43 protein-coding genes, 1 tRNA gene and 1 pseudogene (2 of these 45 only partly in view) are annotated in these 57,671 nt (G+C 70.4%); 13 read left to right on the plus strand and 32 right to left on the minus strand.

The window, feature by feature from the left end; genetic code table 11:
- The 3 genes from ACFVX4_RS15620 to ACFVX4_RS15630 all read right to left on the minus strand — a co-directional run.
- Positions 1 to 1,516, minus strand: the 5' portion of a protein-coding gene (locus tag ACFVX4_RS15620) for an HSP90 family protein (RefSeq protein ID WP_389976715.1). The gene continues 332 nt to the left of window position 1, outside the view; 1,516 of the gene's 1,848 nt are visible here — the first part of the coding sequence; it begins with the start codon at positions 1,514 to 1,516; its stop codon lies off the left edge, out of view.
- A gap of 57 nt (positions 1,517 to 1,573) precedes the next feature.
- Positions 1,574 to 2,560 (minus strand): hypothetical protein, encoded by a 987-nt coding sequence (locus tag ACFVX4_RS15625; RefSeq protein WP_389976718.1) that lies wholly within the window; start codon positions 2,558 to 2,560, stop codon positions 1,574 to 1,576.
- A gap of 829 nt (positions 2,561 to 3,389) precedes the next feature.
- Entirely contained in the window at positions 3,390 to 4,535 is a 1,146-nt protein-coding gene (locus tag ACFVX4_RS15630; RefSeq protein ID WP_389976721.1) for a Fic family protein, read from the minus strand.
- Positions 4,536 to 4,746: 211 nt separating this feature from the next.
- Here ACFVX4_RS15630 and ACFVX4_RS15635 point away from each other — a divergent pair, with 211 nt between their 5' ends.
- Entirely contained in the window at positions 4,747 to 5,052 is a 306-nt protein-coding gene (locus tag ACFVX4_RS15635) for a histidine kinase dimerization/phosphoacceptor domain-containing protein (protein WP_389976724.1), read from the plus strand.
- A gap of 196 nt (positions 5,053 to 5,248) precedes the next feature.
- On the opposite strand, the gene ACFVX4_RS15640 is transcribed toward ACFVX4_RS15635, so the two are convergent.
- Positions 5,249 to 7,549, minus strand: coding sequence for a 2OG-Fe(II) oxygenase (locus ACFVX4_RS15640; protein ID WP_389976727.1), 2,301 nt, complete (start codon positions 7,547 to 7,549; stop codon positions 5,249 to 5,251).
- 161 nt (positions 7,550 to 7,710) lie between these two features.
- Between ACFVX4_RS15640 and ACFVX4_RS15645 the strand changes: the two genes are divergently transcribed.
- Complete coding sequence (locus ACFVX4_RS15645; protein ID WP_389976731.1) at positions 7,711 to 8,880, plus strand: hypothetical protein; 1,170 nt, start codon at positions 7,711 to 7,713, stop codon at positions 8,878 to 8,880.
- A 7-nt stretch (positions 8,881 to 8,887) separates the two neighbouring features.
- Here ACFVX4_RS15645 and ACFVX4_RS15650 read toward each other — a convergent pair whose 3' ends face one another.
- From ACFVX4_RS15650 to ACFVX4_RS15705, 12 genes are all read right to left on the minus strand, one after another.
- Complete coding sequence (locus tag ACFVX4_RS15650) at positions 8,888 to 9,466, minus strand: hypothetical protein (RefSeq protein ID WP_389976733.1); 579 nt, start codon at positions 9,464 to 9,466, stop codon at positions 8,888 to 8,890.
- Between the two features lie 358 nt (positions 9,467 to 9,824).
- A tRNA-Thr gene (locus ACFVX4_RS15655) sits at positions 9,825 to 9,898 on the minus strand.
- A gap of 118 nt (positions 9,899 to 10,016) precedes the next feature.
- Positions 10,017 to 11,552 (minus strand): alpha/beta hydrolase, encoded by a 1,536-nt coding sequence (locus tag ACFVX4_RS15660; protein WP_389976736.1) that lies wholly within the window; start codon positions 11,550 to 11,552, stop codon positions 10,017 to 10,019.
- A 137-nt stretch (positions 11,553 to 11,689) separates the two neighbouring features.
- The gene (locus ACFVX4_RS15665; protein WP_389976739.1) at positions 11,690 to 12,895 is read right to left on the minus strand and encodes a DNA polymerase III subunit delta'; all 1,206 of its coding nucleotides are present in this window, start codon (positions 12,893 to 12,895) and stop codon (positions 11,690 to 11,692) included.
- A 194-nt stretch (positions 12,896 to 13,089) separates the two neighbouring features.
- Positions 13,090 to 16,245: a dTMP kinase gene (tmk, locus tag ACFVX4_RS15670; protein ID WP_389976742.1), complete on the minus strand. Its 3,156-nt coding sequence runs from the start codon at positions 16,243 to 16,245 to the stop codon at positions 13,090 to 13,092.
- Between the two features lie 349 nt (positions 16,246 to 16,594).
- Positions 16,595 to 19,459 (minus strand): type I DNA topoisomerase, encoded by a 2,865-nt coding sequence (gene topA, locus ACFVX4_RS15675; RefSeq protein ID WP_389976745.1) that lies wholly within the window; start codon positions 19,457 to 19,459, stop codon positions 16,595 to 16,597.
- Positions 19,460 to 19,810: 351 nt separating this feature from the next.
- The gene (locus ACFVX4_RS15680) at positions 19,811 to 20,008 is read right to left on the minus strand and encodes a hypothetical protein (RefSeq protein WP_385326062.1); all 198 of its coding nucleotides are present in this window, start codon (positions 20,006 to 20,008) and stop codon (positions 19,811 to 19,813) included.
- Positions 20,009 to 20,407: 399 nt separating this feature from the next.
- Positions 20,408 to 21,922, minus strand: a complete 1,515-nt coding sequence (locus tag ACFVX4_RS15685) for a methyltransferase (RefSeq protein WP_389976748.1) — start codon at positions 21,920 to 21,922, stop codon at positions 20,408 to 20,410.
- A 208-nt stretch (positions 21,923 to 22,130) separates the two neighbouring features.
- Complete coding sequence (locus tag ACFVX4_RS15690; protein ID WP_389976751.1) at positions 22,131 to 22,754, minus strand: small secreted protein; 624 nt, start codon at positions 22,752 to 22,754, stop codon at positions 22,131 to 22,133.
- Positions 22,755 to 23,105: 351 nt separating this feature from the next.
- On the minus strand, positions 23,106 to 25,562 hold the full coding sequence (locus ACFVX4_RS15695) for a sodium-translocating pyrophosphatase (protein WP_389976754.1): 2,457 nt from the start codon (positions 25,560 to 25,562) through the stop codon (positions 23,106 to 23,108).
- A gap of 332 nt (positions 25,563 to 25,894) precedes the next feature.
- Complete coding sequence (locus tag ACFVX4_RS15700; protein WP_389976757.1) at positions 25,895 to 26,377, minus strand: ATP-binding protein; 483 nt, start codon at positions 26,375 to 26,377, stop codon at positions 25,895 to 25,897.
- Between the two features lie 613 nt (positions 26,378 to 26,990).
- On the minus strand, positions 26,991 to 27,344 hold the full coding sequence (locus tag ACFVX4_RS15705) for an STAS domain-containing protein (RefSeq protein ID WP_003967428.1): 354 nt from the start codon (positions 27,342 to 27,344) through the stop codon (positions 26,991 to 26,993).
- A gap of 78 nt (positions 27,345 to 27,422) precedes the next feature.
- Here ACFVX4_RS15705 and ACFVX4_RS15710 point away from each other — a divergent pair, with 78 nt between their 5' ends.
- On the plus strand, positions 27,423 to 30,074 hold the full coding sequence (locus ACFVX4_RS15710; protein WP_389976760.1) for a DEAD/DEAH box helicase: 2,652 nt from the start codon (positions 27,423 to 27,425) through the stop codon (positions 30,072 to 30,074).
- A 43-nt stretch (positions 30,075 to 30,117) separates the two neighbouring features.
- Here the strand turns inward: ACFVX4_RS15710 and ACFVX4_RS15715 are convergent.
- The 7 genes and pseudogenes from ACFVX4_RS15715 to ssd all read right to left on the minus strand — a co-directional run.
- Positions 30,118 to 30,498, minus strand: a pseudogene (locus ACFVX4_RS15715) (Rv3654c family TadE-like protein); the annotation flags it as partial.
- Positions 30,495 to 30,917, minus strand: coding sequence for a TadE family type IV pilus minor pilin (locus tag ACFVX4_RS15720; protein ID WP_389976764.1), 423 nt, complete (start codon positions 30,915 to 30,917; stop codon positions 30,495 to 30,497). The pseudogene ACFVX4_RS15715 and the gene ACFVX4_RS15720, both read right to left, overlap by 4 nt.
- On the minus strand, positions 30,904 to 31,104 hold the full coding sequence (locus tag ACFVX4_RS15725) for a DUF4244 domain-containing protein (protein ID WP_389976766.1): 201 nt from the start codon (positions 31,102 to 31,104) through the stop codon (positions 30,904 to 30,906). Before ACFVX4_RS15725 ends, ACFVX4_RS15720 begins: the two co-directional genes overlap by 14 nt.
- Before the next feature lie 58 nt (positions 31,105 to 31,162).
- Positions 31,163 to 31,963, minus strand: coding sequence for a type II secretion system F family protein (locus tag ACFVX4_RS15730; protein ID WP_389976769.1), 801 nt, complete (start codon positions 31,961 to 31,963; stop codon positions 31,163 to 31,165).
- Complete coding sequence (locus ACFVX4_RS15735) at positions 31,960 to 32,841, minus strand: type II secretion system F family protein (protein WP_389976772.1); 882 nt, start codon at positions 32,839 to 32,841, stop codon at positions 31,960 to 31,962. The genes ACFVX4_RS15730 and ACFVX4_RS15735 overlap by 4 nt, the downstream gene beginning before the upstream one ends.
- A complete protein-coding gene (locus ACFVX4_RS15740) occupies positions 32,838 to 33,986 on the minus strand; it encodes a TadA family conjugal transfer-associated ATPase (RefSeq protein WP_389976774.1) in 1,149 nt (382 codons plus the stop codon). Before ACFVX4_RS15740 ends, ACFVX4_RS15735 begins: the two co-directional genes overlap by 4 nt.
- Entirely contained in the window at positions 33,983 to 35,044 is a 1,062-nt protein-coding gene (gene ssd / locus ACFVX4_RS15745) for a septum site-determining protein Ssd (protein WP_389977039.1), read from the minus strand. Before ssd ends, ACFVX4_RS15740 begins: the two co-directional genes overlap by 4 nt.
- Positions 35,045 to 35,612: 568 nt before the next feature.
- Here ssd and ACFVX4_RS15750 point away from each other — a divergent pair.
- Positions 35,613 to 36,452, plus strand: coding sequence for an HAD family hydrolase (locus tag ACFVX4_RS15750; RefSeq protein WP_389976777.1), 840 nt, complete (start codon positions 35,613 to 35,615; stop codon positions 36,450 to 36,452).
- Positions 36,453 to 36,982: 530 nt separating this feature from the next.
- On the opposite strand, the gene ACFVX4_RS15755 is transcribed toward ACFVX4_RS15750, so the two are convergent.
- Positions 36,983 to 37,807 (minus strand): oxidoreductase, encoded by an 825-nt coding sequence (locus ACFVX4_RS15755; protein WP_389976779.1) that lies wholly within the window; start codon positions 37,805 to 37,807, stop codon positions 36,983 to 36,985.
- Positions 37,808 to 37,909: 102 nt separating this feature from the next.
- Here ACFVX4_RS15755 and ACFVX4_RS15760 point away from each other — a divergent pair, with 102 nt between their 5' ends.
- Positions 37,910 to 38,905: an ATP-binding protein gene (locus ACFVX4_RS15760; protein WP_389976782.1), complete on the plus strand. Its 996-nt coding sequence runs from the start codon at positions 37,910 to 37,912 to the stop codon at positions 38,903 to 38,905.
- 168 nt (positions 38,906 to 39,073) lie between these two features.
- Here ACFVX4_RS15760 and ACFVX4_RS15765 read toward each other — a convergent pair whose 3' ends face one another.
- Positions 39,074 to 40,483: a hypothetical protein gene (locus ACFVX4_RS15765; protein ID WP_389977042.1), complete on the minus strand. Its 1,410-nt coding sequence runs from the start codon at positions 40,481 to 40,483 to the stop codon at positions 39,074 to 39,076.
- 283 nt (positions 40,484 to 40,766) lie between these two features.
- Here ACFVX4_RS15765 and ACFVX4_RS15770 point away from each other — a divergent pair, with 283 nt between their 5' ends.
- The 6 genes from ACFVX4_RS15770 to ACFVX4_RS15795 all read left to right on the plus strand — a co-directional run bounded on the left by ACFVX4_RS15770 (position 40,767) and on the right by ACFVX4_RS15795 (position 49,299).
- Positions 40,767 to 43,463: a SulP family inorganic anion transporter gene (locus tag ACFVX4_RS15770; protein WP_389976787.1), complete on the plus strand. Its 2,697-nt coding sequence runs from the start codon at positions 40,767 to 40,769 to the stop codon at positions 43,461 to 43,463.
- Positions 43,464 to 43,627: 164 nt separating this feature from the next.
- Positions 43,628 to 45,625, plus strand: coding sequence for an acetate--CoA ligase (gene acs / locus ACFVX4_RS15775; protein ID WP_389976790.1), 1,998 nt, complete (start codon positions 43,628 to 43,630; stop codon positions 45,623 to 45,625).
- 243 nt (positions 45,626 to 45,868) lie between these two features.
- Positions 45,869 to 47,278 (plus strand): Na+/H+ antiporter NhaA, encoded by a 1,410-nt coding sequence (gene nhaA / locus ACFVX4_RS15780; RefSeq protein ID WP_389976793.1) that lies wholly within the window; start codon positions 45,869 to 45,871, stop codon positions 47,276 to 47,278.
- Positions 47,279 to 47,325: 47 nt separating this feature from the next.
- Positions 47,326 to 47,859 carry a phage holin family protein gene (locus ACFVX4_RS15785; RefSeq protein WP_389976796.1) on the plus strand — a complete coding sequence of 178 codons (534 nt, stop codon included), beginning with the start codon at positions 47,326 to 47,328 and terminating at the stop codon, positions 47,857 to 47,859.
- Positions 47,856 to 48,989 (plus strand): alpha/beta fold hydrolase, encoded by a 1,134-nt coding sequence (locus ACFVX4_RS15790; protein WP_389976799.1) that lies wholly within the window; start codon positions 47,856 to 47,858, stop codon positions 48,987 to 48,989. Before ACFVX4_RS15785 ends, ACFVX4_RS15790 begins: the two co-directional genes overlap by 4 nt.
- A 106-nt stretch (positions 48,990 to 49,095) precedes the next feature.
- Positions 49,096 to 49,299 (plus strand): hypothetical protein, encoded by a 204-nt coding sequence (locus ACFVX4_RS15795; protein ID WP_389976802.1) that lies wholly within the window; start codon positions 49,096 to 49,098, stop codon positions 49,297 to 49,299.
- 107 nt (positions 49,300 to 49,406) lie between these two features.
- Here the strand turns inward: ACFVX4_RS15795 and ACFVX4_RS15800 are convergent, their stop codons facing one another.
- The 3 genes from ACFVX4_RS15800 to nth all read right to left on the minus strand — a co-directional run bounded on the left by ACFVX4_RS15800 (position 49,407) and on the right by nth (position 52,416).
- The gene (locus ACFVX4_RS15800) at positions 49,407 to 50,612 is read right to left on the minus strand and encodes a MarP family serine protease (protein WP_389976805.1); all 1,206 of its coding nucleotides are present in this window, start codon (positions 50,610 to 50,612) and stop codon (positions 49,407 to 49,409) included.
- Between the two features lie 88 nt (positions 50,613 to 50,700).
- Positions 50,701 to 51,492 carry an NUDIX hydrolase gene (locus ACFVX4_RS15805; RefSeq protein WP_389976808.1) on the minus strand — a complete coding sequence of 264 codons (792 nt, stop codon included), beginning with the start codon at positions 51,490 to 51,492 and terminating at the stop codon, positions 50,701 to 50,703.
- Between the two features lie 96 nt (positions 51,493 to 51,588).
- Entirely contained in the window at positions 51,589 to 52,416 is an 828-nt protein-coding gene (gene nth, locus ACFVX4_RS15810; RefSeq protein ID WP_389976811.1) for an endonuclease III, read from the minus strand.
- A 313-nt stretch (positions 52,417 to 52,729) separates the two neighbouring features.
- On the opposite strand from nth, the gene ACFVX4_RS15815 reads away from it, so the two are divergent.
- Positions 52,730 to 53,404, plus strand: coding sequence for a Crp/Fnr family transcriptional regulator (locus ACFVX4_RS15815; RefSeq protein WP_014046869.1), 675 nt, complete (start codon positions 52,730 to 52,732; stop codon positions 53,402 to 53,404).
- A 155-nt stretch (positions 53,405 to 53,559) separates the two neighbouring features.
- On the opposite strand, the gene ACFVX4_RS15820 is transcribed toward ACFVX4_RS15815, so the two are convergent.
- From ACFVX4_RS15820 to ACFVX4_RS15835, 4 genes are all read right to left on the minus strand, one after another.
- Positions 53,560 to 54,390 (minus strand): MBL fold metallo-hydrolase, encoded by an 831-nt coding sequence (locus ACFVX4_RS15820; RefSeq protein ID WP_389976813.1) that lies wholly within the window; start codon positions 54,388 to 54,390, stop codon positions 53,560 to 53,562.
- Entirely contained in the window at positions 54,387 to 55,280 is an 894-nt protein-coding gene (locus tag ACFVX4_RS15825; RefSeq protein WP_389976816.1) for an NUDIX hydrolase, read from the minus strand. Before ACFVX4_RS15825 ends, ACFVX4_RS15820 begins: the two co-directional genes overlap by 4 nt.
- Before the next feature lie 124 nt (positions 55,281 to 55,404).
- On the minus strand, positions 55,405 to 55,875 hold the full coding sequence (locus tag ACFVX4_RS15830; protein WP_389976818.1) for a RidA family protein: 471 nt from the start codon (positions 55,873 to 55,875) through the stop codon (positions 55,405 to 55,407).
- On the minus strand, positions 55,875 to 56,042 hold the full coding sequence (locus ACFVX4_RS15835) for a DUF4177 domain-containing protein (RefSeq protein WP_352183978.1): 168 nt from the start codon (positions 56,040 to 56,042) through the stop codon (positions 55,875 to 55,877). The genes ACFVX4_RS15830 and ACFVX4_RS15835 overlap by 1 nt, the downstream gene beginning before the upstream one ends.
- Here ACFVX4_RS15835 and ACFVX4_RS15840 point away from each other — a divergent pair.
- A protein-coding gene (locus ACFVX4_RS15840; protein ID WP_389976821.1) for a recombinase family protein crosses the window boundary here: on the plus strand, positions 56,041 to 57,671 show its 5' portion. 127 nt of this gene lie beyond the right edge of the window; the window shows 1,631 of its 1,758 coding nt (coding positions 1–1,631); its start codon is at positions 56,041 to 56,043; its stop codon lies beyond the right edge, outside the window. The genes ACFVX4_RS15835 and ACFVX4_RS15840 overlap by 2 nt on opposite strands.

Consider the following 57,671-nt stretch of genomic DNA (forward strand, 5'->3'; position numbering starts at 1 on the left):
AGGCGGGCTGGAAGGTACGCAGCGCGACGTCGCAGTCGAAGACGGCGAGGGCGTCGCGGGCCAGGGCGAGGTAGGCCATGGCGGCCAGTTCCGTCTCCCGGTCGACGGGGTCGAGATGGGCGGTGAGGGTCGCCGGGTCGAGGTCGGCGACGCTGACCTCGGGCCTGATCTCGGGGAGCCGGTGGACCAGTTCACGGTCGTATGTGTAGCCGCCGTTGACGACGCCGAGCCCGGCGGCCGAGGCTATCGCCGCGACCTGCCGGAACTCCTCCACGCTCGACGTCACGAGCACGGTGCGGTGGGTGCGCGCGAACTCGTCGAGGGTGGCGTGCCCGTCGGTGGTCTCGAACGGCAGCCAGGGCAGCAGCATCCGCAGGATCTCGTCGTCGTGCACCGCCAGCGACTTCACGGCCAGGTGGTGGGCCTGGAGGAAGCGGGCGAGCAGGTCCGGATCGCTGGCGGCGGCTCGGGCGATCCACGCACGCAGCCGCTCGGCGAGGGCCTCGCGAACGGCGGCGAGCGTGTCGTCCTCGTACAGGGACTCGCGGGACGCCGTCGGACGCAGGCTCTCGGCGTCGACGACGCAGCGGACGAAGAACGCCCACTCGGGCAGGATCTCCTCGGCCTGCTCGGACAGCAGCATGCCCTTGACGTGCACGCGATGGCCGTGGCGGCGCCCGGTCGGCACCGCCTCGGGCAGCACGCACGCGATGCCCTTCAGGCCCACGGCCGGCAGGTCCAGCTCGATGGTGTCCAGCGGCGTGAACCCGAAGACCTCCTCGCCGTACGCGGCCAGCGCGCGGGAACGGGCTCCCGGGGTGGGGTGCGTACGTGCCCAGGGCGCGGGCTCGGGGTTGACGGATGCGCCCGGACCACCCGTGCCGTCGTCGAAGCTCACCGGGTGGCGCAGCAGGGAGCCGAAGTGCCGGGCCAGCGCGTGCACCCGCGCCGGCCGGGTCCACTCGCCCGTGTCGGCGCGCGGCGTCAGCGTGACGGTGGTACCGGGCCGGGGGCGGGCGGATGCGGGCAGGGTGCGGACGGTGTAGCTGCCGTCGCCGCGTCCCCGCCACTCCACGGCGGGTGCGTCGGGGGTGCGGGCGGAGCGGCTGAGGACCTGGATCTCGTCCGCGACCAGGAAGCAGGAGAGCAGGCCGATCCCGAACTGACCGATGAAGTCGCCACGTTGCTCGGCGATCCTTTCGGCGCGCTTGCTGCTGCGGCCGATCGTGGCGAGGAAGGTGTGCACGTCGGCCTCGGTGAGACCGACGCCGTCGTCCTCGACGCGTACCACCGCACCGTCGGCGTACAGGCGGATACCGAAGGCGTCGGCGGGGGCGTCCGGTTCGAGGCCGTGCCGGGCGGTCAGCGCGTCCACCGCGTTCTGCAGGAGTTCGCGCAGGTAGACGCGGGGGCTGGAGTAGAGGTGGTGGGAGAGGAGATCGACGAGGCCGCGCAGATCCACCTGGAAGGTGCGATCGGCGCCGGCCGGGGTCGCTGCGGTGTCGGGCAGAGTCATCGGCAGTCCGGAGTGGGAGGGGCGACGGGTGGCGGGAGGGACCGGGACCGGCGTGGCTCAGACGCGGCGGTGCCGGCGGGCGAACTGCTTCTCGGGCTCCGCGAAATAGGCCCAGGGCCAGCTGGTGTAGGCGCCGTCGAGCGCCTGGAAGACACGCCGGACCGTGTGGCGCTCATCGGCCAGCGACAGGGCCATGGCGAACATGTTGAAGTCGTGCTGCCAGCCCGGTCGCCGCTCGTAGGCGGGGTGGAGGATGCTGTGGTCGGCCGCGTTCCGCAACTCGGCCTGGATCTCGGGAGTTCTGAGGCAGTTCGCACGGTCCGACTCGACCCACTCCTCGATGTGCGCCATGGCGATCACGCAGCCGATCCGGTGCCCCTGCGGGGCGCGGACGAACGCGTCGCGGGCGAACGCCAGGGACTGCCCCGGCTCGCCGCCCCAACGGGGCTGCAACTGCGACAGCCATTCGATGTGGGTATCCAGGTCCAGCGGTTCGCGGCGCAGGGCGGCGTCGAGCCGGGTCTCGTTGACAGTGGGGCCCAGCGACATGCCACGGCCGGAGGCGAGGAGGTGGCGCCACGGCGTGACCCATTCCGGCCGCAGCTCGGCGGCCTCCAACAGCTGCTCCTCGGCGATCCGGAGCCGCTCGTGGAAGACCCGCCACTGCTCCTGCGTGACGTTCGCGGCACGCTCGGCGGTGCGCGCCTCCCAGCCCCAGCTGACGTGGCGCGTTCCGGATATCAGCAGGGCCGTCGCCCGGTGCTCCTCGTCCTCCTCGGCGGCGCGGCCGATCCAGTCCTGCACACCGTCCAAGCCGGCCAGCTCGCCGAGGACTTGGTGGTCACGACCGAGGTCGAAGGGGACCAGCGCCGCCTTGACCGCCTCCCAGTCGCCCGCGTCGGCCGCCTCCACCAGCGCGAGCACCCGCGCGTCCCCGAGCGCGCGCAGTGTGTACATCCCGTTCTTCCGCCTGCGCGGGACAGGAAGGGCGTGCGGATCCGCCGCCGGTCTCTCCTCGCCCCTGCCGAACAGCTTGCCGAACATGCCGCGCCCTCCCCTGGTCCCGGGTGATCGTCGGGTGCAGCATAAGGGGGCCCACCGACATCACTTCCACAGGGTATTCACGGGTGCTTCACGATTCCGGCCACCCGAATTCCCGCCCACGCCCGAGCTGCCGCGAGCCCCGGCGGCTCGGTCCCGTGGACGAGTGAACCGCAGACGAGCGGACCGAGGAGACGAGCGGACCGCGGACGACACCACAGCCCTGTGGATGAAAACGTCGACCGGCGATCGATTCCGGACCCGCGCATGGCGATGCACGGATCACGCGTGTCCGATTGCCCCGGAGCCCAAGGTCACCACAACAAAAAACCCCAGGTCACGGCGAGTGAGTCCTGGGGTTTCCTGGAGCCGCCTTCGGGATTCGAACCCGAGACCTACGCATTACGAGACCACGGGGGTTCGTGACGCCTGATTCCGGCTCGTGACGCCCGGTGCTGTTCTGCCTGATCAGAGCACATGCGAACAGTTCCACCGTGACACCCTGTGTTACCCCGTCCAAAGGCGTCCGGCCGCACTCTGGCCGCACATGGCCACACCTCACGACTGGCAAGCCCGCCAGAGCGACGTTGGCGCTCCCCTACAGGCGAGCCCCAACGGCACTACTCCGACACCGGAACCGTACCGGTCAGAACGACGCAGTCCTGCTTGAACCTCCACGCAGATCGGCTCCACCTGACGCGCAGCCTTGGGAGGCCACAAGAGAATCCAGACGTCCGGCCACCCCTTGGCCACGCTCGGAACCGCAACCCTGGCACTCGGCAGGCGTAGAACTCAATCTCACTGAATCCCAACCGTCGGTCGCACCGATCTCTCACGACTGACGGTACGGCTCACGATAGAGGTCGGCGTGAACCTCCGTGTGGACCTCGGTGCGGATCTTGCCGAGAGAGGGACCTCCGATGTACCGCTGAGTACGGGCGTGGCCGATGGGCTCGATGAGGTCCAACTGGCGCAGGGTGCGGAGGTCGGCGAGGGCCTGGTCGCGGGTGAGGGCTTCCTCGGCCTGGTAGGTCGTACGGCGCAGATGCCCCTGCGTGGCGGCGTACAGGGCCGAGACCGTGCGCCCGTCAAGGCGATGCTCGCCTGCGAGACGCTCCAAGCGGAACCAGAGGCGTGCCGCCGCTTCGAAGCGGCGCTGCACTTCCTGGGCCTGGAGGTGGTGGGCAGTAAGGCAGAACCTGATCCAGGAGGCGGCATCACGCTGAGGCTGCCAGGAACCGGCCTGGACGGTGCGCAGCGCGGCGTAGTACTCGCGGGTGTTGAAGTCGTCCGCGCCGAGCCACTCCTCGATGCTGGAGAACTCGGGGGCGAGGACGCCCTCGCGCGCCAGGACGAGCGTGTGGACGGCCCGGGACATCCGGCCGTTGCCGTCACGCCAGGGGTGGATGGAGACCAGGTTGAGGTGAGCCATAGAGGCGCGTACAAGAGCCGGAGCGCCGGTATCCTCCTCCGCGAGCCAGTGCAGAAGCTCATCCATCAGCGCGGGCACCTGCTCGGGGGCCGGAGCCGAGTAGACGGGCGGCCGGTTAGGACCGCCGGAGACCCAGACACCGTTGATTCGGTACTCGCCGGGGCGTACCTCTTCGTCGGCAGCCCGGGCCATCATGAAGTGCAGGGCCGAGAGCAGGGTGTGGTCCCAGGAGAAGATCCGGAAGCCCGACGCACGCTGGATATAGGTGAGGGCGTCGCGGTACCCGGTGACGGCGTTGCGGGTTACCTCGTCGGTATCGGGGGAGATGTCCCCGCCGGCCATCAGAGTCTCGGCGTCCTCGGCGCTGATCGTGTAGCCCTCGATATGGGTTGATCCCCGCACAGCAGCCGCAGTGAGCGAGCGGCGCAGCTGTCCTTCCCAACGGCGGGGCTGGGCGAGCCGGTGACGGAACTCGGTACGGAGCACCTCAATCTCGTCAATGACGCGATGATCGTCCGGGGTCAGGGAGGGCGTGGCGAACAGCATTCTTCGATACTACGACACACGTAGGGTCGGCGTATCGAGTGTTGCGGTTGCGACACACACAGGGCAACCGCGCCCGAGCCGTACACGAGCACCCAGACGAGTGCACCCCGCGCCCCAAAAGAACGTGGCCTCACTGCCGCCATCGGCCTGACGCTCCGTATCCGCCAGATGTGCCTGACTGCGCTGGAGGGACCGGGCCGCCCGCCTGGAGATGGAGCGCAATCAGCGTGTCCGGCCCACCGCGGCGGTGGAGCGCTCCCGGGTCGCGCGCGAGATGCGCGACGTCGTTGGCCTCAACCTCTCGGTCATGATCGGTCTCGCCGACGGCGCCGTGCCCCTCGCCGCCCACCGCAACGAGCGGTCCGCCGAGGCCCTGCGCATCCTGGGCGACACCAGCCGCCAGGCCATGGGCGAGCTACGCCGCGTTCTGGGCGTGCTGCGCGAGGAACAGGAGGGCGGCGGCTACTCAGCCCGCAGCCCAGGGGCCGTGACTAGGCCCCGGTGGGCGCGGGGCTGACCGTGACCTACCGGACCGTGGGCGATCTCTACGCGCCGGGCAGCGGTGTCCAGCTCGCCATCCACCGCACAGCCAAGAAGCCCGGACCAACACGCTCAAGCACGCGGGCACCGACTCCACCGCCGCAGAGACCGTGGCCGCGCACGCCGGCCGGGGCCGTACCTGCGCGACGAGGCTGCCGAGCCGGAAGCCTCAGTCATCCGTTCCGCACAGACATCAGCCATGCCAGGTCCGCCGCTGCCTGGCTGCGGACCGTCTGTTCACGGGTGAACAGCTCCTCGGTCTTCGTCAGTACCAGCGTGTACGGGCGCCCTTGCCGCCTGGTCTGGTGGTGCACCGGGAGCTCGGCCGAGTCGATCCTGGTGTGCACATGCCGCCGCCCTTCCTTCACCAGCGGCCATTCAAGGACCCGCCTCGACCGGGAGCCGAGGAACGCGCCGAGGACACCACACGGCTCGCAGCCGCACCCGGCCCAGGCCACTGACCAGTCGTCAGCAGCTCGCGGCGGCCGCTCGCACACCGCGCGGAGCCGGTCCGCGCAGTTCCGCGCGATGACGTCGAGCCCCGCCACGCCCCGCTCGGCCGACGCGCTCGCCTCCGCGGCGTGGCGCAGCAGCGGCATCAGGCACTCGAGTACCGTGTCCTCGCGTTCGCGCAGGGCTGCCAGGATCCCGTCCCGCAGCTCTTCGTCGGCCGCCGCCAGGACGTGTCGCAGCGGCAGGGCCAGCTGTTGCAGCTGCGCACGGCGGATCTCGGCCGGCCCGGTCGTGGTCCACAGCCGCAGGCCGCTGTCCACCGCAGCCCAAACCCCGGCGGACAGCCGCCGTGCCACCGCCAGCGCCCGATGGGCGCGCAGCGCCGCGCACAGTTCCGGCAACCGCTCGGTCCATTGGTCCTGCTGCGGCTGGAGGCGGTGCTCCGATGCGAACCAGGCGTCGACGACCGGGCGCATCCACCCGGTCCCGTACCGCTCGGCTGCCGCGGCCAGTCCGCCCGCGTGCTCCGGGCCGAGCGCACCCGCCCGGAACGGCTCCAGCAGCATCGCCGCGGTCTCGGCCGCACCCAGGCCCACCGCCACCTGCAGCGCGCAGTCCAGCAGCTCGGGTTGCGGACAGGTGTGCTTCCAGAACGGTGCGAGGGCCTGGGCCTGGTCGCGCGCCCGGTCCAGGTCGCCCCGCGCGATGCCGACGCGCAGTTCCTCCAGGGCCCACCGCGATCCGGCCTCGCCGCGTGCCGCGAAGGCCCGCTCACGCGGCCACACGACAACCGCGGCCCGCCGGTACCAGCGGTCCAGCGTGTTGCCGTAGTTGCCCATGTAGCCCTCGTACTGGGAGTCGTAGGGCGTCAGATCCGCGCTCGCGGTACTCGCGCACACCTCGTAGTCGTGAACCCGCAACGAGATCTCTTCGCCACCGGTGCCGTCCAGGCCGGTCCACCAGCCCAGGGTGATCTCGTCGTCGATCAGTTCCTGGAGGACGTAGTCCCCGTCCTCACCCGCATCACCGACCTCCCCGTCCTCGCCCGCATCCCCGTCCTCATCCTCGTCGTACCAGTGGTCGTCCCAGGGATCGTCCCCTTCGGGATAGGCATCCCAGGTCTCTTTCACCTCGGCCAGGGCGAGCACCGACTCACACCCGGCCTGCCCGGAGGCGGCACGCAGCAGAGCGGCACGCCCCGCGTCGGCGCCCTTGAGCCGCTCCCAGCTCAGGCCCCGCTGGGTGTACTCGTGATCGAGCAGGTACACGAGCCGGGTCGGCGGATCCAACTCGCGGGTGCCGTAGCGCGGTTTGGCGGGCGAGCCGAAGTGCCGGCCCAGACTGTGCGCAATCTCCGCCAGCGGTCCGGACGCCTCTGCCGAAGTCCCCGGCTCGGCGAGCAGGTTGAAGGTGAGCGTCACCCGGTACCCGGTTCGGACCGGAGTGACCTGGTGCCGACAGTCGGCATAGAAGGCGACGAGGCTCAGATCCGTCTTCGAGGCGCGGTAGGCGCACTGGTGCCCGGCGTGCTCGACGACCAGCTCTCCCCCCGTGTGCGCCGAAGGCAGGGAGAGCACCAGCGTGCCCACCATGGCGTCGTCCTTCTCCGAATCCTGGTGCGGAAGGAAGAACTGGCCCTTGCCGTACACCAGCATCGCGTGCGGCTCAGCCCGCAGCCGAGTCGCCGCCGGGAGCCCGAGAGCGTCCCGGAAATGCTCCAGCGCGCCACTCAGCAGCGACGGCCAGGAAGGACCAGCAAGGCTGAGCTGATCCGGCAGGATCTGCCAGGTGTCACGCACACTGGTGTCGCTCAGCGTCTGTTCGCCCCTCCCGAACAACGCCGGCCGTGCCACCGAGATCAGCCGCTTCACCTGGGGCGCCCGCAGCGGAAGGCTCACCGGCCCGACCCCGGCCACCTCAAGGCCCAGGCCGGCCACCGGCGCCTCCAGCCGGGCACTGAAAGCCCCCGCCGCCTTCGCCCCGCCGAGCAGCCCAGCCAGCAGTTCCCTCGGTTCCGCCACCACACGCCTGCCCTCCGACCCCTGCGGGCCCGTCGTTCTCGGCTCGATCCTACGAACCCCACGGCACCGCCAGGACCGTAACCGTGGATGGGCCCCGAACGAGGCATCACGTCCAAGTCCCGTGAGATGAGCCGCAGCGCCTGTCGGTAGTCTGCACGGATGTGAGCGAGTACCAGTACTACGAGTTCCAGGCCATCGACCGACCGTTGACGAAGGACGAGCTCGAAGGGGTGCGGGCGCTGTCGAGCCGGGCCCGGATCAGCGCGACGCACTTCGTCAACGAGTACCACTACGGCAACTTCCGCGGCGATGAGCGCAAACTGATGGAGCAGATGTACGACGCCCATCTGTACTTCGCCAACTGGGGCTCGCGGCGTCTGCTGCTGCGCCTGCCCACCGCACTGCTGCCCGCCCGCAGCGCCGAACCGTACTGCGCGGAAGACGCCTTGACCTGCTGGACCAGGAAAGGGCGCCTTCTGCTCGACTTCTCCTACGATGCCGAGGACGGCGGCGAGTGGGACTTCGAGACCTCCTTCACCCTCGCCTCCTTCACCACCCTGCGTACCGAACTCGCCGCAGGCGACCTGCGCCCCCTCTATCTGGCCTGGCTCTCCGCGCTCACTCGCTGGGAGCTGGAGGAGGACGTCGAAGAGGACGAGTACACCTCCACCGTCGAGCCGCCCGTACCCGTCGGCCTTGCCCGACTCACCGGCCCGCAGCAGGCCTTGGCCGACTTCCTTCACGTCGACCCTCATCTGCTCACCGCGGCTGCCCGCGCCAGCGGTGCCGCCCCTTCCCAGGCAATCGACAAGGACGCGCTCACCGCCTGGATCCGCGCCCTGCCACCACACGAGAAGGACACCCTGCTGTTGGACGCAGCCCTGGGCACCGCCCCGCAACCGGGCCCCACTCTGCTGGCCCGCCACCGCGCCGCGTCCCGTGACACGGCCGAACCGTCCACCGCTTCCCGGCGCCGCTCAGCCGCGGAGCTCCTCGACGCCGCCCACGAGGTGCGCAGCGAGCACACGCGGCAGCAAGAGCAGGCCCGCACCCAGGCCCGCCGAGCCGAACAGCGGGCTCGCGAGAGCCACCTGGACCGCCTGGCCGAGAACACGGAGCAAGCCTGGCAGGACATCGCCCACCTGATCGGACAGAAGCAGCCCGGCCCCTACGACAACGCCGTCACCCTGCTGAAGGATCTCCGCGAGCTCCACGACCGGGCGGGCACCCCCGAGGAGTTCGCCCGGCGCCTGCACGACCTGCGCGAACAGCACCGCGGCAAGTCCTCGCTGATGCGACGCTTCACCAACGCCGGCCTGACAGCCCGCTGAGGCGCGCTCAGATGCGTACTTCGACGAGTGCCTCGGCGTCGACCGTTTCAGCAAAGGCCCAGCGCAACACGGCGGGAGGCGCGTCTGCCACCAACCGCGGGTCGAGTTCCTGGAAGAAACGCATCGCATCGAAGACGGTGTCGATGACAGGGCGGTCCGCCACTTCCTTGCGATAGGCGTCCTGAGCCTCTCCGCGAGCTCGCTTCTGCGAGACCGGCGCGGAAGGTTCCAACTCCACATAGTCGGTCGGCATGTCCGCGTACCGCGCCCACCGATAGACGCTGCGCGTCCGATCACCGCGATATCGCATCGGGACACCGAACACGGTTCCCCCGACGAGGAGATCGCCGTAGAGCACAGGGGAGTGTTCCTCGCAGTTGCGGATCAGCTCCAGACCCATGACGACCTTGCCCAGCGGATCTTGAGCGCGATGCTTCTTGTAGGTGTCGCCGAAAGCGTTCTGGAAGACGGCTTCGTCGAGCACGTTGACAGCCGTCGCCACCCTGCGAATCTCCAAGGCCGCAGCCTCCGGGTCCTCCATGGTGGCGTACCAGTACGCCTCGACCGCTCTGCGGAGTTCCCGCATGTAACGGCGGCCCTGGGCCAGTAACGCTCAGGGAGGGCGAAACTAGTTGCTGCCATAGCCATGAAGCATTCCAGGTCCAAGTCCCGCGAATCCACCCAGTTTGCGCGCCCCGACATCGTCGCCGCGACGTCACCAGCCGACCTCGGTGCTTGTGGAGATCGAACAAAGCGACTGCTGTCTCGCCGGCTCCCGGCTCACACGTCCTGGCCACACCTCTGCAGCGCCGCTGCAGAAATAGCCGCACCTCGGCCTCACATCGCCGTCGGCCGGCTCGCTGAGCGCTTCAACCCCCACCGGGGAAGGTCACAGAAAAGCAAAAGCCCCAGGTCACGGCGAGTGAGTCCTGAGGCTTCCACAGAGCCGCCTTCGGGATTCGAACCCGAGACCTACGCATTACGAGTGCGTTGCTCTGGCCAACTGAGCTAAGGCGGCACACCCTGTCGCACCATGGTGCGATCAGCAGCGTCGCCAAGTCTACACAGTTTCCGGGGGTGCTCCGTACCAGCCTCATTCCGGGCCGTTTCCGCAGGTCAGCGGCGAGGCGGGGTGGTCAGGAGCACATCTTGTCCTTGGTCGGCGGGGTGCCTTCCAGGAGGTAGGTGTTGATCGCCGTGTCGATGCAGTCGCTGCCGCGGCCGTACGCCGTGTGGCCGTCGCCCCGGTAGGTGAGGAGGGTGCCGGAGGAGAGCTGGCCGGCCAGGGACCGGGCCCACTTGTACGGGGTGGCCGGGTCGCGGATCGTGCCGACCACGACGATCGGGGCCGCGCCCTTCGCCTCGATGCGGTGCGGGGTACCGGTGGCCGGGACCGGCCAGTAGGCGCAGTTCAGAGCCGTCCAGGCGAAGGCCTTGCCGAAGACCGGGGACGCCTTCTCGAAGGCGGGGACGGCCCGGGTGACGGCCTTGGTGTCGGCGAAGGCGGGCGGCTGGTCCAGGCAGTTCACAGCGGCGTTGGCGAACATGAGGTTGGCGTACGTGCCGTTCGGCCGGCGTTCGTAGTAGCTGTCCGACAGGGAGAGCAGACCGGAGCCGTCGCCCTTCTGGGCAGCGGCGAGGGCCTCGCGGAGCTGCGGCCAGGCCGACTCGTCGTACATGGCGGCGATGACCCCCGTGGTGCCCAGGGATTCGGTGAGCCTGCGGGAGTCACCGGTGGCGATCGGCCGGGCGTCGAGGTCGGTGAAGAGCCGCTTCAGTCGGGTGGCGGCATCGGCGGTCGAGGTGGTGCCGAGCGGGCAGTCCTTCTTCTTCACGCAGTCGGCGGCGAAGGCCTGGAACGCGGTCTCGAAGCCCGTGGTCTGCTCGCGGTTCAGGTCGACGGCGTCGAGCGACGGGTCCATCGCGCCGTCGAGGACCAGCCGGCCGACCCGGGCGGGGAAGAGTCCGGCGTACGTCGCACCGAGGTAGGTGCCGTACGACGCCCCGACGTAGTGCAGCTTCTCGTCGCCGAGCAGGGATCGCAGGATGTCCATGTCGCGGGCGGTCTCGACGGTGGAGACATGGGGCAGGATCTCGCCGGAGCGCTTCTCGCAGCCGCCCGCGAACTGCTTGAACGCGCCGCTCAGCTCGGTGACCTCGCCGGCGTCGTCCGGGGTCTGGTCGACCTGGGTGTAGGTGTCCATCTGCGGACCGGTGAGGCATACGACGGGCTCGCTGCGGGCCACTCCGCGCGGGTCGACGGCGACCATGTCGTAGCGGGCCCGGACCTGGGCCGGGTAGCCGAGGGCCGCGTAGCTCTGGAGGTACTCGATGGCCGAGCCGCCGGGGCCGCCCGGGTTCACCAGGAGGGAGCCGATCCGCTTGCCGGGTCCGGTCGCCTTCTTGCGGGAGACGGCCAGTTCGATATCGCCGCTGTCCGGTTTCTTGTAGTCCAGTGGTGCCTTCATCGTTGTGCACTGGAACCCCTCGACGCCGCAGTCCCGCCACCTCAGTTGCTGCGCGTAGTACGACTTGAGCTCGGCGGGGACGGACGGCGCGGGCGATGCGGACGGCGAGCTGCTCGTCGAACTGCCGCTGGTGCAGCCGGAGATGAGAAGGCCGGCCGTGCCGAGCGCGGTGGCGAGAATGCGGAGCGAGCGCCTGGTGTCCATCCCCGGAGCGTAGTGGCCGGGTGGCGATTCGCCCGATTCGCTCCTCGTACGGGTGAATGAGCGATCGTGAATGAGCGATCGTGAACGGGCCGGGTGCGGATGCGCGGGTGTGGGTGGCCGACCGGGAACGGGTGGTGTCAGCCCACTCGCAGCGCCATCGTCATCGCCTCCACCGCGAGCAGCGGCGCCACATTGCGGTCCAGCGCCCGGCGGCAGGCGGTCACCGCCTCTATCCGGCGCAGGGTGCGCTCGGGCGTGGAGGAGCGGGCGATGCGGTCGAGGGCGTCCTGGACGTCCCCATTGGCGATGGCGATCCGCGAGCCCAGCTGGATGGCCAGCACGTCACGGTAGAAGCCGGTCAGGTCGGTGAGCGCGAGATCGAGGCTGTCGCGCTGCGTGCGCGTCTTGCGGCGCTTCTGCCTGTCCTCCAGCTCCTTCATCACCCCTGCGGTGCCGCGCGGCAGCCGTCCCCCGGCGGCGGCGCCGAGTGCGGCCTTCATCTCTTCCGTCTCCTTGACGTCGACCTCCTCGGAGACCTGCTTGGCGTCATCGGTGGCGGTGTCGATCAGCTCCTGGGCGGCCTTGAGGCAGCCCCCGATGTCCTCGACCCGCAACGGGAGTTTGAGCACGGCGGCGCGGCGAGAGCGGGCCCGCTCGTCGGTCGCGAGGCGGCGGGCCCTGTCGATGTGGCCCTGAGTGGCTCGGGCGGCGGACGCGGCCCGCTCCGGATCGATGCCGTCCCGCCTGATCAGGACATCGGCGACCGCGTCGACCGGGGGCGTGCGCAGCGTGAGGTGGCGGCATCGGGAGCGGATGGTGGGCAGCACGTCTTCGAGGGAGGGCGCGCAGAGCAGCCACACCGTCCGGGGCGCGGGCTCCTCGACCGCCTTCAGCAGTACGTTCCCCGCGCCCTCGGTGAGCCGGTCGGCGTCCTCCAGGACGATGACCTGCCAGCGGCCGACGGCCGGGGAGAGCTGGGCACGGCGGACCAGCTCGCGGGTCTCCTTCACACCGATGGAGAGCAGATCGGTCCGGACCACTTCCACGTCGGCGTGTGTGCCGATGAGGCTGGTGTGGCAGCCGTCGCAGAAGCCGCAGCCTGGTGCGCCGCCCAGGGCGCGGTCGGGGCTGGTGCACTGGAGGGCGGCGGCGAAGGCACGGGCGGCGGTGGAGCGGCCGGAGCCCGGCGGTCCCGTGAACAGCCAGGCGTGGGTCATCTTCGACCCCGGCGGGACCGACTCTCCCGCGGAGTGGGCGGTGACCAGCGCATCGGCGTCCCGGGCGGCGGCGCCGAGCTGCTCCTGCACCCGGTCCTGGCCGACCAGGTCGTCCCATACGGTCATGAGTCACCGCCCTTCCGGTGGTGTGCGCGCTGCGCGGCCGTCGTGCGGTGCCGCCGCGCAGCTCTGATGTCGCTGCTTGTCGATCCGGCTTCTCCGATCCGACACCCATTGTGGGGGACGGGTCTGACAATCCCGGCAACAAGGCGGTCCGGCGGCTGCCGGGCGGGCGGTCCCGGCCCGGCAGCCGTCACGGATCAGCGACGCGGGCGACGTCCCCGGCCCGAGCGGCCCGAGTCCCCGTCGTCGTGATGGTCGCCGTGATCGCCCAGCAGCTCGTCCGCCAGCGTCGGCAGATCGTCCAGCGGGGTCTCCTCGGCCCAGTCGGGACGAGGACGGCGGGCGGGACGCTCCTGGCCTTCCCGGTGATCCTGGACCGGCCGCGAGGCACCCGCGTGCGGATCGTCGATCTGCGGAAGCTCACGGGTGCGCTCGTTCTCACTCTCCGGCACGGAGCCCGACGGGCGCTCGTCGCGGAAGATGCCCCGCGGAATCCGGTCCGCCGGATTCGTCTCACGAACGTCCCGGACACCCCGGGCGTCCCGCACCGGCGGAAGGACCGCCGTCTCGTCCGCCGCACCGGGCCGTTCCGACCGGTCCTGGATCTTGGGGATCATCGCCGTCTCGGCCTCGTCGGAGGACGTGGGCGAACTGTCCGGCGCAGGCACCTGCTGCGTCACGTCGTTCGGGTCGACGATCGGCGTCGGCACCGTGATCTCGTTCTCCGGTACGGACGCGGCGGCGGCGGCCTCCGCACGGGCCTTCTCCGCCGCGGCGGCGGCCTCGGCCTCCGCCCGCCTGCGGGCCTCCTCGGCCCGCAACAGCGCCTCTTCGGCCTTGCGCTGCTTCTCCAGCCGCAGGGCCTCGGCCTCCTTGCGCAGCCGCGCCTCCTCCTCGGCCTGCCTGCGCAGCCTGGCCTGCTCGGCCTCACGGGCCGCTTCCTCGGCCTCTCGCCGGACCCGCTCCTCCTCGGCCACCCGGCGGGCTTCCTCGGCCCGCTGGCGGGCCTCCTCCGCCTGGCGTTCGGCCTCGCGCCGGCGTGCTTCCTCCAGCTCGCGGGCCTTGCGCTCCTCCTCCTCGGCACGGAGCTTGGCGAGCTGTTCCTGCCGCTCGCGCTCCAGCCGCTCCTCCTCGGCCTTGCGGGCCGCCTCTTCCTCGGCCTTGCGCCTGGCCTCCTCCTCGGCCGCCTTGCGCGCCTCCTCCTGGGCCTTGATCTCGGCCTCGGAGAGCGGAAGGAGCTGGTCGAGCCGGTGACGTACGACCGTGGTGATCGACTCCGGGTCCTGGCCCGCGTCCACGACCAGGTAGCGGGTCGGGTCGGCCGCGGCCAGCGTCAGGAAGCCGGACCGCACCCGGGCGTGGAACTCCGGCGGCTCGGACTCCAGCCGGTCGGGAGCCTCGGTGAACCGTTCCCGCGCGGTCTCCGGATCGACGTCCAGCAGCACCGTCAGATGCGGTACGAGCCCGCTCGTCGCCCAGCGAGAGATCCGGGCGATCTCGGTCGGGGAGAGGTCGCGGCCCGCGCCCTGGTAGGCGACGGACGAGTCGATGTAACGGTCGGAGATGACGATCGCACCGCGCTCCAGCGCCGGGCGGACGACCGAGTCGACGTGCTCGGCGCGGTCGGCGGCGTACAGCAGCGCCTCGGCCCGGTTGGACAGGCCGGCCGACGAGACGTCGAGCAGGATCGAGCGCAGCCGCTTGCCGACCGGCGTCGCGCCCGGTTCGCGGGTGACGACGACCTCGTGGCCCTTGGCGCGGATCCACTCGGCGAGCGCCTCGACCTGGGTGGACTTGCCCGCGCCGTCGCCACCCTCCAGGGCGATGAAGAAGCCGGTCGCGGCGGGGGCGACGGCCGGGTCGCCGCCGCGCAGCGCCTCCCGCAGATCGCGGCGCAGCGGCACTCCGGAGCGGTCGTCCGTCTTGGCGAGGACGATCACGGCGACCGGCAGCAGCAGTGCGCCGATCAGCATCAGGGCGAAGGCCGCTCCACCGTGCTCGAACACGAAGTCGCCCGAGACCAGCCGGTGGGCGCCGATCGCGGCGGCCAGCAGCGGGCCCGCGAGCGCGCCGAGCGCGATGAGGACCCGTACGACGGCCTGGAGGTGCTCGGTGGTCCTGGCCCGGCGGAACTCCTCGGTCTCCTGGTCGACCAGGACATGACCGGTGTGGGCGGCGACGCCCGCGGCGTATCCGGCGAGCACCGCGATCATCAGCACGGTCGCCGTGTCCGGCACGAGACCCATGGCGAGCAGCGCGATGCCGGTGACGGCGGTGGCCAGGGCGAGCAGCCGGCGCCGCGACAGGGTGGGCAGCACCTTCTCCGCGGTCCGGATGCCGACGCCCGTGGCACCGGTCAGGGCGAGGATCAGCAGCGCGAAGGTGGCGGGTCCGCCGCCCAGGTCGGCGGCGTGCAGCACCGAGGCCGCGGCGGCTGCGGCGATGGCCCCGGCGACCGCGGCCGATGCGCCGACGATCAGCGGGACGGCCCCGGTGCGGCCCCGGTCGGGTCCGCTGCCGGTCGACGGCCGCCGCAGGCCCTCCAGCGGCGAGCGCGGGCGGGGGGTCTGCGTACCGGGCAGTTCCAGGAAGTACAGGGTGGAGATCGACGCCGAGAAGAGTCCGGCCGCGACGTACGAGCCGAGGGCCGCCTGGTGGATCGAGAACCACTCCAGGCCCGAGCCCAGCAGGTTGCCGACGAGGGTGGCGATCAGCAGGACGACCGCCGCGGCCGGGATCGCGGCGAAGTCGGTACGGATGGAGAGCCGGCGCAGTGCGTCGAGGTGGTCGGGCAGCGGGCGTACCGCGGCGCCCTCGGGGGGCGGGGCGGGCAGCAGCGCGGGGGCGGCGCCGTCCTTGGCGACCGTCCACAGGCGTTCGGCCGCGCCGACGACGAAGACGGTGATGAGGATCATCATGAGTGCCTTGTCGGGCATCCAGTCGATCCACAGCGGTGCGACGACCAGCAGCGCGAGCCGCAGCCCGTCCGTCCCGATCATCAGCCACCGCCGGTCCAGCGGTCCGCCGGGCGCGGTGAGCGTCGTCAGCGGCCCGAGGAGTACGGCTCCGAAGAGCAGGGTGGCAAGGATCCGGGCACCGAACACCGCGGCGACGGCAAAGGCCGCCCCTCGGTACCCGGCTCCGAATGAGCCCTCGAGGACCGCCGCTTGCAGCGACATCAGCACCAGCACGAGAAGGGCGAGTGCATCGCCGGTACTGCCGACGAGCTGCGCGCTCCACAACCGCTTCAGCGGGGGAACACGCAACAGGGCTCGTACGGCGCGCTCGCGTGAGTCTGCGGCAAGTGTGTCGGAGGTGGGGCTCACGACCGTTGGCTGCTCGGCTCGCGTCATCCGCCCAGCCTATCCGGAGCGATGGGGTCCCCGGAGGCCCCGTCCGAACATATGGGCGCCGGAGCCGTTCCAGGCCTTCCGACCCCACCCGGCGTCCCCGGCTTTTCCAGCCCCTCCGGCGGAACAGCCGGCCCCTCCGGCGCTTGAGGAGCGGGGTCCGGGGCGGAGCCCCGGTCACGGGAAGGGTCGGGTGGGGGAACAGGCCCGCCGCAGGCGCCCACCCGCCGCACCGGTCCACCTCCCCAGCACGCCCCAGCCCTCCCCCCGCACGCCCCGGCCCGCCGGGCCACGCAAACGCCGGAGGGGGCTGGAACACCCAGCCCCCTCCGGCGTGCTCGACGCGTACCGCTCAGTCCTCCACGGACGCCGCAGCCGTCTTCTTCGCCGCAGCAGTCTTCTTGGCGGTCGTCTTCTTCGCGGCCGTCGTCTTCTTCGCCGCGGTCTTCTTGGCCGTCGCCGCCGTCGTCTTCTTGGCAGCGGTCTTCTTCGTGGTCGCCGCGCTCTTCTTGGCCGGGGCCTTCTTCGCCGTCTTCTTCTTGGCGGGCCCCTTGGCGCGCTTCTCGGCGAGCAGTTCGTAGCCGCGCTCCGGCGTGATGTCCTCGACGCTGTCGCCGGTGCGCAGCGTCGCGTTGGTCTCGCCGTCGGTGACGTACGCGCCGAAGCGGCCGTCCTTGACCACGACCGGAGCCCCGCTCACCGGGTCCGTGCCCAGCTCCTTCAGTGGCGGCTTGGCGGCCGCCCGGCCGCGCTGCTTGGGCTGGGCGTAGACCGCGAGGGCCTCTTCGAGCGTGATGTCGAACAGCTGGTCCTCGGAGGTGAGCGAACGCGAGTCCGTGCCCTTCTTCAGGTACGGGCCGTAGCGGCCATTCTGCGCGGTGATCTCGACGCCCTCGGCGTCCTCACCGACGACGCGCGGCAGCGACATCAGCTTGAGCGCGTCGGCCAGCGTCACCGTGTCCAGGGCCATGGACTTGAAGAGCGAGGCGGTCCGCGGCTTCACCGCGTTCTTGCCGGTCTTCGGGGTGCCCTCGGGCAGCACCTCGGTGACGTACGGGCCGTAGCGCCCGTCCTTGGCGATGATCTGGTGGCCGGTGACCGGGTCCGCGCCGAGCTCGAAGTCGCCGCTCGGCTTGGCCAGCAGCTCCTCCGCGTACTCCACGGACAGCTCGTCGGGCGCCAGTTCCTCCGGCACGTCCGCGCGCTGGTGGCCCTCGGCGTCCTTCTCACCGCGCTCGATGTACGGGCCGTAGCGGCCGACCCGGAGCTTGATGTCGTTGCCGACGGGGAAGGAGGAGATCTCCCGCGCGTCGATCGCACCGAGGTCGGTGACGAGCTCCTTCAGGCCGCCGAGGTGGTCGCCGTCGCCGTTGCCCGCGTCGGAGGCCGCCCCCGCTCCGGTCGTGTCGCCGGCGCCCGCACCGAAGTAGAAGCGCTTCAGCCACGGCACGGACTGGGCCTCACCGCGCGCGATGCGGTCGAGGTCGTCCTCCATCTTCGCGGTGAAGTCGTAGTCGACGAGCCGGCCGAAGTGCTTCTCCAGCAGGTTGACCACGGCGAAGGAGAGGAACGACGGGACGAGCGCCGTGCCCTTCTTGAAGACGTAGCCGCGGTCCAGGATCGTGCCGATGATCGACGCGTACGTCGACGGGCGGCCGATCTCGCGCTCTTCGAGCTCCTTGACCAGCGAGGCCTCGGTGTAGCGGGCCGGCGGCTTGGTGGCGTGGCCGTCGACCGAGATCTCCTCGGCGGACAGCGCGTCGCCCCCGGCGACCTGCGGGAGGCGCCGCTCGCGGTCGTCGAGCTCGGCGTTCGGGTCGTCGGCACCCTCGACGTACGCCTTCATGAAGCCGTGGAAGGTGATCGTCTTGCCGGACGCGGAGAACTCGGCGTCCCGGCCGTCGCTCGCCCGGCCACCGATCTTGACGGTGACGGAGTTGCCGACCGCGTCCTTCATCTGGGAGGCGACGGTCCGCTTCCAGATCAGCTCGTAGAGCCGGAACTGGTCGCCGCTCAGGCCGGTCTCGGCGGGGGTGCGGAAGCGGTCGCCGGAGGGGCGGATCGCCTCGTGCGCCTCCTGCGCGTTCTTGACCTTCCCGGCGTACGTGCGCGGCTTGTCCGGCAGGTAGTCGGCGCCGTAGAGCTGGGTGACCTGCGCACGGGCCGCGGCGACCGCGGTGTCCGAGAGGGTCGTGGAGTCGGTACGCATATAGGTGATGAAGCCGTTCTCGTACAGCTTCTGCGCGACCTGCATGGTGGCCTTGGCCCCGAAGCCCAGCTTCCGGCTCGCCTCCTGCTGGAGGGTCGTCGTACGGAACGGGGCGTACGGGGAGCGGCGGTACGGCTTCGACTCGACGGACCGTACGGCGAACGTGGCGTCGGCGAGCGCGGCGGCCAGGGCGCGGGCGTTCGTCTCGTCCAGGTGCAGCACCTGGCCGGAGCCGGACTTCAGCTGCCCGTCCGGACCGAAGTCGCGGCCCTGGGCGATGCGGCGGCCGTCGACCGCGCTCAGCCGGGCGGCGAGGGTCGACGGGTCGGAGGCGTCACCGGGACGGCCGGTGGCGAAGGTGCCGGTGAGGTCCCAGTACTCGGCGGAGCGGAAGGCGATGCGCTCGCGTTCCCGCTCGACGACGAGACGGGTCGCCACGGACTGGACACGGCCGGCCGACAGGCGCGGCATGACCTTCTTCCACAGGACCGGCGAGACCTCGTAGCCGTAGAGGCGGTCGAGGATGCGGCGGGTCTCCTGGGCGTCGACCATGCGCTGGTTGAGCTCGCGCGGGTTGGCGACGGCGGCCCGGATCGCGTCCTTGGTGATCTCGTGGAACACCATCCGGTGGACCGGGACCTTGGGCTTCAGGACTTCCTGCAGGTGCCACGCGATGGCTTCGCCCTCGCGGTCCTCATCGGTGGCGAGGAAGAGTTCGTCGGACTCGGCCAGCAGCTGCTTGAGCTTCCTGACCTGTGCCTTCTTGTCCGCGTTGACGACATAGACGGGCTGGAAGTCATGCTCGACGTCGACGCCGAGCCGACGGACCTCGCCGGTGTACTCGTCCGGAACCTCTGCGGCGCCGTTCGGCAGGTCGCGGATGTGCCCGACGCTCGCCTCGACGACGTATCCGGGGCCGAGGTAGCCCTTGATCGTCTTCGCCTTGGCAGGCGACTCGACGATGACGAGTCGGCGGCCGCCCTGTGCGGTCTCGCTGGTCGGGGACAACTTCGCTCTTCTCTCCGGTCGACGCTCGGTGGGCATCCGGGCAGCGCGATGACGCTACCGACGGTGCTGTCGCTGCGGAGTGTGACGGTACAACCCGCCCCCGTGTCAAACGGCAAAAGCCCGCAACGGCCACTCGAACGGTAACCCGACTTCCGCCATTCCTGCCGCCCGGACCGTCCGGTCCGCCCTGTGCGCGGCCGCTGCCTGCGGGTTTCCGGGTGCTGTTGCGGCACTGCGGGCGTCGGCGGCGGGCCGCGTACGGTCCGGGCGTGTTCCCCGCCACTGCCCGCCGTGCCCTGCGGGTTCCCGACCGGGGCCGGTGAGGAGAAGACCGGACCGGTGGGGAGTGAATCAGATACGGGTGAAGCACCACACACCGAGGACGAGAAAAAGTACGCCGAACACAGTGGCGAGAGTGGCGGAGGCGACGGGGCTCACACCGTGCGCCACCGGCGCGCGGTGCAGCACACGCGCCCCCGTCCACAGCAGCAGCGCGGCGCCGAACAGCGCGAACGCCGCTCCGGCGAAGACCGCAGGTCCGCTCTCCATGCCCGTACGCCTCCCTGTCGCCGCCCGGCCGGGGCATGCGCCCCCTCCGGTCAGGAGGAGGCTGCCACCCCAGGGCGTCGACGATGCGAACCCCGGGTGAATGGCCGGAATCACCCGCTTCCGCCCCACGGACGCAGGAGCGCCATCCGGAATCCTCGCCCGAGCACCATCCGGAATCCGCGGACGCCGCGACGCACCGGCGGCGGCGGACCCGAAGCCGCTGGTGGCGAGGCCCTTCCTCACGTACGGCAGTGAGCGCCGGCACGGGAACGGAGCCCGGCAAGCCCGGCCCCGTCACCGGACCTGCCGGGGCGAGGCGAGGCGGGCGGGGGCGCGACGCGGCGGACGGCAGCGGGGCGCAGTGGGCGGGGGCGGGACCCAGTGGGCGGGGCGGCGCGATCAGCCCACCGGAGGAACCGGATCCAGGAAGCCCTCCTCGACCAGCAGCCGGATCGCCTGCGGGGTCCGGTCACGCAGCAGCACCGGGTCCTCGTTCATCAACTGGGCGATCGCGTCGAGGATCCGGCCTGCGGGCAGCGTCCCGTCGCACACGCCCGCGAAGCCGGCGCCGACGGCGTCGACCTTCGTCGCGCGCCGCATGCCCCGGTTCTGACGGAGCACCACGTGCTCCGGGTCCTCCGCGCCCGGCAGGCCGACCTGCTCCTGCACGACTTCGGCGGCCAGGGTGAAGTGCCCGGCCAGAAGCGCCGCGTCGTCCTGCTCGCGGAGGTAGTCCTGACGGGCGAAGTGGGCTTCGACGGCCGGTCCGAGCGGCTGCTCCACCGCGTGCGGCCACTCCTCGATGACGACGGACGGATTGCCGGCGACGGCTGCGGCGGACTTGCGCAGGGTGATCCAGCCGAAGCCGACGCCCTTGGTCTTGCGGGCCTCGAACTCGTCCAGCCAGGCGTCGTACCGCGCGGCGTACTCGGCGGGGTCCGTACGGTGGTCGCCGCTGTCGCGCAGCCACAGCTCCGCGTACTGCGTGACGTCCTGGACCTCGCGCTGCACGATCCAGGCGTCGCAGCCGTGCGGGACCCAGGAACTCAGCCGGTTCTGCCACTCCTCGCCCTCGACGTGCTGCCAGTTGGCGAGGAAGTGGGCGTATCCGCCCTCGTTCAGCCGGTCGCCCGTCTGCTGCACCAGGGTCCGGCACAGGTCGTCGCCGCCCATGCCGCCGTCGCGGTAGGTGAGGCGGGCGCCGGGCGAGATGACGAACGGGGGGTTGGAGACGATCAGGTCGTACGTCTCGGCGCCGACCGGTTCGTACAGCGAGCCCTGGTGCAGCTCGGCCGGGGCCGCGCCGGACAGCGCGAGCGTCAGCCGGGTGAAATCCAGCGCGCGCGGGTTGAGGTCGGTGGCCGTGACCCGGGTGGCGTGCTGCGAGGCGTGCAGCGCCTGGATGCCGGAGCCCGTGCCGATGTCGAGCGCGGAGGCGACAGGCGTACGGACGGTGATCCCGGCGAGTGTGGTGGACGCCCCGCCGATACCCAGGACCACGCCCTCCTCGCGCGAACCGATGCCGCCCGCGCCACCGACCGCACAGCCCAGGTCGGAGACGATGTACCAGTCCTGCCCCTCGGGCCCGCTGTACGGCCGTACGTCGGCCGTGGCCCGCACCTCGTCGCCGACGTGGGTCACCCAGCCGTCCTCGACGCACTCGGCCAGCGGGAGCGCGGCACGGGCCCGCTCGTACGGAACGGGGTGCTGGAGCAGGAAGAGCCGCACCAGCGTGTCGAGCGGGGAGTCGCCCCGGGTGGCGCGCAGCGCCGGGACCGTCTCGCTGCGGGCGAGCGCGGCGTAGGCGGGCGCACCGAGCAGGTCGAGGAGCCCGTCGGCGGTGAAGGCGGCGGCAAGCAGGGCTTCGCGGAGCCGGGGCGAACGGTCGGGCACGGGGAGACTGGTCGTACTCACCCACCCATTGTGGCCGCTCCCACTGACAACGGCAGCGGCCCGGCGCCCATCGGAGCAGCCGGGCCGTCCGCGCAACCCGTCATCGGCGCGGCAGATCATCGGCGCGACCTGTCATCGGCACAGCAGCCACCGGTGCAGCAGGCCATCGGCGCGACCGTGCCTCCGGCGCGATGGACCGCGCGTCACAGCAACCGCTGCTGCCGCCCGGTCACGACTTCTTGCTGGGCGAGGCGGACGGCGACGTGGCCCCGGACGGCGCCGTGTCGGCCTTCGGCGGCACCGAGGCCGTCGGCTTCTGGCAGCCCTTCTGCTTCGCCATCGCGGTGCCGACCTCGCCGGACTGAAGCTTCTTCAGCGCCTCGTCACCACTGGTGCTGATCTTGTTCAGCTCGTCCGCGATGCCCTTGAGCCCATCGGCGAACTTCGCCTGGTCCTTCGTCTCCAGGGCGTCGACCTTCTTCTGCAGGTTCGCGTACGCCGCGGAGGACGCGTCGAGCTCCTTCACGGCCTCCTTCTGCGTGGTCTCGCCGCCGTCGACCGGCGGCGGCCCGGCGGAGTCGACTGCCGCGCCCAGCGCCTTGTACGCCTGCGAGATCTGCTGGAAGGCGGCCGAGTCGGTCTTCTGGACGTCGGCGGGCTTGCTGTTGTCCGCGGTCTGCTGCTGGATGGCGGCGTTGGCGTTCGCGATCTTCTGGAGCTGGGGCTGGACCTGGTCGCAGACCTTCTTGGCCCAGTCGTTCACCTTGTCGCTGTTGTCGTCGCTGCTGCAGCCCGACAGCGTAAGTACCAGTACCGCGCCGCCGGACAGCGTGGCCGCAAGCTTCTTGTTCACCGGATCGGTCCCTTCCAAGGCTCTCGGCCCCGGAACTTACACGGCGGGCGCCCTCCGTCCGGGTGCCGGGTGTCCGATCAGTGGCCTTTTGTAGCCATTTGCACCAAGGGAAATGAGGGAGATACAACTCACCCACACAGCCCTCGAAGCTCAGGAACACATGCACGAACAAGCACACGAACGGCTTACAGATCAGGCGTACAGATCGGGCGCACAGATCACTGGCAGGCCGACGGCGGACCGGCATGCCGGCCGAGACGCGACCGGGCGGACGGAGTATCAGAATGCCCCGCCCACCCGGTCATTGAGCCGGGGTCGGTCATGTGTCACCGATCCACCCCGGCCGCGGTCTCACGAAACGGCTGCCTGGCCCGGCGACTTGGCCGGCCTGCCCCCTCCTCCGTCTCCGTCCCCGTCACCGGGATCTTCTCCGTCACCCACGGCGATCCCACGCCGCTTGGAGACATAGACCGCACCGACGATGACCGCGACAGCGAGCACCGTCACCACCGCGCGCACGCCGGCGCTCGCGTCCTGCCCGTAGCTGAACTGCACCACCGCCGGGGCGATGAGCAGGGCAACCAGGTTCATCACCTTGAGCAGGGGGTTGATCGCCGGCCCTGCCGTGTCCTTGAACGGGTCGCCGACCGTGTCACCGATGACGGTCGCGGCATGGGCCTCGCTGCCCTTGCCGCCGTAGTGACCGTCCTCGACGAGCTTCTTGGCGTTGTCCCACGCACCACCGGAGTTGGCGAGGAAGACCGCCATCAGGGTGCCGGTTCCGATGGCGCCCGCGAGATAGGAACCGAGCGCTCCGACACCGAGCGTGAAGCCGACGGCGATGGGCGCCAGGACAGCCAGCAGACCGGGCGTGGCGAGCTCGCGCAGGGCGTCCTTGGTGCAGATGTCGACGACGCGCCCGTACTCCGGCTTCTCGCTGTAGTCCATGATCCCGGGGTGCTCGCGGAACTGCCGCCGCACTTCGTAGACCACGGCCCCGGCCGACCGCGACACCGCGTTGATCGCAAGACCGGAGAAGAAGAAGACGACCGCGGCACCGAGGATCAGGCCCACCAGGTTGTTGGGCTGCGAGATGTCCAGACTGAGCGTCATCTCCCCGGCCCTGGCCCCCACGCCGTCGACCGCCGTGGCGATCGCGTCGCGGTACGAACCGAAGAGCGCCGACGCCGCCAGGACGGCGGTGGCGATGGCGATGCCCTTGGTGATGGCCTTGGTGGTGTTGCCGACGGCGTCCAGGTCGGTGAGGACCTGCGCACCGGCGCCCGTGACGTCACCGGACATCTCGGCGATGCCCTGCGCGTTGTCCGAGACCGGGCCGAAGGTGTCCATGGCGACGATGACACCGACGGTGGTGAGCAGCCCGGTTCCCGCCAGGGCCACCGCGAAGAGCGCCAGCATGATCGACGTACCGCCGAGCAGGAACGCCCCGTAGACACCCAGTCCGATCAGCAGCGCCGTGTAGGCGGCGGACTCCAGACCGATGGAGATACCGGCGAGTACGACGGTGGCCGGACCGGTCAGCGAGGACTTGCCGATGTCCTTGACGGGGCGCCGGCTGGTCTCTGTGAAGTAGCCGGTCAGCTGCTGGATCAGAGCGGCCAGCACGATGCCGATGGCGACGGCGACCAGGGCGAAGATCCGCGGGTCACCGCCGTGCGAGGTGATGGCGCTGTCGGTGACCCCGTCCAGATCGGCGTACGAGGACGGCAGGTAGACGAAGACGCCCACGGCCACCAGCACCAGCGAGATGACCGCGGAGATGAAGAATCCGCGGTTGATGGCGGTCATTCCGCTGCGGTCGGCGCGCCGCGGGGCGACCGCGAAGATCCCGATCATCGCGGTGACCACACCGATCGCCGGAACGATCAGCGGGAAGGCCAGTCCGGAGTCACCGAAGGCGGCCTTGCCGAGGATGAGCGCGGCGACGAGCGTCACGGCGTACGACTCGAAGAGGTCGGCCGCCATTCCGGCGCAGTCACCGACGTTGTCGCCCACGTTGTCGGCGATGGTGGCCGCGTTGCGCGGATCGTCCTCCGGGATGCCCTGTTCGACCTTGCCGACGAGGTCGGCGCCGACATCCGCCGCCTTGGTGAAGATGCCACCGCCGACCCTCATGAACATGGCGATCAGTGCGGCGCCGAGGCCGAAGCCCTCCAGCACCTTCGGGGCATCGGCGGCATAGACGAGCACGACACAGGACGCGCCGAGCAGGCCGAGGCCCACGGTGATCATGCCGACCACGCCGCCGGTACGAAATGCGATCTTCATCGCCTTGTGCGAAACGGCGGTGAGATCCTTTTCCGGTTCGCCTTCCGCGGGAGTCGCCTCACGCGCAGCAGCGGCCACACGGACATTACTGCGTACCGCAAGCCGCATCCCGATGTATCCGGTGGCCGCCGAGAAAAGCGCACCCACCAGGAAGAACAACGAACGGCCCGTGCGCTGCGACCAGTTGTCGGCCGGTAGCAGCAGAAGCAGGAAGAAGACCACGACGGCGAAGATGCCGACAGTGCGCAACTGCCGGGCCAGATAGGCATTCGCGCCTTCCTGGACGGCGGCCGCGATCTCCTTCATGCGGTCGGTGCCCTCGTCGGCCGCCAGCACCTGGCGCACCAGCAGTCTGGCGACGACCAGGGCAGCGACTGCGACGACCGCGACGACGATCACGATGACGCGATTGTCATCGGTGAGAACCGCGGCCGCCAGAGAAGTGGATCGGCCGGAAGGTGCGGAAAATGCGGAATCTTGCGCCGGTCCTGCCAGTGGGGTGTTGAAGAACTCCGCCATACGTCCTCCTTGACGCTCAGCGCTCAAGACGTGGACGGATTGTAGGGAGCGGGAGCTGATCAAAACAGTGCGCGGTAAATGTAATTGACCTTCACCGGCCGATCGGCAAATGATCGCGCTCCCGGACAGACCCTAATGCAGTAATGGGGCAGGTACATTTTCCGTAGATCATTGATCACACATAAATGATCACGCACAAATTAAAAAGGCCCCGCTGAGCAGGGCCTCAAGAGTCGGATCAAGAAATGGATCGGGGAAGGGATTCGGCCGGACCGGGGCAGGTCGGCCACCCATGGCGCCTGTGGCGCCTCAGGGGAGCAGGGGCGGCATCGTCATGGCTGCACCGTCACGGGCGTCTTCGGCCAGCTCATGCGGATCACTCCGCCGTTGGCTCCCGATCTGACTTCCACATCATCGACAAGGCCGCTGATGACCGCGAGACCCATCTCGTCCTCGCCACCGGCGTCACTCTCGTGATCCGGCTCATCGAGCCCCGCGCCGGGCGTGGCGCCGCGTGTCGCGGAGGCTCCAACGGGTCCGCCGAGAGCGGGATCGTCCCCCGGTCCGGGCACCTCGTCGCCGACCTCGACGGAGAAGGACTTCTCCTCCTCGTTCAGGACGACGGAGACGGGAGCGGTGATGCCATGGCTGCGGTGCAGCCCGACTGCGCGACTGCAGGCCTCACCGACAGCGAGTCTGACCTCGTCGAGCACGGCTTCGTCGACCCCTGCCCGGCGCGCCACGGCGGCTGCCACGAGGCGGGCCGTCCTGACGTGTTCGGGCTGGGCGCTGAAGCGGAGTTCAACGGTGGTCATGCGATCCCCCTCAGACGTACGGGCATGCATCCCAGGGTCCCGGGCGCGCTGCCCGCTGTCCCTGCTCTTCTTCTCTTCTTCTGGTCTCTTCCGGTTCTTCTTCCGGAACCGACGGCTTTCTGCCCGAACCGATGGCTCCGTCGGCCCCGACGGTTCGCCGGTCGCGTCGTCGGCCACCGGACAGCCGACCGGAGCCGGCGTACAGCCGACCGACGCACATGCCGGCCGAGACAGAGCCGCCGACCTGCCGACAGGCCTCCGTCCGGCAGCCGGGCCACTCTCGAGCGGCCGATCACCGGACGACCCGGCCGACGGACGACCGAACGACAGATCACCGGCCGACCGCCGACGGCTCGCCGACCGACTGGCCCACGTCCCGTCGAACACCGTCCGGTCCGATTGTCCTGCCGTTCGGGGCGCCGGTCACCCGGCTACCCGATCCTCCGGCCGCCCGGCCGGTCGACTGTCCGACCGGCCGATCGGTCCGCCTCATGGCAATCCGCCATCAGGCACGCCCACGTCGCACCGGCCGCCTGGCGGGCAGCTGGTGCGCCGACTGGGTGCCGAACCGGCCTTCGGCCGATCCGCCTGGCGGACCGACCCGGGCCGACCGTCAGTCGGTGGCCGCAACGGCCTCGTCGACCGTGGTGTGAATCGGGAACACCTTGGTCAGACCAGTGATCCGGAAAATCTTGAGAATGCGCTCCTGGTTGCAGACCAGGCGCAGCGAGCCCTCATGGGCCCGGACACGCTTCAGGCCACCCACGAGCACGCCGAGGCCGGTGGAGTCGAGGAAGTCGACGCCTTCCATGTCGACAACCAGGTGGTAGCTGCCGTCATTCACCAACTCGACCAACTGCTCGCGCAGCTTGGGCGCGGTATACACATCAATCTCGCCACCGACCTCGACGACCGTACGGTCGCCACCAGGGCCGGACACATTGCGAGTCGACAAGGACAGGTCCACGGATCCTCCAGCACCTTGCTATCGAGCGGTCGCCCCTCGGTCTCCCCGGCGGAGCCAGGGAACGGATCGCCAGCCGCGATGGCATTCAATCACTTACCAGCAGCCATGCACGACGCCTTGGGACCATTGTCCGTCACGCCAGTGACACACTCGGTCCCGATGGCCAAGAATCACCGCCCCAGTCGACCACCCGGGAACAGCGCCCCCAGACCCTCTCCCGCCATGGTCCTCGACCGGCTCGCCGCAGTGGCGGGCCGGTCCGCGCGCATCACTCATACGGAGCACTTGCCCCCGCGTGCGGGAACCCATGCCATCTGGCCCGATCGCATCCGGCCGGAAGTCGTCGCTGCGATCCACAAGGCCGGAATCGATCACCCGTGGGCGCACCAGGCGGCCGCCGCCGAGCACGCCCTGGACGGCGATTCCGTGGTCATCGCCACAGGCACGGCGTCCGGAAAGTCGCTCGCCTACCTCGCCCCGGTCCTCAGCGCCCTGCTCGACGGCTCCGAGGCCCCGAACGGCCGGGGCGCCACCGCCCTGTACCTGGCCCCCACCAAGGCCCTGGCCGCCGATCAGAGGCGTGCCGTGAAGCAGCTCGCGGCACCGCTCGGCAACGCCATCAGGCCCGCGGTCTACGACGGCGACACTCCGGTCGAGGAACGCGAATGGGTGCGTCAGTACGCCAACTACGTCCTGACCAACCCCGACATGCTGCACCGCGGGATACTCCCGTCCCACCCCCGGTGGTCCTCCTTCCTGCGCGCCCTGCGCTTCGTCGTCATCGACGAGTGCCACACCTACCGCGGTGTCTTCGGCTCCCACGTCGCCCAGGTGATACGCCGTCTACGGCGCCTGTGCGCCCGTTACGGCGCCGATCCGGTCTTCCTCCTCGCCTCCGCCACCGCGGCGGACCCCTCGGTCGCGGCCGGCCGCCTCACCGGCCTCCCGGTCAAGGAGGTCGCCGACGACGCCTCGCCCCGCGGCGAGCTGGTCTTCGCGCTGTGGGAGCCGCCCCTGACCGACCTGCACGGCGAGAAGGGCGCCCCTGTCCGACGCACCGCCACCGCCGAGACCGCCGACCTCCTCACCGATCTCACCGTCCAGGGCGTCCGCTCGGTCGCCTTCGTACGCTCCCGGCGCGGTGCCGAGCTGATCTCCGTCATCGCGAAGGAGCGCCTCGCCGAGGTGGACCGCTCGCTGCCGGCCCGGGTCGCCGCCTACCGCGGGGGCTATCTCCCCGAGGAACGCCGCGCCCTGGAGCACGCCCTGCACTCCGGGCAACTGCTCGGACTGGCCGCCACCACGGCCCTCGAACTCGGCATCGACGTCTCCGGCCTCGATGCCGTCGTCATCGCCGGCTATCCCGGCACCAGGGCGTCGCTGTGGCAGCAGGCGGGCCGCGCCGGGCGCTCCGGCGAGGGTGCCCTGGCCATCCTGGTGGCCCGCGACGACCCGCTGGACACCTTCCTCGTCCACCATCCCGAGGCGCTGTTCCAGCAGCCCGTGGAGTCGACCGTCCTCGACCCTGACAATCCGTACGTACTCGCCCCCCATCTGTGCGCCGCCGCCGCGGAGCTCCCCCTCACCGAGCCGGACCTGGAACTCTTCGGCCCGGCCGCGGCCGAACTGCTGTCGCAGCTGGAGGCCGCGAAACTGCTCCGCAAACGGGCATCGGGCTGGCACTGGACCCGCCGCGAGCGCGCCGCCGACCTCACCGACATCCGTGGCGAGGGCGGCCGCCCCGTCCAGATCGTCGAGGAGGGCACCGGCCGGCTGTTGGGCACCGTCGACGAATCGGCCGCGCACACCGCCGTCCACGAGGGCGCCGTCCACCTCCATCAGGGCCGCACCTACCTGGTCCGGAAGCTGGACCTGGAGGATTCGGTGGCCCTGGTCGAGGAGGCCGATCCGCCGTACTCGACCACCGCACGCGACACCACCTCCATCGCCGTCCTGGAGACCGACACCGAGATCCCGTGGGGTGACGGGCGGCTCTGCTACGGCTCCGTGGAGGTCACCAGCCAGGTCGTCTCCTTCCTGCGTCGCAGGCTGATCACCGGCGAGGTCCTCGGCGAGACCAAACTGGACCTGCCGCCCCGCACGCTGCGCACCCGCGCCGTCTGGTGGACGGTCACCGAGGACCAGCTCGACGCCGCCCGCATCAACCCGGAGATCCTGGGCGGCGCCCTGCACGCCGCGGAGCACGCGTCGATCGGGATGCTGCCGCTCTTCGCCACCTGCGACCGGTGGGACATCGGCGGCGTCTCCGTGCCCCTGCACCCGGACACCCTGCTGCCCACGGTCTTCGTGTACGACGGCCACCCGGGCGGTGCCGGATTCGCCGAGCGGGCCTTCCACACCGCCCGTACGTGGCTGACAGCGACCCGCCAGGCGATCGCGTCCTGCGAATGCGATGCGGGCTGCCCGTCCTGCGTCCAGTCCCCCAAGTGCGGCAACGGCAACGAACCACTGCACAAACGCGGTGCCGTGCGCCTCCTCACCGAACTCCTGCGATCCGCACCTCCGGACCCGGGGAAGCCAGGCGCTGCGGAGCCGCCGGAGCCGGAGCCGGAACCAAGCCCTGCGGAGCCGTTGGAGGCGGAGGCGGCGCGGCCGGAGCCGAGCCCTGCGGAGCCGATGGTGCCGGAGTCGGCGCCGGAGGAGGCTGGGTCGGAGGCAGCGGCCCGGGATAGCCGGGAGCAGCCGCCGGAGGGCCGGCCCTCGACCTGACCGCCGGTGCGTACGGCCCGAAACTCACCCGGGCCGTCACATCGGCGATCTCCCCGCGCACCGCACACCGGACCACCACGGCTCCCTGCGCCGTGGCCACCTTCCCGGCGGCCCCACACGCCGCCCCAGGGCCTTGCAGGGCCCGGTCGGCCGCGGCCAGGGCCGCCAGGTCCGCCGCTCCGCCCGCCCGGTGCCGGACGGCCACCACCTGCCCGAGGGCCAGCACGACCGCGAACACCGCGCACAGCGTGGCCGTGGTCATCGCCACCCACACCGTGGCCAGGCCCCTGTCCCCATCCGCCGACTCCCTGCTCCTGCGCAGCCGCACAAGGGCGATGCCACGCAGCCGCGCAAGGGCGGCGGCACGCAGCCATGCGAGGGCAGCGGCACGTCCCCTCTCGACCGTCCGGACCGTCCGGGTCATTGCGTCACCCCTACCGTGTCCTCGGCCAGTGCCGCCGCCTCCGCGTGAAGCGTCAGGGCCAGCGGGCCCGGCCCCGGCATCGACGCCGCCACCCGTACCCGCCACAGCTCCCCGGCCCGCTCCATCGCGACTTCGGCCCCGCCGGGTGCCGCCGAACGGGCGGCCTCCAGCACCTGCGCGTCCGGCTCCGAACGGGCCGCCGCCCTCGCCCCGGCCCTCGCCGCGTCCACGCACCGGATCTGGGCGGAAGCGGCCATCAGCGCCCAGACCAACGCCAGGGCGAACACCACCAGCGCCGGAATCGCCATGGCCGCTTCCGCCGTCACCGCGCCCCGATCCCTTCGGGCCCCGATTCGCCCGCCCCCGATACGGGAACGCCCTCCGGCGAGCGCCCCGGGGGCGCTCTCAGAACTTCGCATCGAGCGCGTCCTTCAACAGCGACTGCAATGCGGACATGACCGGCTGGCTGGTGACCACCTTGTAGAGCACCGCCGCGAACGCACAGGCCGCGATCGTCCCCACCGCATATTCGGATGTCGTCATTCCGCTGTCCGACCGGACTCGGCGTGCCATGCCGCGCACCCAGTCCTTGATTCGCCGCACCATTTCAACCCCCGTGGAATTCTTAATTCATACTTAATGGATTTTTACTCATACTTTTCTGTCATCCGGTGTGAAGCAGCCCGGTCGCCAGACCGATCACCACCGGCGCCACCCCGACCGTCAGGAAAGCGGGCAGAAAGCAGAGTCCGACGGGAGCGGTCATCGCCACGCCTGCCCGCTGGGCGCGCGCCACGGCCGCACTCGCACGCTCGGCCCGCATCGCCTCGGCCAGCCGAGCCGCCGGCTCCGCCGCCGGGGCTCCGGTCGACCCCGCCCGGTCCAGGCAGCGGGCCAGCGCACCTGCACCCGGTATCTCCCCGAACCGCCCCCAGGCCTCCGCAGGTTCACCACCGAGACGGATCTCCGCGGCCGTCCGCGCCAGGTGCACGCCGACCGGCCCGCCGAGCGACTCCCCCACCGCCTCGGCCGCCTCCCGGGGCCCGGCCCCTGCGGAGATGCAGGCCGCCAACAGGTCGGCCGCCAGCGGGAGCTGACGTGCGGTCTCCGCCATCTCCGCGAGCCCGGCCCCCGGTTCGCGTCCGCCTCGGGCCCGTTGCCACCGCCAGGCGCCGTACGCTCCCACGAGTCCTGCCACGCACCCAGGCACGCCGCCGATCAGGACCCAGCCCGCCGCCACAGCGCCCAGTGGCGCGATCCACTGCTTCGTCCGGGCGCCGAGTGCCGCGTGTCCCCGCCCGCGCCGGCCCTTCGGCGAGCCGATCGCCAGCAGCACCGCGCCCCGGCGGCGCACCGTCCGCCTCCGCCGCAGTCCTGCCAACGCAAGGGCCGGACAAGCGACCGCGCTCAGCACCGCGCACACCGCCGCCACCCGGTGGACGACGTCGCCGGTGACCGCGGTCATGCCACGTCCCCCGCCCGTACGATCCGGCCGGCCCAGCAGAGCCCGGCCGCCTCCAGCGCTCCGCCCGTCGCCAGACAGACGAGCCCGGCCGGAGTGTGCAACAGCACCCTCAACGGATCGGCCCCGAGCGCCGCCCCCAGCCCCAGACCCAGCACCGGAAGCAGTGCCAACACGGCCACCGTCGACCAGGCACCCGCCAGTTGGGCCCGTAATTCCTCCCGTCTGCGCAGCTCGGCCCGCAACGCGCCCTCCAGGCGGTCCAGACCCGCCGCGAGCCCGGCCCCACCGTCGGCCGCCACCCGCCAGCAGGCCGCCACCCCGGCGAGACCGTCCAAGCCCGGCTCCCGTGCCGCCTGCCCGAGCGCCCCCGGCACATCACCACCGAATCGCGCCGCGGCAGACACACCGGCCTCCGCCGCCCCCATCACCCCGGTGCCGCGGACGGCGACGAGCAACGCCTGACCCGGTTCGTGTCCGGCCCGCAGCTCACCCACGACCGCGCCGCACAGCGCCACCACCCCGGCCGCCCGGCGTTCCCGCTCCTTGCCCCGGGCCCGCCTCCGCAGCCACCGCCGTACCAGCGGCACCGCCACCGCACCGGCCAGCAGCGGCAACACCGACTCCCCCAGCACGGCGACGACCAATGCCACCGGAAGGCAGAGCCACTCCCGCCGCTCCCCCGACCACTCCCGTACCCACGCCCCGGTCCGCTCCCGGCACGCACGCAACGGCGACCGAACCGCCCCGTCGGCGAAGAGCACCCGGGCCCTCCGCCGCCCGTGGTCCTGCGCCGCCATCAGCCAGGCCGCCACCCCGACGCACAGGACCACCGCACAGCTCACGCCCGCCGACAGCCCCGTCGGCGCACCCCCGGTCACAGCGCACCCCCGATCAGCGACCGCAGCCGCTCCCAGCCCCGCTCCCGCCCGAATCCATCGGTGCCCCAGCGCAGCGCGGGCACGGTCACCACGAGCCCCGCCGCGTCCCGCTCCAGAACCTGCACCTCGGCGATCCGCCGCTGTCCGGCCCGGTCCCGCGCGAGATGGACCACCACCGACAGCGCAGCCGCCAACTGGCTGTGCAGCGCCGTCCGGTCCAGTCCCGCCGCCGTCCCCAGTGCCTCCAGACGGGCCGGTACGCGCTCGGCCGCATTGGCGTGAACCGTCCCGCAGCCGCCTTCGTGGCCGGTGTTCAGAGCAGCCAGGAGTTCGGTGACCTCGGCGCCCCGCACCTCTCCGACCACCAGCCGGTCGGGCCGCATCCGCAGCGCCTGCCGCACCAGGTCCCGGAGCGTCACCCGGCCCGCCCCCTCCTGGTTGGCGGGGCGCGACTCCAGGCGCACCACATGGGGATGGTCCGGCCGCAGCTCCGCCGAGTCCTCCGCGAGGACGATTCGCTCCCGCTCCCCGACCGCACCCAGCAGACTCGACAGAAGAGTCGTCTTCCCGGCCCCCGTCCCTCCACTGATCAGATACGAGACCCGGGCCTCCACCAGGGCCCGCAGCACCCGGTCACCACCCGGCGGCACCGTCCCGGCCGCGACCAGCTCCGTCAGCGAGAAGGCCCTGGGCCGCACCACCCGCAGCGACAGGCACGTCGAGCCGACGGACACCGGCGGCAGCACGGCATGCATACGGGTGCCGTCCGGCAGCCTCGCGTCCACCCAGGGGCGGGCGTCGTCCAGCCGTCGCCCCGCCACGGCGGCCAGCCGCTGCGCCAGCCTGCGCACCGCGGCGGCATCCGTGAAGGTCACCCCGGTGAGTTCGAGCCCGCCGCCCCGGTCCACCCACACCCGGTCCGGCGCGGAGACCAGCACGTCCGTCACCGCCGGGTCGGCCAGCAGCGGCTCCAGCACCCCGGTCCCGACCAGCTCGCCGCGCAACTCATCGGCCGCACCGAGCACTTCGGCATCCCCGAGCAGCCGCCCCTGGGCCCGCAGCGCGGCCGCGACCCCGGCCGGCGTCGGTGCCGTGCCGTTCTGCGCCAGCCGCTGCCGTACAACATCGAGCAGCGTCTCCGTCATGACGCACCTCCGGCGGCGCGTCCCCCCGCGCCCTCCGGAGCGAGCGCCCGCTCCCAGAACGCAGCGCAGAACCTGGCCAGCGGACCACGCGCGCTGCCGCCCGGCGGCGTACCGCCGTCCTGAGCGGCCGACAACCCTGCGTCAAGCGGGAGTTCACCGGCGAGTGGCAGCCCCAGCGCCTGCGCCACCCACCGTTCGTCGAGGCCCGCCGCGTACGGCCCGCGAGACACCACCCGCAGGTCGTCCAGGACCATCCCGGCCATGGACGCCACACGCTTCGCCGCCGCTACCGCGCGAAGCTCCCCCGGGACCACCAACAGCCCGAGGTCCAGCTGCGCGAGCGCCTCGGCCACCGACTCGTCGACCCGGCGCGGCAGATCGACGACCACCACCCCGCCTAGCCGGCGTGCGGCAGCCAGCACGGCCCGTATGGCCTGCGGCGGGATGACCACCCAGTCGTCGCGGCCCCAGCTGAGCACCCGCAGCCCATGCAGCGCCGGCAGCGATTCCTCCAGCGCTCCCCCGCCGACCCGCCCCTTGGAGTGGGCGAAATCCGGCCATCGCATCCCCTCGGCCCGTTCGCCACCGAGCAGCACGTCGATGCCGCCGCCGAGCGGGTCACCGTCGATCAGCATGGTCCGCCGCCCGGCCCTCGCCGCGGTCACCGCGAGGGCGCAGGCCAGTGTGGACGCACCGGAGCCGCCCCGGCCGCCGATCACCCCCACGGTGAGCGCCGGCCGGCCCACGCCTTCCGCCGCATTGGCGATCTGGTCGACGAGCCAGCTCTCCGAATCGGGCAGCCTCAGCACATATTCGGCCCCGATCTCCACGGCGCGGCGCCAGACGTCCGGGGCGTCCTGATCCCTGCCGACGAGCATCACACCCCGCCTGCGTACCGCCCCTCGGCACCGCTGGGCGGCATCGTCGCCCACGAGAACCATCGGAGCCTTCTCCCAACTGCCTCTGTTCTCGGGCAGCGAGTGATGAACTTCCGGTTCCGCTCCAGCGGCCGCACACAGCCGCAGCAGATCGTCGAGCAGTTCCACATCCTCGGTCACGATCAGCGGTCCGCCCCGCCGCGCTCCGGCGGCCGGCAGAGGATCCCGTGCGATGGACTCGGCCACGATCTCCGCCCCCTTCTCACTGCACCTTCATCGCGGTTCGCGGTGATCTCGGAGCGTTCCGGGATCGGCGATTCCACAACCCGCGGACTTCGCGGTGGAATCACCGTGCAGCGCTTCGGAAAATCGTGTGGATCTTGCTCGAAAACTGTGGACAACTCCACCGTTGTGAATATCTCCGTCGCTCATACCGGCGACTTCCGGAGCGCAGCACTTCCACTACGCACCGTGACGAGTCATGGTGGTGGGGTGACGGAACGGGAAGCGGGCCGTCGCGGCCGAAATGGAGGCGGAATGCTTGATTCCGAACGACAGAAACGCGTCCGGACATGCGACGACCCCCGCCGGGGGGGAGAGCGGGGGTCGTCCCCACGGCCGACTCGGGGGGGGGGAGGAGCCGGACCGGGTTAGCACGGTCGCGAACGATCCGTGACTTCCATGGTGTACCCGAGAGCCTTCTCAGGCAAACCCACGCGCCAGAGTTTACGCCGAATGATGTCCCCCTATGCTCTGCCTTGTGGAAAACCGCTTCTTGCCGCGCACAGCCGCCTTCTTTGACCTGGACAAGACGGTCATTGCGAAGTCTTCGACACTGACCTTCAGCAAGTCCTTCTACCAAGGCGGACTGATCAACCGCCGCGCTGTACTGCGCACTGCGTACGCACAGTTCGTGTTCCTTGCCGGGGGTGCGGATCACGACCAGATGGAGCGGATGCGGGAATATCTCTCGGCACTCTGCAAGGGCTGGAACGTCCAGCAGGTGAAGGAAATCGTCGCCGAGACCCTGCACGATCTGATCGACCCCATCATCTACGACGAAGCGGCGACGCTCATCGAGGAGCACCACACCGCCGGACGCGATGTGGTGATCGTTTCGACCTCGGGCGCCGAGGTCGTCGAACCGATCGGCGAGCTGCTCGGCGCCGACCGGGTCGTCGCCACCCGAATGATCGTCGGCGACGACGGCTGCTTCACCGGCGAAGTCGAGTACTACGCGTACGGGCCGACCAAGGCCGAGGCGATCCGGGCCCTCGCGGTGTCGGAGGGGTATGACCTCTCACGCTGTTACGCCTACAGCGACTCCGCCACGGATGTACCGATGCTGGAGTCGGTCGGCCATCCGCACGCGGTCAATCCGGATCGCGCGCTGCGGCGCGAAGCAACCCTGCGCGAGTGGCCGATTCTCGTCTTCGACCGACCGGTCCGGCTCAAGCAGCGGCTGCCCACGTTCTCGCTGCCGCCACGTCCGGCATTGGTCGCGGCGGCAGCGGTGGGCGCAGCCGCCGTCACGGCAGGGCTGGTCTGGTACACCTCCCGCCGCCGCGCCACGACGGGATCCGCCTGACGCACGCTCCGGGCGGCGGTCCGGCGTACGCCGACCAGGCCGGCGCCGAATTATCCAACTCGCCCGTAATTGAACCCAAAAGTAAAGAAGTAGGGCCAGCACTACCGCTCACCCCGGCTCTGGAGTACAAATGACTCAACGGCCCGCGAGACCAAGGACATCCGAGAGGATTACCTGTAGCGCAGAGACGGCCCCACGGACCGAGCATGAAAACCGAGCACCCACGCGACGTCGACCCGTCGATTACGGGCCAGCCGCACCAGGGAACGGGCAAAGTATCCCGACCTGATGGGCATATATCGAGGACGCATGGTAACTGGGTAGACATGCCAGCGGCGGTACCGAGGACGGTACCGCCGCAACCCTTTTGTCGGGCAGCGAAGTCGACGCGGTGAAGACAATTCGGTGGAGTTACCGCGATGAAGTTACTTCGGTGGATTTATCCCGAAGCACACCGCGACGCACACGGTGTCGCGCTCACCACAGCGATCCGGCCGCTCCGGCCATTCCCCTCTTACGCGGCTCCACTGTTACGCGGCTCCGCGCTGCAGCGCCTCGCACACCGCCGTCGACTCCCTGACGCCCAGCTCCACGGAGCGTCCGCAGTGCGTGATCCAGGCCGCCATCCCGTCCGGCGTTCCCGACAGATAACCCTCGAACGCCGCGACGTACGCCGCCCGCCCCAGTTCGGCATGGCCCACCTCGGCGGGGCAGATCGATTTGGGATCGAGGCCGCTCCCGATCAGCACGATCCGCTCAGCGGTCCGCGCCACGAGGCCGTTGTACGAGCCGAAGGGGCGCAGTGCCAGCAGTTCACCGTGCACGACCGCCGACGTCACCAGCGCTGGCGCCGAAGTACCCGAAAGAATCAGCCCGGAGAGTCCCTCCAGCCGTCCGGCCACCTCGTCGGCATCCGGCAGCGGCGCCTCGACCAGCGGCTCGTCCACAGGCTCGCCCGCCAGCCTCGGCCGGCCGACAGCATCGTCCGGTGCCGCCCCGCCGGCCGCGACCAGATGCAGCCGTGCCAGCACCCGCAGCGGTGACTGCCGCCAGATGGAGAGCAGTTGACCCGCTTCGGCAGTCAGCCTCAGAGCCGCCCCGACCACATGCGCCTCACCATCACCACTGAAGTCGGTACGCCGGCGCACCTCCTCCAGATTCCAGTCGGCTCCCGACAGCGCCGCCGAGCCACGGGCGCCGCGCAGTGCCGCTTCCGCGGTGACCTCATTGCTGCGGCGCCGCATGACGCGGTGACCGTAGACCCGGTCGACGGCCTTGCGTACGGAGTCCACCGCATCGGCGACGCCCGGCAGGGCGCCGAGGGCGGCGAGCGGATCAGAGGCAGTCGTACTCATAGGTAACGAGGCTACGCGCCCGCTGTGCCGATACCGCCCGGGAGTGGCCTTCTTCACGAAGTGCGACAGCAGAACGCGATCACCCCGCTACCCTAGGTGAACATGAAGATCGCTTTCGTGGGGAAGGGCGGCAGCGGCAAGACGACGCTGTCCTCGCTCTTCATCCGCCACCTCGCCGCCAATGAAGCCCATGTCGTCGCGGTGGACGCCGACATCAACCAGCACCTCGGGGCCGCGCTCGGCCTCGACGACCAGGAGGCCGCAGCGCTGCCCGCCATGGGAGCGCACCTGCCTCTGATCAAGGAGTATCTGCGCGGCAGCAACCCCCGTATCGCCTCCAGCGAGACGATGATCAAGACGACTCCGCCCGGCGAGGGCTCCCGGCTGCTGCGGGTCTGCGAGGACAACCCGATCTATGACGCGTGCGCCCGTGCGGTCCGGCTCGACGACGGGGAGATCCGGCTGATGGCCACCGGGCCGTTCACCGAGTCGGATCTGGGCGTGGCCTGCTACCACTCCAAGGTCGGCGCGGTCGAGCTCTGCCTCAACCATCTCGTCGACGGTCCCGACGACTATGTCGTCGTTGACATGACAGCGGGCTCGGACTCCTTCGCCTCGGGGATGTTCACCCGCTTCGACATGACGTTCCTGGTCGCGGAACCGACCCGTAAGGGCGTCTCGGTCTATCGCCAGTACAAGGAATACGCGCGGGACTTCGGGGTCGCGCTGAAGGTCATCGGCAACAAGGTGCAGGGCGAGGACGATCTGGAGTTCCTGCGCGCCGAGGTGGGCGACGACCTGCTGGTCAGCGTCGGGCACTCCGACTGGGTACGGGCGATGGAGAAAGGCCGCCCTGCTCGCTTCGAGCTACTGGAGGCGGATAACCGGATGGCTCTGCAGGCGCTGCAGAATGCTGCGGAGGACTCGTACGAGCAGCGGGACTGGGGGCGCTACACGCGGCAGATGGTGCATTTCCATCTGAAGAACGCGGAGAGCTGGGGCAACGAGAAGACGGGCGCCGACCTGGCCGCCCAGGTCGACCCCGCCTTCGTTCTCGACGAGCGGTACGCGCAGGACGGCGCCGCCCAGCCCGCCTGAGCCCTCGGCGCCCCCGCCGGAAGGGTTCGCGCCGCCCCGCCGGGAGCCGTTGCATCCTCGGGTGCCGAACGGGATCGGCTCTCCGACCCGTCCGGCACCCGACGCGCGGCCCTGCTGCCCGGCCCGTTCGGCGCACGACGCGTCGGCCACAGCCGAAGGCCGCCCAGCTCAGCGGCCGCGCTCGCCGGTTCCTTGGTCATGCTTGTCGGCCCCCGCCGCCCGGCCGGATCCGGAAGTCCCCGCTCCGTCGAGGAACGCGGTCCATCCCTTCTCGGGTGACTGGCCGACGTCGAGCGTGCCGAGCTTCGCCAGCGTCGCCGGGTCCTGCGCGTCCAGCCAGTCGGCCAGCTGCCGGAAGGACACGCAGCGCACACCCTCCTTGGTGCAGACCGTCGCGATGGTCTGCTCGACGGCGCGCATGTAGGTGCCGCCGTTCCAGGACTCGAAGTGGTTGCCGATGATCAGCGGCGCGCGGTTCCCGTCGTACGAGCGGTCGAAGGCCTGGAGCAGGCCGTCGCGCATCTGGTTGCCCCAGTACTCGTGCTGGTCCGGGTCGCCCTGCGTCGTACCGGACTGGTTGAACATGAAGTTGTAGTCCATCGAAAGGGTCTCGAACGCCCGGCCCGGCACGGGGACGAGTTGCATCGAGAGGTCCCAGATGCCGCCCTTCATCTTGGGCCAGACCTGGTTGTTGACCCCGCTGGAGTCGTAACGGAAGCCCATCGTCCGCGCCGCGGCGACCATGTTCTTCTGCCCCTCCAGGCAGGGGGTGCGGCCGCCGACGAGCTCCTTGTCGTAGTCGAAGGGAAGCGGCTTCTCCCTTTCGAGGCCGGGGTCGTTGGTCTTCCAGTTCTTCACGAAGGACTTGGCCTGGCTGATCTCGCTCTTCCACTGATCGACGGACCAGGTGCCGCCGCCCTCGGGACCGCAGAAGTGCCCGTTGAAGTGGGTGCCGATCTCGTCACCGTCCTCCCAGGCCCCGCGCACCTGGGTGATGGTGTTCCGGATTCCCTCGGTGTCGTTGAAGCCGATGTCCGAGCTGCCGGCGTTGTGCTTCGGCGGGTCGTAGAGCTCCCGCCTGTCCTCCGGCAGCATGTACACGCCGCTGAGGAAGTACGTCATGTTCGCGTGGTACTTCTTGCCGACCTCGCGGAAGTGCGAGAACAGCTTCTGGCTGTCCTCGCCTGCGCCGTCCCACGAGAACACCACGAACTGCGGGGGCTTCTGACCGGGCGCCAGGCGCTTGGGCACGGGCTGCTTCGGCTGACTGCCGGTGAAGGCGGTGGAACCGTCACCGATGAGCCGGAAAACGTTCTTGGGCGCGGCTTCAGGGGCTTTGTTCTTCGCCCCGGCGGCCTGCCTCTTCACCCCGGCGGCCTGCCTCTTCGCTCCGGCGGCCTGTTTCGCCGCCCCCGGTCCGGCGGCTCCGCGGCCGGCATCGGAGGAGCACCCGGCCACTCCCGCAGTCAGTGCGACAGCCACGACACCCAGGGCGACCCGCCCGGCGACAGCCTTCCTCGCGGCGCCTCTCTTCCTCACGACTCTCTTCGCGGCGACTCTCGTCGTGGCGGCCACCATCCGCCCACCCTCTTCCTTGCAGGTCATTCGCGTCGAAGTGCCGACACGGCGCGGTCAAGTTCGCACACGGTTCCGTCGGATCAGCACGACAGGCCGAATGAAAAGATGCTTATTCACTTGAATGGGTGGTCAAACGGTCCATTTGACCTCAAGTATGGACACAGATCTTTACTCTCCATTACGATCTATTTACTGAGCGTTGAGAAATCCCGCCGCTGCACGCCGTGACCCACGGCCGCGTCCCCACATTCCGCGACCGCGCTGCCCCGGAGGAGACGGGAACATGTCTGCTTGCGTCCCCACTCGTCACAACCGCACATCCCGCAGTTCGCGCCCACCGCGCGCCTCGGGAGTCAAACGACCACACAGCCCGCCGCCACCGCGCGGTGGACGATTCCGCATCGCGGGCGCCGATCTGTCCGCATCGATCACGGTCTTCCTGCTCGCCGTCCCCATGTCGCTCGGTCTCGCCGTCGCCATGGACGCCCCGCTGGAAGCCGGCCTCATCTCCGCCGCGATCGGCGGCATCGTCGCCGGACTGCTCGGCGGCACCCCCCTCCAGGTCAGCGGCCCGTCCGCCGGACTGACCGTGGTCACGGCCGAGTTGATCCAGATCTATGGCTGGCGCACCACCTGCGCGATCACCATCGGCGCCGGGCTTCTACAGATCCTGCTGGGCTCACTGCGGGCGGCGCGCAGCGCCCTCGCCGTCAGCCCCGCCATCGTCCACGGCACCCTCGCCGGCATCGGCGTGGCCATCGCACTCGCCCAGCTGCACATCGTGCTCGGCGGCTCGCCGCAGAGTTCAGCCGTCGCCAACGCACTGGCACTCCCCGACCAGTTGGGCCGGGTGGGCCCGGCCGCCCCACTCATCGGCATGCTGACCATCACCGTCCTGGTCCTGTGGCCGCGGATTCCGGGCCGGATCGGGCGCGGTGTACGACGGATTCCGGCCGCTCTCGCCGCGGTGGTGACCGCTACGGCGGTGGCTGCGATCGTCGCCCCCGGAATCGCTCGGGTCGATCTGCCGTCCTGGCGCTCGCACGCCCTGCCGGAGATGCCGCACGGCCCCGTACTCGCCCTGGCCACGGCCGTGTTCACGGTGATGCTGGTGGCCAGCCTGGAGTCGCTGCTCGCCGCGATGGCCGTGGACAAGCTGTCGGCCGCGCCCTCGCCCTCGACTTCGGCCACATCGTCCGGCTCACCCGACTCGCCCGCACCGCCCGCCTCGCCCACACCGCCGGCCAGACGCTCCGATCTCGACCGTGAGTTGCGCGCCCAAGGCATCGCCAACACCCTGTCCGGGCTGGTGGGCGGGCTGGCCGTGTCCGGCGGAGCGGTGCGCAGCTCGGCGAACGTACGCGCCGGGGCGACCGGGCGCGCCTCCACCGTGCTCCACGGCGTCTGGGTGCTGCTCGCCACCGGGCTGCTGGTCACCGTGCTGGAGTGGATCCCGCTGGCCGCGCTCGCCGCACTGGTGATGATGGTCGGTATCCAGATGGTGAGTTTTGCCCACATCCGCAACGTCCATAAGCACCGCGAATTCCTGGTGTACGGGGCGACGATCACCGGCGTGGTCCTCTTCGGCGTACTGAAGGGTGTGGCGATCGGCATCACGGTGGCGGTGGCGGTCGCCCTGCACCGGCTGACCCGAACCCGGATCATGGTTACCGATCAGGGAGGACGGCATCTGGTCGTCGTACGAGGACAGTTGACGTTCCTCGCGGTACCCCTGCTCAGCCGTACGCTGGGCCAGCTGCCCCAAGGCGGGGATGCCGTCGTCGAACTGGACGGCTTCTTCATGGACCATGCGGCGTACGAGGCGATCCAGGACTGGAGCACTGCCCAGACCGCCCACGGCGGCAGGGTCGTGTTCACCGGCAGGTCCGGTGGCCGGATCGCCGAGCCCGCCTCGGCGGCGCACTCCTGCTGCCGCCCCTGGACACCATGGCGCAACCATCACTGCCACGACGGGCCCGGCCCTACGCCCGAAGCCGACCAGGGCCTCGACACCCCCTTCATCGGCGCCCACTCCGGCACCAGCCACCTCGGCACATCCCACGACACGACCCACAGCACTTCCACACCCACGCCCACGCCCACGCCCACGCCCACAGCCACATTCACGCCTGACCACGCTCTCTCCCTCACCCCCACCCCCACCTCCGGTCCCGGCCCCGAGCCCACTCCTGGCCCGGCCCCCGCAGTCCACCGCCTCCCCGGCCGAACGGCCGATTCGCACTCCGGCACTGGCCGCCGGGTCGGCGGCAATCGGCTGATCAGCGGCCTGAGTTCATTCCAGCGCAACACCGCTCCGCTGGTGCGCGAGGAGCTGGCCCGGCTGGCCGTCGAGGGTCAGCGACCGTCCCAGCTCTTCATCACCTGCGCGGACTCCCGCCTGGTCACCAGCATGATCACAGCGAGCGGCCCGGGTGACCTGTTCACCGTGCGGAACGTCGGCAATCTGGTGCCCCTGCCGAACGCCGAGTCGGGTGACGACTCGGTGGGCGCAGCGATCGAGTACGCGGTGGACGTACTGAAGGTGGAGTCCATCACCGTCTGCGGGCACTCCGGCTGCGGAGCGATGCAGGCACTGCTCGGCACCGGACCGGCCCCGGAGACTCCCCCCACATCCCTGTGGCGGTGGCTGAGACATGGGCTGCCGAGCCTGGAGCGGATGGCATCCCGGCACCACGCCTGGGCCCGGATCTCCGGACGGCTGCCGACCGATGCGCTGGAGCAGCTCTGCCTCACCAATGTGGTCCAGCAGCTGGACCATCTGCGGGCACACGAATCGGTGTCGCGGCGGCTCGCCGAAGGTACGCTCCGGCTGCACGGCATGTACTTCCATGTGGGCGAGGCACAGGCCTATCTGCTGACCGAGGGGGCGAGCAGCGGGCTGGAGCTCGACGAGGTCTTCGACCGCGTGGGTCCCGGCGATCCCGCCGGTTCCGGCGAGTTGGAACGGACCGGCGTCTGAACCACCTTCGCCCCGGGTCCGTGAGACCTTGTGGCCCTGCCTCCGCGCTGCGCCGCACCTCGCCGCATCGCATGCGGGCGCGGGACCGTGTCTCCATACACGAGATACAGGTCTAAACCAATTCCGGGCAGACACTTGTCACGCGGCCTTTGGCCTGATGAGCTATGCCCCGGGACACAACGGACACCCTGGGAATGGGAGATGTCGTGAGCAACGAAAGCTTGGCCAATCTGCTTCGTGAGGAGCGGCGGTTCGCACCGCCTGCCGATCTGGCCGCGAACGCCAACGTCAAGGCGGAGGCGTACGAGCAGGCCGAGGCGGACCGGCTGGGCTTCTGGGCCGAGCAGGCCCGCCGCCTGACCTGGGCCACGGAGCCGACCGAGACGCTCGACTGGAGCAACCCGCCCTTCGCGAAGTGGTTCGCGGACGGCAAGCTCAACGTCGCGTACAACTGCGTGGACCGCCACGTCGAGGCCGGCAACGGCGACCGGGTCGCCATCCACTTCGAGGGCGAACCCGGCGACAGCCGCGCCATCACCTACGCACAGCTCAAGGACGAGGTCTCCCGGGCCGCCAACGCGCTCATCGAGCTCGGTGTCGGCAAGGGCGACCGGGTCGCCGTCTATCTGCCGATGATCCCCGAGGCCGCCATCGCGATGCTGGCCTGCGCCCGCATCGGCGCCGCGCACTCGGTGGTCTTCGGCGGCTTCTCCGCCGACGCCATCGCGGCCCGCATCCAGGACGCGGACGCCAAGGTCGTCATCACCGCCGACGGCGGCTACCGCCGCGGCAAGCCGTCCGCGCTCAAGCCCGCCGTGGACGACGCCGTCTCCCGTATCGACAGCGTCGAGCACGTCCTCGTGGTGCAGCGCACCGGCCAGGACACCGCGTGGACCGAGGGTCGCGACGTCTGGTGGCACGAGATCACCGGCCGGCAGTCCGCCGAGCACACCCCCGAGGCCTTCGAGGCGGAGCAGCCGCTCTTCATCCTCTACACCTCCGGTACGACGGGTAAGCCGAAGGGCATCCTGCACACCTCCGGCGGCTACCTGACGCAGGCGGCGTACACCCACAACGCGGTCTTCGACCTCAAGCCGGAGACCGACGTCTTCTGGTGCACCGCCGACATCGGCTGGGTGACCGGCCACTCGTACATCGTCTACGGCCCGCTGGCCAACGGCGCGACGCAGGTCATGTACGAGGGCACGCCCGACTCCCCGCACCAGGGGCGTTTCTGGGAGATCGTGCAGAAGTACGGCGTCACGATCCTCTACACCGCACCGACCGCGATCCGCACGTTCATGAAGTGGGGTGACGACATCCCCGCCAAGTTCGATCTGAGCAGTCTCCGGATCCTCGGTTCGGTCGGTGAGCCGATCAACCCCGAGGCGTGGATGTGGTACCGCAAGCACATCGGCGCCGACAACTGCCCGATCGTGGACACCTGGTGGCAGACCGAGACCGGCGCGATGATGATCTCGCCGCTGCCGGGCGTGACGGAGACCAAGCCGGGCAGCGCCCAGCGCGCCCTGCCCGGTATCTCGGCCACGGTCGTCGACGACGAGGCCAATGAGGTTCCGAACGGCGGGGGCGGCTACCTCGTCCTCACCGAGCCGTGGCCGTCGATGCTCCGCACCATCTGGGGCGACGACCAGCGCTTCATCGACACCTACTGGTCGCGCTTCGAGGGCAAGTACTTCGCGGGCGACGGCGCCAAGAAGGACGAGGACGGCGACATCTGGCTGCTCGGCCGGGTCGACGACGTGATGCTCGTGTCCGGGCACAACATCTCGACCACCGAGGTCGAGTCGGCGCTCGTGTCGCACCCCTCGGTCGCCGAGGCAGCCGTGGTCGGTGCCGCCGACGAGACGACCGGCCAGTCCATCGTCGCCTTCGTGATCCTGCGCGGTACGGCCGACGCCTCCGACGAGCTCGTCGCCGAGCTGCGCAACCACGTCGGTGCCACGCTCGGCCCGATCGCCAAGCCGAAGCGGATCCTGCCGGTCGCCGAGCTGCCGAAGACCCGCTCGGGCAAGATCATGCGGCGTCTGCTGCGCGACGTCGCCGAGAACCGCGAGCTGGGCGACGTCACGACGCTCACCGACTCCTCGGTGATGGACCTCATCCAGACCCAGCTGCCGTCGTCCTCCTCCGAGGACTGACCACAGCCTCCGAGGACCGACCACAGCGAGCAGCAGTACGTCCCCGTGGGGCATCCGGCAACGCGCCGGATGCCCCACGGGCATTTAAGGTGAAGATCACCGGATAGAGCCCCGCACACCCCGGGTACAGTGACAGCTGCGTCAATGAAGTATTAAAAAAACTCCACAGGGGTGCCGGGAAGTCTGGTCGGCAAGTGCATCAGCCATGCCATCGCTGCCGTACCGACCCGGAGGTCTCCACTCGTGGCCGCGCCCACCCCCGCACCCCCGTCTCCGCCCCGTCGCACCTTTCTCGCGCGGCTGTCCCTCCCCGAGCGGAACTACCTCGCGGACGCCCTGCGCACCGAGACCGTCGGCGGCATCATCCTGCTGGCCGCGGCGATAGCCGCCCTGGTGTGGGCGAACACCTTCGGCTCCAGTTACGCGTCCGTCAGCGGGTTCCACTTCGGCCCGGAGTCGCTGGGCCTCAACCTCTCCGTGGCGCACTGGGCGGCGGACGGGCTGCTCGCGATCTTCTTCTTCGTCGCGGGCGTCGAGCTCAAACGGGAACTGGTCGCGGGCGAACTGCGCGACCCCAAGGCGGCCGCCCTCCCGGTCGTCGCCGCGCTGTGCGGAATGGCGGTTCCGGCCGTCGTCTACACCCTGGTCAACGTGGTCGGCGGAGGTTCGACGGACGGCTGGGCCGTCCCCACCGCCACCGACATCGCCTTCGCGCTCGCCGTACTCGCGGTCATCGGCACCTCGCTGCCGAACGCGCTGCGCGCCTTCCTGCTGACCCTCGCCGTCGTCGACGACCTCTTCGCGATCCTGATCATCGCGGTCTTCTTCACCGAGAAGATCGACTTCATGGCGCTGATCGGCGCCTTCGTCGGGCTGGCCGTCTTCTATCTGCTGCTGCGCAGGAACGTGCGCGGCTGGTACATCTACGTACCGCTCGCCCTGGTCATCTGGGGCCTGATGTACAACAGCGGCATCCACGCCACGATCGCCGGTGTCGCCATGGGCCTGATGCTCCGCTGCACCCGGCGGGACGGCGAGAACCACTCGCCCGGCGAGCACATCGAGCACCTGATCCGCCCGCTGTCGGCCGGTTTCGCCGTGCCGCTGTTCGCCCTCTTCTCGGCCGGTGTCTCCCTCTCCGGCGGCGCGCTGGCGGACGTCTTCACCCGGCCCGAGACGCTCGGTGTCGTCCTGGGCCTCGTCGTCGGCAAGACCGTGGGCATCTTCGGCGGTACATGGCTGGCCGCCCGCTTCACCAAGGCGGAGCTGAACAAGGACCTGGCCTGGGCGGATGTCTTCGCGGTCGCCACGCTCGCCGGGATCGGCTTCACCGTCTCGCTGCTCATCGGTGAGCTGGCCTTCGCCGGCGACGAGGACATGATCAACGAGACCAAGGCCGCCGTGCTGCTCGGCTCCCTGACAGCCGCCGTACTCTCCGGTGTACTGCTCAAACTCCGGGTACGCAGATACCGGGCGCTGCACGAGGCGGAGGAGCTCGACGAGGACGAGGACGGGGTGCCGGACATCTACGAGCAGGACGATCCGGAGTACCACCTGCGGATGGCCGCGATCCATGAGAAGAAGGCGGCCGAGCACCGCCGCCTTGCCCAACTGGCGGGGGCAGCGAGCAGCGAGCCGGACAGTCCGGCATGATCTGACACCAGATGTGTTGAGCAGCAGAACAGGAGAGGGAGTCAGGGATGAGCGACCCCGGCAACAACGCGGGCAGCGCCGACCGCAGTCTCGGGCAGCTGGTCGCCGCGGCGACAGCCGAGATGTCCGCACTGGTGCACGACGAGATCGCCCTGGCCAAGGCCGAGGTACGACAGGACGTCAGGCGCGGCGCCATCGGAAGCGTGGCGTTCATCGTCGCGGGCGTACTGATCCTGTTCGCGGTGCCGGTGCTGACCTTCGCGGCGGCATACGGGATCCACAATCTGGGGCTCGCGCTCGCCTGGTCGTTCCTGATCGTGGGCGCCGCCTTCATCGTGCTGGCGCTGCTGCTCGCGCTGTTCGCCGTGGCCAAGCTCAAGAAGCTGAAGCCGCCGGAGAAGTCCATCGCTTCGGCGAAGCAGACGGCGGCCGTGCTGCAGGGCATCAAGCCACACCCGCGGCCCGCCGTCACGGCGGGGACGAGCCGTCCGGCCGTCTCGGGCAGCACACTGGCGGGCACGGCCATGGAGAAGGCTCCGGTCCAGGACAAGGCCTCCGCTGTGGCACGCTCGTCCACATGACGGTCCCCGATTCCAGCGCATTCGGCCCAGTAGGCCCGGTAGGCCCCACAGGCCCGGAAGGTCAGGCAGTCCCTGCGGGCAGGGACGGCCGGGCAGGCTCGAACGACCGGGCAGGGCAGAAAGACCGGACGGGCTCGGACAACCCAGCCACCCCGGGCTCGACGGTCCCGGAAGGCTCGAACGCCCCGGGCGGCTCGCCCGCCCCGGTCGGCTCCGGCGGGCCCGTGCGGATCGACGGGCCGTGGACCCACCGGGACGTGGCGGCCAACGGCGCCCGCTTCCACATCGCCGAGCTCGGCGAGGGTCCGCTGGTGCTGCTGCTGCACGGCTTCCCGCAGTTCTGGTGGACCTGGCGCCACCAGCTCACCGCGCTGGCCGACGCCGGTTTCCGGGCCGTCGCGATGGACCTGCGCGGAGTCGGCGGCAGCGACCGTACGCCCCGGGGTTATGACCCCGCCAACCTGGCGCTCGACATCACCGGCGTGATCCGCTCGCTCGGCGAACCGGACGCGGCCCTGGTCGGCCATGACATGGGCGGCTACCTCGCCTGGACGGCCGCGGTGATGCGTCCGAAGCTGGTGCGCCGCCTCGTGGTCTCCTCGATGCCGCATCCGCGCCGCTGGCGTTCCTCGATGCTGTCCGACTTCGCGCAGTCCCGGGCCGGCTCGTACATCTGGGGCTTCCAGCGCCCGTGGGTGCCCGAGCGTCAGCTCGTCGCCGACGACGCGGCGTTGGTCGGCCAGCTGATCCACGAATGGGCAGGCCCCCGGACCCCGGACTTCCCCGACGACGCGACGGTGGACGTCTACCGGCGCGCGATGTGCATCCCGTCGACGGCGCACTGCTCGATCGAGCCGTACCGCTGGATGGTGCGTTCCCTCGCCCGTCCGGACGGAATCCAGTTCAACCGGCGGATGAAACTGCCGGTGCGGGTACCGACGCTGCATCTGCACGGTTCACTCGATCCGGCGATCCGCACGCGAAGCGCGGCGGGGTCCGGCGAGTACGTCGAAGCGCCGTACCGTTGGCGACTTTTCGACGGTCTGGGGCACTTCCCCCACGAGGAGGATCCGGCCGGGTTCTCAGCCGAACTCATCAGCTGGCTCAAGGATCCCGAGCCCGATCGGTAGACGTACGGGCACAGTTGTCCGACGAACAGCCAATTGCCCGGCGCATAGGCCAATTGGCTGACGGATGGGCGGTTACCGACCATGAGGCACGGGCAGACGTCCCGGTATGGGCTGGACGCACGACTTCGGTGACACAGCACGCAACCGTCGCTCGACCGCCACGGCGGGTTTGAGCACTCATGAGGGGGGCGGCCCCCAGGGCCGGGTGCACGAGATGCATGTTCTGCGTGATCCCCAGCTCGGTATCCCGCGCATTCTGCGCCGTCGGGCCCGCTGGGTCTCGGCGCGGCTGCGCCATCCACGCGGATGATCTCCGCCCCGGTCGGCCGGTGAACGCTCACCGGCCGGGCGGGACTTCACCACGACTCCCCCGGCCTCGGCGCACCGCGCTGCGCCCGGGTATTGCCGGACCGGCGCTCAGAGCGCGCACGCCTGGCTGTCGACCTGCTGGTTGGCGGATCGGCCGCGCTTGATGTCCTGGCGGATCTCGTCGGCCGTCAGCGCGTAGCCGGTGTCGGGGTCGTCGAGCGACTTCGCGAAGACGACGCCGTACACCTCGCCGCCGGGGGTCAGCAGCGGTCCGCCGGAGTTGCCCTGACGGACCGTCGCGTAGAGCGAGTACACATCGCGGCGGACGGTGCCCCGGTGGTAGATGTCCGGGCCCTTGGCGCCGATACGGCCCCGCACGCGCGCGGCCCGTACGTCGTACGAGCCGTTCTCCGGGAAGCCCGCGACGATGGCGCCGTTCCCCGTCCGGGCGTCGTGGTCGGTGTCGGCGAACTTCAGCGGCTTCGCGTCGAGGTCCGGTACGTCGAGCACGGCAATGTCGCGCCGCCAGTCGTACAGGACGACCTTCGCGTCGTACAGCCGGCCCTGGCCGCCGATCTGGACGGTGGGTTCGTCGACGCCGCCGACGACATGCGCGTTGGTCATCACCCGGCGGTCGGAGAAGACGAAGCCGGTGCCTTCGAGGACCTTGCCGCAGCTCGGGGCCGTGCCGACGACCTTGACGATGGACTTCTTGGCGCGGGCCGCGACGGGGCTGCCCACCAGCGCCGGGTCCGGGGCCTGGACCTCGGTGATCGGCTCGTTGGCGAACGGGCTGAAGACCTGCGGGAAGCCGTTCTGCGCGAGGACCGAGGAAAAGTCCGTGAACCAGGTGGAGGCCTGCGCGGGCATCACCCGGGAGATGCCGAGCAGGACCGAGGAGCTGCGGACCTCCTTGCCCAGCGTCGGCAGTGAGGTGCCGGCCAGCGCGGAGCCGATCAGCCAGGCGACCAGCAGCATCGCGACGACGTTGACCAGGGCGCCGCCGGTGGCGTCGAGGGCGCGCGCGGGCGACCACGTGATGTACCGGCGGAGCTTGTTGCCGAGGTGGGTGGTGAATGCCTGGCCCACAGAGGCGCAGACGATCACGATGACGACGGCGACGACGGCAGCCGTCGACGAGACCTCGGAGCCGTTCGTCAGTTGGTCCCACAGGATCGGCAGCAGATAGACGGCGACGAGACCGCCGCCCAGGAACCCGATCACCGACAGGATGCCGACGACGAACCCCTGTCGGTAACCGATGACCGCGAACCACACGGCGCCGGCCAGCAGCAGGATGTCCAGCACGTTCACCGTCTATAGCCTCGCAGATTCGTCACCGGGCCCGTTGCTTCGGCTGGGTCCGGGCGGGGCCGGACAGCGCAGCACGGGAGTCAGCCTGTCATGCGCGCCAGTCGAGCGGCACCTGCTTGGCGGTGTCCCAGGGGCGCTCCCAGCCCGCGAAGTGCAGAATGCGGTCGATCACTCCGGCCGTGAAACCCCACACCAGGGCGGATTCGACCAGAAATGCCGGGCCTCGGTGGCCGCTCGGATGGACCGTGGTTGCGCGGTTGGCTGGATCCGTGAGATCCGCCACGGGAACGGTGAAGACGCGGGCCGTCTCACCCGGATCGACGACACCGACCGGACTCGGCGAGCGCCACCAGCCGAGGACCGGCGTCACCACGAAGCCGCTCACGGGGATGTAGAGCCGGGGCAGCACGCCGAAGATCTGAACGCCGCGCGGATCGAGGCCGGTCTCTTCCCGGGCCTCCCGCAGAGCGGCCCTGAGCGGCCCTGTCGTCGCCTGGTCGCCGTCTTCCGGGTCCAGGGAGCCGCCGGGGAAGGACGGCTGCCCGGCATGGGAACGCAGGCTTCCGGATCGCTCCATGAGGAGCAGCTCGGGACCGCGCTCGCCCTCGCCGAAGAGTACGAGTACGGCGGACTGCCGCCCGGCACCGCTCTCCGGCGGCAGGAAGCGGCTGAGCTGGTCGGGCTCGATCGTCCGCGCGGCGCGGGCCACGGGGTCGAGCCACGCGGGCAGGCCCTCGGCCGTGACGGTGATCGCCGCGTCCTCACCGGCGCCTGCCGCGGCGGCAGCCGCCGCGACCGCCGCGGCGGGACTGACCGCCGCCGGGTTTCCCGCAGCGGGCGGCGCGGCTGCCGCTTCCGTGCTCTGTTCGTGCGTCTTCATAGGCACCCCTCGTCTCACAACGCCTGTCGTCACGCATTTCGTTCCGGCTGCTCCGGAGCCGGCGCAATACGTCGGCCCTGGATTCGGCGCCCTGCGTCAGCCTGCCCCGAGGGGCGGCGCGGGCTTGCCCGGGTAGTCCGCCGGCGGGCTCAGCCGCTGGCCCGGCTGGCCGCCCATCTCGTACTTCAGCAACTTCCTGGCCTTCTCCGGGTCCGTCTCGCCCTCGCCGTACGCGGGGCAGAGCGGGGCGATCGGGCAGGCGCCGCAGGCGGGCTTACGGGCATGGCAGATGCGGCGGCCGTGGAAGACGACCCGGTGCGAGAGCATCGTCCACTCGCTCTTGGGGAAGATCGTGGCGATCTCGGCCTCGACCTTCTCCGGATCCTCCTGCTCCGTCCACTTCCAGCGGCGGACCAGCCGGCCGAAATGGGTGTCGACGGTGATCCCGGGGACGCCGAAGGCATTGCCCAGAACGACATTGGCGGTCTTGCGGCCGACCCCCGGAAGCGTGACGAGATCGGCGAGCCGGCCTGGTACCTCGCCGCCGAAATTGTCCCTGAGCGCCACGGAGAGGCCTATCAGCGACTTGGTCTTGGCCCGGAAGAAACCGGTCGGCCGGATGAGCTCCTCCATCTCCTCCGGGACGGCCGCGGCCATGTCCTCGGGGGTGGGGTAGGCGGCGAAGAGCGCGGGGGTGGTCTGGTTGACCCTCAGATCGGTGGTCTGGGCGGAGAGGACCGTGGCGACCAGGAGCTCGAAGGGGTTCCTGAAGTCCAGCTCGGGGTGGGCGTAGGGATAGAGCTCGGCGAGCTCGCGGTTGATCCTGCGGGCGCGGCGCACCATCGCCAGACGCGATTCCGGCTTCCGTCCCGCTCCTGCCGCTCCCGCCGCTCCTGCGGGCTTCGCCTTCGCGGGGCGTTTCACCGACTCCCCCACGGGGCGTTTTGTCGCTTTTTCCGGGCGAATCGCACCCTGTTCGCCCACAGCGGAATCACGGCCTTCCGACACCCCATCAGCCCCCTTGGCCTGCGCTCTCACCGGCGATTTGGACACCCGGCCAGCCTAGAGCCACGCACTGACATCCGCCCCTGTCACCGTGTATCCACCCCCAATCGGCCCCCTGCCGCACGGTTGGGCACGCCCGTGCGTCAAACTGGTTTGTGATTGATCGCACTGTTTTACCGTCCGGCATGATGGGGACCACGGTTCCCTGAACAGGCCGACAAGGAGAGAACTCGTGGACGACGTTCTGCGGCGCGCCCCGCTTTTCGCGGCGCTCGATGATGAGCAGGCCGCGGAGCTCCGCGCCTCGATGAGTGAGGTGACCCTCGCACGCGGCGACGCGCTCTTCCACGAGGGCGACCCGGGCGACCGCCTCTACGTGGTCACCGAGGGCAAGGTGAAGCTCCACCGCACCTCCCCCGACGGACGCGAGAACATGCTGGCGGTCCTCGGCCCCGGCGAGCTGATCGGTGAGCTGTCGCTCTTCGACCCGGGCCCCCGCACCGCCACCGCGACGGCGCTGACCGAGGTCAAGCTCCTCGGCCTGGGCCACGGCGACCTGCAGCCCTGGCTGAACGCCCGTCCCGAGGTGGCCACGGCCCTGCTGCGCGCCGTCGCCCGCCGCCTGCGCAAGACCAACGACCAGATGTCCGACCTGGTCTTCTCCGACGTACCGGGCCGTGTCGCCCGCGCCCTCCTCGACCTGTCGCGCCGCTTCGGCGTCCAGTCGGAGGAAGGCATCCACGTCGTCCACGACCTGACCCAGGAAGAGCTGGCCCAGCTGGTCGGCGCCTCCCGCGAGACGGTCAACAAGGCGCTCGCCGACTTCGCCGGACGCGGCTGGCTGCGCCTGGAGGCGCGCGCCGTGATCCTGCTGGACGTGGAGCGCCTGGCGAAGCGGTCCCGCTAGCCGGACCGGGGACGCCACCTCCGCACCCGTACGCAAGGCCCCGCCGCCCGGCGGGGCCTTGCCGCGTTTCCGCCGCAGGCCGAAGCCGGTGAAGCCGGTCAGGCCGGTGAAGCCGGTGAAGCCGGTCAGGCCAAATCCGACCAGGTCAGGTCAGGTCAGATGAGCCCGTGCTCGCCCAGATACTCCAGCTGAGCCAGCACCGAGAGCTCCGCGGCGGGCCACAGGGACCGGTCCACGTCCGCGTACACCTGCGCCACCACCTCCGACGCCGTCCGGTGCCCGGCCTCGACCGCCGTCTCCACCTGGGCCAGCCGGTGTGCGCGATGCGCGAGGTAGAACTCGACCGCGCCCTGCGCGTCGTCCAGCACCGGACCGTGCCCCGGCAGCACCGTGTGCACGCCGTCGTCGACGGTCAGCGAGCGCAGTCTCCGCAGCGAGTCGAGGTAGTCGCCGAGCCGCCCGTCCGGATGCGCGACGACCGTGGTGCCGCGCCCGAGAATCGTGTCTCCCGTCAGCACCGCCCGGTCGGCGGGCAGATGGAGGGAGAGCGAGTCCGCGGTGTGCCCGGGGGTCGGTACGACCCGGAGCTCCAGGCCACCGGTGGTGATCACATCGCCCGTGGTCAGCCCCTCGTCGCCCAGCCGCAGCGCCGGGTCCAGGGCACGCACCTTCGTACGGGTCAGCTCGGCGAACCGCGCCGCGCCCTCCGCGTGGTCGGGGTGCCCGTGGGTGAGCAGGGTGAGCGCGATCCGGCGGCCGGCCCGCTCGGCGGTGTCGATGACGGCCCGCAGATGCGCGTCGTCCAGCGGGCCCGGGTCGATGACGACCGCGAGGTCGGAGCCGGGCTCGGCGACGATCCAGGTGTTGGTGCCGTCCAGCGTCATCGGCGAGGCGTTGGGGGCGAGGACATTGACGGCACGGCTGGTGGCGGGGCCGGACAGGACCCCGCCGCGCGGCTGTCCCGGAAGGGCCGCGGCCTCGCTCATACGGCCTCACCGCCCGCGCCGCCGCTCGGGATGTGCTTGGTGAACTCATCGTGTCCCGGCCAGCTCAGCACCAACTCGTCGCCCTTCAGCCGCGCCTGTGCCAGTACGGGCGCGAGGTCCTGGGAATCCGCCGCCTTCAGGGCCTCGGCGGCCGTCCCGTACGGCCTCAGCGCCCGCAGCGTCGACACGGTCGGCGGCATCATCAGCAGCTCGCCCCTGTCGTATCCGTCGGCCGCCTCGCCGGGCTCGATCCACACCGTGCGGTCGGCCTCCGTGGAGGCGTTGCGGGTGCGCTGGCCCTCGGGGAGCGCGGCGACGAAGAACCAGGTGTCGTAGCGGCGGGGCTCGAACTCGGGGGTGATCCAACGTGCCCAGGCACCCAGCAGATCCGAGCGCAGCACCAGACCGCGCCGGTCCAGGAACTCGGCGAACGACAGCTCGCGGGCGACCAGTGCCTCCCGGTCGGCCTCCCAGTCGGCACCGGTGGTGTCGCTGACCACCGTGTCGGCGCCCGGACCCGCGAGGAGGACGCCCGCCTCCTCGTACGTCTCACGGACCGCCGCACAGACGATGGCCTGGGCCTCGGCCGGAGTCCCGACGCCGAGCCGCTCGGCCCAGGTCTCCAGCGGGGGTCCGGCCCAGCCGACGAGCCGGTCGTCGTCACGCGGGTCGACCCCGCCACCCGGATAGGCGTACGCCCCGCCGGCAAATGCCATGGAGGCGCGGCGGCGCAGCATGTGGACGGTGGGACCGCCCTCGGTGTCAGCGGCGGAATCCCGGAGCAGCATCACGGTGGCGGCCCGCTTCGGGGTCGCGGCCGTCAGCTCACCTGCGGCGAGTGCCCGGATCCGGTCGGGCCATTCCGGTGGGTACCACTGACCATTGGACATGGCCGGAGGTTATCCGGAACCGCGCCGATGTTCGAGGGGTCCACTGATCCGTACATGCCCCGTACACAGATGATCCCGCCCGGTCATGACGACCGGACGGGATCGGAAAACGCGGTGAAAGACCCTAGGCCCCGACCAGCTCGACCTGGACCTCGACCTCCACCGGCGCGTCCAGCGGCAGCACCGCGACGCCCACCGCGCTGCGCGCGTGCACGCCCTTGTCGCCGAGCACCGCGCCCAGCAGCTCACTGGCGCCGTTGATCACGGCGGGCTGCCCGGTGAAGTCGGACGCCGAGGCGACGAAGCCCACGACCTTCACCACCCGCGCGATCCGGTCCAGGTCGCCCGCGATCGACTTCACGGCGGCCAGCGCGTTGAGCGCGCAGGTCTTCGCCAGTTCCTTGGCCTCGTCGGACGTGACTTCCGCACCGACCTTGCCGGTGACCGCGAGCTTGCCGTCCACCATCGGCAGCTGGCCCGAGGTGTACACGTACACCCCCGACTGCACGGCCGGCTGGTACGAGGCCAGCGGCGGCACGACGTCCGGCAGTGTCAGCCCGAGCTCGGCGAGCTTCGCCTCGACGGCGCCCGCCACTACGCCTTCTCCCGCTTCAGGTAGGCCACGAGCTGCTCGGGGTTGTTCGGGCCGGGAACGACCTGGACCAGCTCCCAGCCGTCCTCGCCCCAGGTGTCCAGAATCTGCTTGGTCGCGTGCACGAGAAGGGGCACGGTCGCGTATTCGTACTTTACAGGTGACACCATGAACCCCATGATTTCGAAGGCTGTGACCGGGATGACCGTTCACGCAGCAGGCTATACGCGGCAATCAGCCGCACGAGAGAACAAGAGCGAGGCTAGCCCCGCGTCGCAGCGCGCCGCCAACAAGGCCCGATTCGATGAGGTCACGGGCGAGGCAGTGTGGTGCGGCCACTACGAAGACATCGGCATCTCAGCGTTCAGCGGCAAGGTCCGACCGGACTTCGAGCGGCTGCTACGCGACTGCCGCGCCGGACGCGTGAACATGATCATCGTGTACTACGTGTCCCGCCTGTCTCGCATGGAGCCGCTGGACGCGATCCCCATCGTCACGGAGCTTCTGAATCTCGGCGTCGTGATCGTCAGCGTCACCGAAGGTGAGTTCCGTAAGGGCAACCTCATGGACTTGATCCACCTGATCATGCGCCTTGACGCCGCTCACCAGGAGAGCAAGAACAAGAGCATCGCCGTCAAGGGGGCCGCGAAGGCAGCGCGCGACCTGGGGGGCTACGTCGGGGGCAAGGCACCGTACGGCCGGAAACTTCAGCAAGAGATCCGGACGAACTCCGAAGGTCGCCCTGTCGCCGTTCAGGTTCTCGACACGGACAAGACCCAAGCGGACGTCATCCGGGACGTGTGGCACACGATCAAGCGCCACAACCACGTACCGAGCGTCGCAGTAACCGGGCGCTCAGCTCCGGGCAGCGTCGGCAACATCGTGGCTCAGCTCAACCGCGAAGGCGTGCCGACACAAGGCGCGACACGTGGCAAGCGCACGAAGAACGGGCAATGGCACAACAGCACGCTGATTGCGATGCTTCGGCACCCCCACCTTGCAGGGTTCGCGACGGAGCCGATTTACGAGCCCCAGAAGAGCAACCCCGCCAAGCTTTCCGTCGTCGGATACAAGATCCTTCGTGACGACACAGGCAACCCGATTCAGGCATGGGAACCGATTCTTGATCCGGCCGACTGGTTCGAGTTGCAGGCGTGGTTGGACAAGCGACCGGCACGGAAGTGGGAAAGCCGCGTCTCAACGCTTCTCAGTTCCATGGAAACGCTGTACTGCGAGTGCGGACGCCCAATGGGTGGCGGAGCGTCCAAGAGGCCCCGGGGAGGCACGTACTCATGTGCGCGGCAGCGTGGCGTACAGCCCAAAGCGGGAGAGCACGAGGGCGGCGTGTCCATCTCGCAAGCCACCCTTGACGACTACGTCGCCGGACGCATCTTCGCTCTCATTGCCACCGCTGAGGACGACCCGGAGACGCTCGAACTCATTGCCGCTGCCACCGAGCGATTCGGCGTGACCCAGGAAGCCCCGGAACGGGCTCAGGAGCGCGCCACACTCGTTGCCGAACGGGCCGACGCCGTAAGGGCCCTGGAGACGCTGTACGACATGCAGGCGTCATACATGGGCAACGAGATCGGCCGGAAGCGCTTCGCGTCCGAGGTAGTCGCACAAGAGACCCGCATGACCGGCGCCGAACAGCGAATCGCCGAACTTGCAACTCTCGATATGCCGCTACTCCCCATTGCGGAATGGCTGAATCACGAGGAACCGAACGGCGACCCGATGGGACCGGGCTCGTGGTGGCACAGTGCCGACCTGGCCGACCGGCGCGCGTTCATCGCATG

The organism is Streptomyces sp. NPDC058240 (genome assembly GCF_042882135.1).
Lineage (GTDB): Bacteria > Actinomycetota > Actinomycetes > Streptomycetales > Streptomycetaceae > Streptomyces.

Excerpts from the sequence above, each read along its gene's own strand:
- ACFVX4_RS15700 (WP_389976757.1), bottom strand. The coding sequence starts at position 26,377 with ATGACCACCGTTGAACTCCGCTTCAGCGCCCAGCCCGAACACGTCAGG.
- ACFVX4_RS15785 (WP_389976796.1), top strand. The coding sequence starts at position 47,326 with ATGAGCGACCCCGGCAACAACGCGGGCAGCGCCGACCGCAGTCTCGGG.
- ACFVX4_RS15770 (WP_389976787.1), top strand. The coding sequence starts at position 40,767 with ATGTCTGCTTGCGTCCCCACTCGTCACAACCGCACATCCCGCAGTTCG.
- ACFVX4_RS15650 (WP_389976733.1), bottom strand. The coding sequence starts at position 9,466 with ATGCGGGAACTCCGCAGAGCGGTCGAGGCGTACTGGTACGCCACCATG.
- ACFVX4_RS15730 (WP_389976769.1), bottom strand. The coding sequence starts at position 31,963 with ATGACCGCGGTCACCGGCGACGTCGTCCACCGGGTGGCGGCGGTGTGC.
- ACFVX4_RS15760 (WP_389976782.1), top strand. The coding sequence starts at position 37,910 with ATGAAGATCGCTTTCGTGGGGAAGGGCGGCAGCGGCAAGACGACGCTG.
- ACFVX4_RS15755 (WP_389976779.1), bottom strand. The coding sequence starts at position 37,807 with ATGAGTACGACTGCCTCTGATCCGCTCGCCGCCCTCGGCGCCCTGCCG.
- ACFVX4_RS15635 (WP_389976724.1), top strand. The coding sequence starts at position 4,747 with ATGGAGCGCAATCAGCGTGTCCGGCCCACCGCGGCGGTGGAGCGCTCC.
- ACFVX4_RS15820 (WP_389976813.1), bottom strand. The coding sequence starts at position 54,390 with ATGAGCGAGGCCGCGGCCCTTCCGGGACAGCCGCGCGGCGGGGTCCTG.
- ACFVX4_RS15720 (WP_389976764.1), bottom strand. The coding sequence starts at position 30,917 with ATGCGAAGTTCTGAGAGCGCCCCCGGGGCGCTCGCCGGAGGGCGTTCC.
- ACFVX4_RS15665 (WP_389976739.1), bottom strand. The coding sequence starts at position 12,895 with ATGACCGTATGGGACGACCTGGTCGGCCAGGACCGGGTGCAGGAGCAG.
- ACFVX4_RS15710 (WP_389976760.1), top strand. The coding sequence starts at position 27,423 with ATGGCATTCAATCACTTACCAGCAGCCATGCACGACGCCTTGGGACCA.
- ACFVX4_RS15630 (WP_389976721.1), bottom strand. The coding sequence starts at position 4,535 with ATGCTGTTCGCCACGCCCTCCCTGACCCCGGACGATCATCGCGTCATT.
- ACFVX4_RS15680 (WP_385326062.1), bottom strand. The coding sequence starts at position 20,008 with ATGGAGAGCGGACCTGCGGTCTTCGCCGGAGCGGCGTTCGCGCTGTTC.
- tmk (WP_389976742.1), bottom strand. The coding sequence starts at position 16,245 with ATGACGCGAGCCGAGCAGCCAACGGTCGTGAGCCCCACCTCCGACACA.
- ACFVX4_RS15795 (WP_389976802.1), top strand. The coding sequence starts at position 49,096 with ATGGGCTGGACGCACGACTTCGGTGACACAGCACGCAACCGTCGCTCG.
- ACFVX4_RS15765 (WP_389977042.1), bottom strand. The coding sequence starts at position 40,483 with ATGGTGGCCGCCACGACGAGAGTCGCCGCGAAGAGAGTCGTGAGGAAG.
- ACFVX4_RS15625 (WP_389976718.1), bottom strand. The coding sequence starts at position 2,560 with ATGTTCGGCAAGCTGTTCGGCAGGGGCGAGGAGAGACCGGCGGCGGAT.
- ACFVX4_RS15825 (WP_389976816.1), bottom strand. The coding sequence starts at position 55,280 with ATGTCCAATGGTCAGTGGTACCCACCGGAATGGCCCGACCGGATCCGG.
- ACFVX4_RS15805 (WP_389976808.1), bottom strand. The coding sequence starts at position 51,492 with ATGAAGACGCACGAACAGAGCACGGAAGCGGCAGCCGCGCCGCCCGCT.
- ACFVX4_RS15725 (WP_389976766.1), bottom strand. The coding sequence starts at position 31,104 with ATGGTGCGGCGAATCAAGGACTGGGTGCGCGGCATGGCACGCCGAGTC.
- ACFVX4_RS15740 (WP_389976774.1), bottom strand. The coding sequence starts at position 33,986 with ATGACGGAGACGCTGCTCGATGTTGTACGGCAGCGGCTGGCGCAGAAC.
- ACFVX4_RS15660 (WP_389976736.1), bottom strand. The coding sequence starts at position 11,552 with ATGGACACCAGGCGCTCGCTCCGCATTCTCGCCACCGCGCTCGGCACG.
- ACFVX4_RS15695 (WP_389976754.1), bottom strand. The coding sequence starts at position 25,562 with ATGGCGGAGTTCTTCAACACCCCACTGGCAGGACCGGCGCAAGATTCC.
- ACFVX4_RS15790 (WP_389976799.1), top strand. The coding sequence starts at position 47,856 with ATGACGGTCCCCGATTCCAGCGCATTCGGCCCAGTAGGCCCGGTAGGC.
- ACFVX4_RS15750 (WP_389976777.1), top strand. The coding sequence starts at position 35,613 with ATGCTCTGCCTTGTGGAAAACCGCTTCTTGCCGCGCACAGCCGCCTTC.
- acs (WP_389976790.1), top strand. The coding sequence starts at position 43,628 with ATGCCCCGGGACACAACGGACACCCTGGGAATGGGAGATGTCGTGAGC.
- ACFVX4_RS15835 (WP_352183978.1), bottom strand. The coding sequence starts at position 56,042 with ATGGTGTCACCTGTAAAGTACGAATACGCGACCGTGCCCCTTCTCGTG.